The sequence below is a fragment of the Vibrio sp. T20 genome (genome assembly GCF_007858795.1).
Lineage (GTDB): Bacteria > Pseudomonadota > Gammaproteobacteria > Enterobacterales > Vibrionaceae > Vibrio > Vibrio satsumensis.
Genome location: NZ_VFEB01000030.1, coordinates 1 through 56,673, shown reverse-complemented (window position 1 = coordinate 56,673; position 56,673 = coordinate 1). Strand labels below are relative to the sequence as shown.

Below are 56,673 nucleotides of genomic sequence, written 5' to 3'. Positions count from 1 at the left end.
GTAAATCGACAGTCGCTGGAGCATTAGAAAATCGCTTGGCACAGCTTGGTTACCATACTTACTTATTGGATGGTGACAATGTGCGTCATGGCTTATGTAGCGACCTTGGCTTCTCTGAACAAGATCGTCGAGAGAATATTCGTCGTATTGGCGAGCTTGCTAAATTGATGGCAGATGCAGGCTTAATTGTGCTGTCTGCTTTTATTTCTCCACATCAAGCGGAACGACAACTTGTGCGAGATTTATTACCTGAAGGCGAGTTTCTTGAGGTGTTCGTTAATACGCCATTAGAGGTTTGCGAACAGCGTGACCCTAAAGGTTTGTATAAGAAAGCACGTGCGGGAGAAATTCTTAACTTCACAGGGATTAGTTCGACTTACGAAGCGCCAGAGAACCCTGAGATTGATCTACCAGCAGGAGAGAAGACGATCGATGAATTGGTAGAGTTGTGTATTGATGCGTTGGAGAAGCGAAATATTTTAGCCAATTGAGATCGTTGGTATGACTAAGGCTGCCAACTTGCTTATCGTTTTATTCATGACTGATAAGTAGTGCAGCCTTGGTTTACCGAGACAAGAAACCTACCTTTTAGATTCTCTTTATTCTTCTCAATACACTTCACTTTTTACACCGTCTATTTTTTACACCGTCGATTGTCTAGACGGTGTAATTCACGCTGCTTTTTACTTCTGTCTGAACCGTGAATTTTTGGCTTAATAGCGCAATCAATTGGTCGTAATACTGCGTGTTTGGCTTGTTGCCAAGTAAGGTACAAAGCTCATTACCTGTTGGGCTGAATCGGTAGTAAACCAGCTTCACCCCTTTTGATAACGGTGCCAGTGACATACTCTTACCTTGATAGGTTAGGTGCAGAGCTGGATCGAAATCAATTTCTCCAGACTCTAACTCAGTGCCCAGAATGATACCGAGTTCAATCAAATGGAGCAGACTAGAGTAGGGAAGGTTATGCCCACCAAGGTTGATGGTGTTGGTGGTGTCCCTTTTGCCAAAACTAAATAGTCCTGCGTGAGATTTGAAGCCGAGTAAGAGCTTTCTGCTGTTATCGCTACCAAAGCTACAACCCAGTGATGCAGCTCTTTGTAGGGTCAGTGCTTCCTTTGGCGTCATGTCTTTTAAGATCTGAAGCGCCTTCATCGACGTCGAGCCTGGGTTAGTGACCTCTCGTTTCAGTACTTGAGCCCATAGCCTTTGCATCGATGTATTGTGGATCTCTTGTGCCATATCGAAAAAGCGGTACAGCCAGTCCTGATCCGGGTCTCCAGCCGCTTCATCCTTACATGAAGAGTGCGCCAACTTTAGAATCTGTTCTAGGTTCTTTTGGCGAAGCTCTCTACGTTTTTTCTCTCGCAATAGTGCCCGTTCGATAAGGGTACTCTCACCTCTATCGTTTGGCTTTGCATTGTGACTAATTAAAGAATCGAGGCCGAAGCTTTGTGCGATGTGCAGCATTCTGCTGGCACTGTCGGCAATATGAGGCTTTTTCTCATGCTTGTGCTGTGTATCGCTAGCATGCTCGATGATCACTGGCTGTTTGGTTTCTGACATAAGAGTACCCTAAGGAAACGACTTAACTGTCTAAAATGTAACTCTTTATCTTATTGGTGGCTAGATTTTGCGTGCAGAGTTGAAGGTTTCAACAAAATTTTACTGTTGCTAATGATAATAAAATGTTAAATTTGTTGTGGTTCTCAAGGAGGAGTTATGAATCAAGTCAATGATAACAAGCTGAAGAAACAGCTTTGTATAGGGTTATTACTCGCGACTTATGTCGCTGTGCTAGCTTACTTATCTAATTACATTGCGTAATTCAGAAGAAAATTATCGTTATTAAACTGTTATTGAATGATATCACTCGTTCAGTGACGGCAGCTCATCCTTGAGCCACCCTTCTAATGACTACATGTCGTCATATTCTTCAATCGCAGTACCTTCAATAAGATAACCGGTTTGCGCTAAGTCATGGCTGATCGACTCAGTTTTCAGCGTACCGACTAAATAAATCACATCCCATAACTGCTGTATTGGTGCACCTTTCGGGAACTTCACGTAGATGATTTGGTTCGGTGGTGGCGGTGGTACGTGGATACATGCGCCAAAGTAGGGTACTAGCAGAAACTCAGTGATCATATTCTCATCACCTTCCAATGGAATCACAAAACCAGGAATCTTTACTGTGCTGCCATTCAGTTCTGGGCGAACAGCACCAAGTGTCGATTGTTGAGGTTTGTCCATACTATTGTGGTCAACCATCGGCATGCCAAATGAATCTAGTTGAGCACGCTCTGATTCTGGAATCAAATCAATCCAATCAAGTGTTAACACCGATTCGTCGTTCTGAGTGGTTTCAGCGTGAGCTGTGCTGATAAATGGGAACAGAAGTAGCCCAAATATCAGGAGGAATTTGCGTTGCATCGTAGGTTCCTATTTTAGATTCGAATGGTCATGCCATCAGATAATGACTGACGGTAAGCCCTGAAAGCGGGAATAAAGCCGATAATGATTCCGGCAACTTGCACCAACATAAGCAGTTTCCACTCATGAGGTGTGATTGCGGATATCGATATGTTGATACCATAACTTTGTTGCACAATAGGAGCAACCACTGCGATCAGAGCAAACAACACCGCAACACCTAATGTAATGCCAAGGAAGGTTAGCGCACTGGCTTCACTGATCAGTAAACCAAACACATGACGAGGTCTGGCACCCATCGCACGCAGAATGGCCATCTCTCGACGTCTTTCTTGCAAGCTAGTGAGTAGACTACTCAGCATCCCTAGCAGTCCCGCGACTACAACAAACCCTGAAACAATCAGCAGTGCTTGCTCTGCCACTGCCATCATTCCCCACAATTCGTGAAGTGCAATGCCCGGCATAATGGCGCTCAAAGGTTCTTGGCGGTAGTTATTGATTTCTCGTTGCAGTGCGAAGGTTTGGATCTTCGAGTTAAGGCCAATCATCATCGCGGTAATCTGCTTTGGTTGGAAGTCACGTTGCTTTAGCGCTTCAGCATCCGGTGTGTGCCCGAGGTTAGCCCCCGATTCCCAACCAACGTGAATCGCTTCAATGGCCTCTAACGAAACATGCACCGTTTTATCTACTGGTGTGCCGGTTGGCGCGAGTATTCCGACAATGGTGAAGGGCAGATTGTCGTGGCGACTGAAGGCGACATCACTGATACCGTGCGCCAGAATGATGTGATCACCAATCTTGTAATCTAACTTCTTCGCGACATCGGCACCAATCACGACATCAAATAGCTGATTAAACTCTTTACCTTGCTGAAAAGTAAGTGGTTGCTTACTTCCATAGCGATAATTCTCGAAGTAGCTATGGTTAGTGCCCATTACGCGGAAGCCTTTATGTGAATCACCCAATGAGATTGGGATCGCCCACTTTACAGCGTTGTGCTGGCTAAATTCTTCATAGCTTTTCCAGTCGATGTTGTTGGTCGCATTACCGATTCGAAATACGGAATAAAGCAGCAGGTTTACCTGACCTGAGCGGCCACCGACGATAAGGTCAGTACCTGAAATCGTATTCGCAAAGCTGCTCTTAGCTTCGGTTCTTACACGTTCCACACCGAGCAAGAGAATCACTGACACCGCCACGGTGAGAATAGTCAGAATGGCTGTGGCTTTACGGTTGAGTACGCTTTTTAAGGCTAAGTGAGTAATTACTTTCATACGACAACCTTAGCTTGGTTAACGGTTTTTAAATCTATGGTTCGAGTGAACAGTTTTTCTAGTGTTGGATCGTGACTAACAAAGATCAGGGTAGAACCCGCCTGATTCGCTTGTTCTAGCAACAGTTCGATAAAGGCTTCTCGGTTGTCATGATCCAGAGCCGATGTCGGTTCGTCGGCAATAATGATTTTGGGTTGGCCGATCAAAGCACGAGCGGCAGCAACACGTTGTTGTTGACCAATACTCAACTCGGTAACGGGCTTGTCCATGAGAGCTTGAGGTAGCTTTAATCTGAGCAACAACTCTTGAGCGGTGGCTTGCAGGCTGTTCTGACTTTTAGTGACTTGCTGCTTACGAATCTTAGAAAACTGACAAGGAAGCGTCACGTTGTCGATGACTGACAAGTAAGGAAGCAGGTTAAATTGTTGGAATATATAACCAATATGATCGGCTCTGAATTTGTCTCTCTGGCGAGGTGTTAGCTGTGTGAGATCTTGGCCAAGGATAGATACTTCGCCTTGTTCAGCTTGGTTGATTCCGGTCAGTAACCCTAACAATGTTGATTTCCCGCAACCACTAGGCCCTTTGATGAAAAGGTGCTCTTGGGCTTGGATGTGCAGTGAGGTGATCTCTAGCGTTGGGGGCAATTCAGGCTTCCAACGAAAGCTGATATTTTCGAGTTTGACCACAAGTGATGAACTGTCAAAAGACATATTAGCTCCAATAATTAAAGCGGTGTCTCTACTGGACAGTTATTAGAATAATAAATTCCCAGAGCACACCGATTTGTACAGCCAAGTAAGTGAACACTTACTTGGCTGCTTATCTACGTTTAATTCAATCTAATGCTAATTAGAATCGAAAACTAATACGATCTGCGTTAAGCACTTCTTGAATTTGAGCACTGTCAGTTAGCAGGTTTACAGTCATTGATTTTGTGTTGCTGAACTTAGAGAACCACTGAGTATTCACGGTATCCAGTTTTTCAATGTCAGAACATTGGTAGTGGTACTCGACAGTGAACTCACCGTGGCCGCCTTCTGAGTGGTCATGGCCTTCGTGGTCATCATGATCGTGTTCTGCGTGGTCGTGGCCTTTGTGGTCGTCATGAGCGTGCTCTGCGTGGTCGTGGCCTTTGTGGTCATCATGATCGTGCTCTGCGTGGTCATGGCCTTTGTGGTCGTCATGATCGTGCTCTGCGTGGTCATGGCCTTTGTGGTCGTTATGATCGTGTTCTGCATGGTCATGGCCTTCATGGTTATCATGATCGCCTTCCAAGGTGTTAGTCACTGACTTGAACTTCAGAGTACAACTTGCATTATTGAAACCAAATAGATCTTCTGGCTTGTTTAATTGCGCGATAGCTTGTTCAAACACTTTCTTTTGCTCAGCCGTTTCTGGAGCATGCTCAAAGCCAACCACATCAGCACCGGGTGCTGTCACTTCAACAAGTAGCTCTTGTCCATCTTGAGCGATGTTCACTTCAACTTTACCGTGCACGTGTGCTTCGTGAGAGCGGAATTCTTCGTTAGCTAGAACACTAGCAGAGACAGTCATGCCGATAACAACGGCTAAGATAGTAGGTTTCATGTTTTTTTCCTGAATAAAGGTTAATTAAAAAGTAGTGGTAATTAAGCGATATTTACAGGAGGTGAGCGTGCCAAATAAGCGAAATATAGGCGTTGTAACGAAATAACTGACTCTGTGATAGCGACAGTAAATTCCGAATGGAACTCTGGGACCTGTGGAAGTGAGTGTGCCGTAATAAACTGATTTATCGAAAACAGCTCACAATGGTGTGAGGTGTGGTGTTCTGGTGCGATATCTACTATGTGCGTTGCGGCTAACACGCTTAACATGAGCATAAGCCCAAGCAAGAAGCCTGTTTTGCGTTTCACATTGTTAGGTGTTTTTTGCCACATCAGGATGATTAACCACAGAATTAAAAAAGGATACTGTTATAATATAACAATATCCTTTGGTTAGGTCTCGAAAAAGACGCGAATATCTTATTAAAGACTCGCTTTAATCAATTCAATGACTTGAGTGACTTCTGCTTCGTTTAATGCACCTTCTTTAACAAACAAGATTTTACCTTGCTTGTCTTGAACGATAATCGCTGAGCTTTCTTCTTTCAGAGCCCAAGATGACGCAACGGCGCCGTCTTCATCTAGAACCATAGAAGACCATGGAAACTCTTCTTTGCTACTTTCTGCTGACGATTTAACAAAAGAACCCGTACCCCAGATAGCATCATCTTGGTTGATGATAGTGGTGGTTTGGTAGCTGTCTTCTGAGAACTTCGAGGCGGTAATGGCGGCCATCAATGGTGCGTTTAGCTCTTTAGAGCTGCTGCGGCCAGCGATAGCTTGAACGACACGAACTTTACCTAGGAGATTGTTGGTTGCCCAAGCTTGATATCCGGTATTTCCGTCGTTTAGTACGATTTCACCATAGTTGCTAACATCGACAGCAGGCAGAGTTGCACCTACAGATAGGTTGTGAGCATTGGCGAAGAGTGGAGAGGCTGCGGCTAAAAAAGCCAGTAGAGTTTTGTTTTTCATTATATTTTTGTTCCGCTTATTGGTTTGCACTGGAAGTATAATATGAAATTTGAAAAATGCCTCTTTAACTTTTTTATCGTACGATGTAGAAAAAAGTTGCAGGCTTGTTACCGAAAGGTATAATGCATCAATATCGAGATGAACAATAGATTATCTTGCTGTTTGCTAAAGGATTTAGCGATTATATGTGCTTTGAACAAGGCTATGTTCAGGCAGGTAACTGTAGTACTCAAATGGAATTGAGGTTGTATTATGTTAAGAAAGTTTTCTACTTACCGTCCACATCAAGTGGCGCGTTTCGTTAAAGTCCTGTTCAAAGGCCAATTTGCTATTGAAGGTGTTGGGGAGTTTCGCTTCGACCAAGGCAAGGTGCTTCTTCCTGAAGTCTCAGACAAACAAAAGCTCACTATTTTTAAAGAAGTTAACGGTACTATTGCAGCGTTGCCGGTGTAACTGCGCTTTATCGATTTGTTTACACCGAATAGATTAACAATGAAAAGGGCTTCTTAATGGAAGCCCTTTTTTAATGCGTATCGTTCTCGCTGGTATGTCGAGCTGTACTTTATTGTGGAGGGAAGCAGACACCGGTGCCACCCAACCCGCAATACCCATTCGGATTTTTAGCTAGGTATTGCTGGTGGTAGGTTTCTGCGAAAAAATATTTTCCAGCAGGCAGAACTTCCGTCGTGATCTCGTTGCCTAAAGATTCAGTCATTGCTCGTTGATATTCACGTTTAGAGTGCTCAGCGATAGATTGTTGTTCTTCACTGAAGGTGTAAATCGCGGAACGGTATTGAGTCCCTAAATCGTTGCCTTGGCGCATTCCTTGAGTTGGGTCATGACGCTCCCAAAAGGTTTCAAGTATTCGAGCTAGAGAGGTTTGTTCACTATCAAATATGACACGAACGACTTCGGTATGGCCGGTTTGCCCAGTACATACTTGTTCATAAGTGGGGTTAGCTGTGTATCCGCCAGCGTAACCAACGGATGTTGAAATAACGCCATCCAATTGCCAAAACAAACGCTCAGCTCCCCAGAAGCATCCCATACCAAACAGGACTTCTTGTTGAGAGCCCGTAGGCGTATCGAGCAGGTCGGTTTGGTTAACGAAATGGCGCTCAGTGATTCGAATTGGGTCAGCATTTCCCGGTAGTGCGGTTGCTGCAGAAACCAGTTGTTGTTTGTTTAGCATGTTATATTCCTTTTCGCATACGTTTACCGCGCTGGCTTTTATTTACTGTGGGTTCATATTAACGGTTGGTCAAGATTGAATAAGTCTTTAAATTAGACCGTGTTATTCCAGGATTTATTACAGACTCAATGCTTTTTTAGCGGTATTATTTCTTTTCACTTATTAACGTATTGATAACTTCTTCACCCATTAAACATGATAAGAAAAACTTTACCAGTTCTGATTGGCACTCTACTGTCATCGACGCTCGCTTTCGCTGATGTTTCCCTTGAAATTAAAGGGCTGGATGGAGCGCTTGAGGATAATGTTGATGCTTATCTTAGTGCGATCCCTGAAGAAGAGTATTCGGTTTCATTAAGGTTCCAGTCTCGCTTGGAATCTATGATAAAAGAAGCCCTGAATGCGTTAGGTTACTACCAACCTATTATCACGTTTACTCACTCCGAAGATGATACCGAGTTGACCGTTACGGTTGAGGCGGGAGAGCCTGTTGTTATCTATACTTCCGATATCGTTCTGACTGGTGAAGCCAAAGATGATCCAGACTTTTTAGCCTTGATTGCCAAGAGTAAGTTGTCCAAAGGTTCGATTTTGAATCATGGTAATTATGACTCTTTGAAATCGTCGATACGCAACCTTGGCTTAGCGAAAGGCTATTTCGATGGGGCATATGCTCTCAGTAAGCTAGAAGTCGCCCCTGAATTAAACCGAGCTTATGTTCGTCTTCATTATAACAGTGGTATACGCTACCACTTTGGTACCACTCAGGTTACTGGTAGCCAGATTGAAGAAGATAAGGTGCAGTCACTCAAACCATTTGAGGATGGCGAACCTTACTCGATAACCAAAGTCGGTGAGTACAACCAAAACCTGTCCAATACGGATTGGTTTTCTTCTGTTTTTGTTGAACCTGATTTAAGCCAATTGGGCGAAGGCCGTGAAATTCCGATGAAGGTCAGCCTTGCTCCGCAAGCGCGTAACCAAATCGAAACAGGTATCGGTGTATCAACAGACCTTGGTGTAAAAGGCACCCTAAAATGGAAGAAACCTTGGGTTAACGAGAAAGGTCATAGCTTTAATAGTAGCCTGTCGATCTCCAAGCCCGAGCAGACGATTACCGCGACTTATAAAATCCCATTGGATGACGTGCTTAATGACTACTATCAAATTAAGTACGGTATGAAGAATTTGGATAATCGAGATACCAAAAGTTTGGAGTCAAACTTAGCCTTAGAAAGATATTGGCGTCTGGATAATGGCTGGCAACGTACTGTATTTATTCGATACTTGGTCGAAAACTATGAACAAGGTTTGCAAGATGACTTAGCGCAATTCGTGTTGCCGGGTATCTCTTTCTCGCGAACTCGAACGCGTGGTGGGTCGATGCCGATGTGGGGCGATAAACAAACCATTATGGTTGAGGCTGCTGATGACACCTTATTATCGGAAACTAAGGTGGTGCGTTTTCAAGGGCAAACAGCATGGATTCGCAGCATTGGTAATAATCACCGCGGTTTAACTCGCCTTCAATTCGGCGGTAACTTTGCCGACGAGTTTGAAAAGCTGTCTCCCTCTCTAAGATTCTTTGCTGGTGGTGATAATAGCATTCGTGGTTATGGCTATGAGTCTATCTCTCCTCGAGATGAAAGTGGCGCACTAACCGGCGCAAAATACATGGCAACCAGCTCGTTTGAATACCAATACCGCTTAGTTGGAAACTGGTGGGGTGCTGCATTCTACGATATTGGTGATGCATTTAATGATAAGCCAGAGTGGAAGCACGGCACCGGTGTCGGGGTGCGTTGGGCCTCTCCTGTAGGTCCTGTGAGTTTAGACTTTGCTTGGGGCCTAGATGCGAAGAAAGGCGATGAGTTCCAACTGCACTTTAGTTTAGGGCCTGAATTATGATTAACGTTGTGGGTAAGTGCATAAAATGGACTTCGATTTCATTGACGTCTATTTTGCTATTGTTGATAGCCTTGCTCGGTTTCGTTTTGTTCACCAATCCGGGGTTGAACACCGTGCTGTGGGGCGCTGAAAAAGCATTGCCACAACTTAAAGTGGAAAGTACTAAAGGCGCTCTTTTTCCAAGCTTTACGCTTAATAATATCCAGTTCAAAGATGATAGCCTTCATATCGATACTAAGGTTCAAAAGCTGAACTTGGCTATTAATCCACGCTGTCTGCTCGATCCTAAGCTGTGTGTCGATCGTTTAGCTATTCAAGGGTTGGACTTCGCATTTACTGAATTACCGCCAGCTTCTACAGAAGAAGCAGAGCCTACACCGCCCGTAACATCGGTGAAAACACCACTACCAATAGTGATCAACCGTATTGCTTTGTCTGATATCAAACTGAATATCTTGGGGCATGAAATTGAATGGAGCTTGTTCTCCACAGCTCTGAGTATGCAGGGTGAAAAGCTGACGGTATCGCCAACCTTGTTCAATGACCTCAAAGTTAAGCTTGCTGAGTCGACAAAAGAACCGCAAACCGAAAAGGTAGAGCCAGAATCAACCGTTAAAACAGCGATCGAGCTGCCTGAAGTCTGGATTCCTTTACAGGTTGTACTGGAGCGTTTTGACCTCAACCGTTTCACCTTAGAACAAGAAACCCCAATTGTAGTGAACCACCTTGGGCTAGAAGCTCGAGCAGGTAAACATACGGTAGATGTTTCCACTCTAGACCTCGATATGCCACAAGCAAGCGCTAATCTTGCGGCTAAGGTTGAGCTTAAAGGTGGTTACCCGTTAGATCTTTCTTTAGATGCTTTGGTGAAAGAAACCGACCTTGCTGGCCAGAAACTGTCGCTGAAGGCGCAAGGCAGCGTGGCTAAACTGCATCTAGATTCTCAGTTTTCTGAATCGATTGAGGCAAAACTGTCTGGGGATATTCAACCCCTAGAGCCAGCTCTACCATTTGACCTTCTTTTAGAGGGAGGTAAAGCGCAATGGCCTCTTACAGGAAAAAGCGATTACCAAGCTGCAATTGAGAAATTCAAAGCTAATGGCTCATTAGATGGTTTTAATGTGCAGCTCAAAGGCGAAGCTGATGGTAAGGATATTCCTGCGTTAGCTATCGACCTACAGGGTAAAGGTACCACTGAGCAGATTGAGCTCGAGCGTCTAAAGCTGAACACGCTAGGCGGTGAACTTAACGGTGTCGTTAAAGCGAACTGGAAGAGTCTCGTTAACTGGCAAGCTGACGTGACACTCAAAGATATTCAACCGGGCCTACAGTGGCCAGAAGCCGAGGGTAACATTAGCGGAAGCATAGTCACCTCGGGTGAGTTGACGGAAGCGGGCGGTTGGGCGATTGAGCTACCTAAGCTTGATATCGAGGGTATCTTGCGTGATTACCCGTTGGACATCGAAGGTCAGTTGTCAGCGTCGGATCGTAGTGCAAGTGGTGAGCCTAAACTGCAAACCAGCGGCTTGAGCTTGGCTCATGGTGTTAACTCGATTAAGGCACAGGGACAGCTTGATAAGCAATGGGATATGGGCGTTGATATTTACTTCCCTGAGCTGGTGAAAAGTGTTCCAGACTTGAAAGGACAAGTGATTGGTAACATCCAACTTAGCGGCCCCACGAAAGAGCCTGAAGTCGATCTTGCACTTAATGTTGATAAGGTCGATTGGAATAACGAAGCAACACTAGAATCCCTATCGCTTAATGGTTCGGTGGTTCCCCTACCATTGCCTGAAGCTCAAGCCGATCTTGTATTAAAAGCTAAGAACCTAACCTATCAAGATCAAAGCGTGGAAAGCATTGATCTTACGGTGAGTGGTGGCGAAAAGAAACACACAGTGACACTTGATGTGATATCCGACATCGTGTCGACTAGCTTGGCTATCTCTGGAGAATTGATTCAGAAGCCTTCTCTTATTTGGGATGGCTCGTTAGACAGAGTCAAAATCACCACTCAGCAGGGGCCTTGGGTATTAGACCAGCCTGTCGCGATAAAGGCGGATGTCGATAAGCAGTTTGCCGACGTTCAAGCGCACTGTTGGAAACAATCTAGTTCGAGTGTGTGTCTGGATGAGGATATCCGCGCCGGAAAATCAGGTGAGGCCAAGATTGCAATCAACCAGTTCGACTTCGAGCAGATCAAAGCCTTTGTTCCTAAAGAGACGCAACTGCAAGGTTTAGTGAATGTTAAAGCTCATGCCAAGTGGTCTGAACAAGGTGAGCCTGAGGTTACGGTAAGCGTTGATATGCCGAAAGGTCAGGTTGTTCAACAAGTTGGCGAGCCAATCACACTGGGTTGGGAAAGTGTTGCATTGAATGCCCAGCTAAAAGACAACAAACTGGATGCCGATTTTAATTTGGATGTTTCCGACAATGGTGATCTGTCTGGAACGGTGTCGCTACCGGATATTCTTGTCGAAGACAAAATGGTCGATGCTGCAATTAAGCTGACCACGTTCCACCTCGATTTCTTGCAACCAATCCTAGGTGAGTACAGCCTATTGAAAGCCGACCTTGAGAGTGATCTTCAAGTTAAAGGCTCTTTGATGCACCCTCAAGTTTTTGGTCAGTTCTCGGTTGATGGTATTCAAGTCAAAGGCGATGTGACTCCTGTTGATGTGAAAGATGGCCGTATCGCTCTCGACTTTGATGGTTATAGTGCAAAACTGGATGCGAATGTAGAAACGCCTGACGGTCATCTTGATATTGAGGGAACCGGAGATTGGCAAGATCTTAAAGCATGGAACTCTAACGTTAGAGTTTTTGCCGATGAGTTGATGGTTGATATCCCGCCGATGGTCAAGGTTAAGGTCGTACCTGATATGACTATTGATGTCACGCCCGAGCTGGCAAAAATTACGGGTGACATAGCACTACCATGGGGACGAATTGTGGTAGAAGACTTACCACCGTCAGCGGTTGGTGTGTCTTCCGATCAGGTGATATTGAACAAAGATCTTGAGCCTGAAAGTGAAGATACGATCCCATTCAATGTGATGACCAATATTAATATCTCCATTGGTGATGACTTTAAATTGTCTGCCTTCGGTCTTGAAGGCGACTTGGTTGGTAAGCTCAATGTAGCTCAAAAAGACCAAGGCCCATTCATCACTGGTGAAGTGAATATCGTCGATGGTACTTACCAATCATTCGGGCAAGACCTCTTGATCGAAGAGGGTAAAATTCTAATGAATGGTCCACCGGATCAGCCATATGTAGCCATTAATGCGATTCGTAACCCTGATAATACTCAGGATGATGTGACCGCAGGTATTCGAGTGACAGGCCCTGCGACAGAGCCGACCATCGAGATTTACTCTGATCCAGCGATGCCACAAGCGAACGCGCTGTCTTATATTTTGCGTGGCCAAGATATCGATGGTGAGTCGAGCGGTTCGATGACAACAACCTTGATCGGTTTGAGTTTGGCGAAGAGTGGTAAGGTTGTTGGCGAAATCGGCGAAGCCTTTGGTGTACAAGATTTACAACTGGATACAGCAGGCTCTGGGGATGACTCTCAGGTTACGGTAAGCGGCTATATTCTCCCAGGTTTACAGGTGAAATATGGTGTGGGTATCTTTAACTCGTTAGGCGAGTTTACCGTTCGTTATCGATTGATGCAGGATCTCTACGTTGAGGCAGTATCGGGTTTAGACAGTGCTGTGGATCTTCTCTATCAATTTGAATTTGAGTAACACTTTGAACGGTGATTGATTAGCGGATGACGAATGCTAGGGAGTGAGTATGCAGCACCTCGTTTTTGTTTATGGGACATTGAGAAAAGATCAATCAAACCACCACTATTTAAAACAGTGTGAGTGTTTAGGAAGGTTTGACACACCTGAGGAATACGCACTTTTTGATTTAGTTGCGTATCCGGCGATGATTTTCGGAAAGAAAAGTGTCGCTGGCGAGGTCTATATCATTAACGACGAAATTTTGGAGTCGCTCGATCGGCTAGAAGATGTTCCTGTTGAGTATCGTCGCGAGCAAATAGAGACTATATTTGGATTAGCATGGGTATATTTATATCAGCTTGATCTAACAGCTAATAAAGAAATACTTTCGGGTGACTGGTGTAAGCAGAACAACCCGCTATAGTGAATGAACTACTGGAAGCATTCTGACGCAATAGCTAAAAGTCTCAATGTACAGGCTAGTCTTTTCCACTAGGAGGAAATTATGAAATATCTATTATTGGTGCTATCAGTAATGTTATTTGGTTGTGCGCAAACTCCGCCACCAACGTCAATGAACACAGCCGATTGGCAGAGCTTTGGCGAAGAAATGGCGCTAAAAGGAAAAACCAAGCAGACTGAAGCAAGTTTGGCTGAAGCCGCGTCTTCACCATCCATTGATGCAGACTTATATGGCGCTTATGGTCAGGGTTATGAAATGGGTAAAACTCAGTATTGTTCTCAAAACCCGAGAGCGCTAGGGCGCCGTGGTGAGACTTACCTTGGGATTTGTGACGACGTCGATAAATGGTTCCGTTTCAACTACGAACGTGGTGCTGAATCAAAGTATAGCGTTCAATAATTCGGTGATTGTTTAACGCAGCGAACAACAAAAAGCCAGCATATGAATGCTGGCTTTTTTGATGACGTTAATTTTATAAATAAACGAATGGTTTAGTCTGGGTTAAGCTCAAGAAACTCTTCTACTTTTTTTACCATGCTCTTCGAACCGACAAAGAAAGGTACACGTTGGTGTAGCTCTGTTGGTTTGATATCCATGATGCGTTGGGCACCATCGGAGGCGATACCACCAGCTTGCTCCATTATGAAGGCTATTGGGTTGCACTCATACAATAGACGCAGCTTACCTTGAGGATGGCTTTCTGTACTTGGGTACAGGTAGATGCCGCCTTTAAGTAGGTTACGGTGAAAATCAGAGACAAGAGAACCAATGTAGCGAGAAGTGTAAGGACGATTATCACTTGGTTCGCTTTCCTGGCAGTACTTGATGTACTTCTTAACACCTGTAGGGAAACGAATGTAGTTACCTTCGTTGATTGAGTAAATCTTACCTTCGTCAGGGATCATCATATTTTCATGAGACAGGCAGAAGGTACCCAGTGATGGGTCGTAGGTGAAGCCATTTACGCCAGCACCAGTTGTGTATACCAGCATGGTTGAAGAGCCGTAAATCACGTAACCAGCAGCTACTTGCTTATGCCCTGGTTGTAGGAAATCTTCTTGTGTTGGTGGAGTACCAATCGGTGATACTCGGCGGTAGATTGAGAAAATTGTACCAACCGATACATTCACATCGATGTTTGAAGAACCATCAAGTGGATCCATCAGTACAACGTATTTTGCGTTTTTGTTGAGCTCTTTATTGAAGGCGACGGCTTCGTCTTCTTCTTCACTCGCGACACCACAAACTTGATCTCGAGCTTCAAGTGCGGCTTTAAATTTGTCGTTAGCGTACAGGTCTAGCTTTTGTTGCTCTTCACCTTGAACGTTGTCTGTACCAACAGCGCCAGTAATATCGACAAGACCTGCCTTGTTAATTTCGCGGTTAACAATTTTTGCAGCAAGACGAATTGATGACAAAAGGGATGATAGATCACCGCTTGCATGGGGGAAGTCATTTTGTTTTGCAACAATGAACTCACCAAGGGTGCGCATCTCAGACATGTTATTTCCTTAAACTTCTCTGAATATTAGGGGGATTTGAGCACTATAGAATTGGCCTCTTGTACGGGCTTTATTCATCTAGACGCTTACCTAAATTCTAAAGGCTAGATCTTTTTAATGGTAATGAACTAAGCGACGCAGATCTCACTTACTATGTCGACTAAATTTGTTTTGCATTGCCGCTCGCTTTTAACCGCTATTTAATGATAATGAGTGCAAGCCGTTTTAATTAGGGCATCGTTTATTTAGCCAAGCGTTTGGAAGCAATTTATGCATATTCATATCTTAGGAATTTGTGGCACCTTTATGGGTGGTGCTGCGGTATTGGCTCGTCAACTAGGTCACAAGGTTACTGGTAGTGACGCGAATGTTTACCCACCAATGAGCACTTTGTTGGAATCTCAAGGGATTGAAATTATTGAAGGGTTCGACCCGAGCCAACTCGAGCCAAGGCCGGATCTCGTGGTTATCGGTAACGCGATGAGCCGTGGTAACCCGTGTGTTGAGTATGTATTGGATAACAATCTTAGATACACCTCTGGCCCTCAGTGGTTGCAAGAATTCTTGCTGCATGACCGTTGGGTGTTGGCGGTATCGGGAACGCATGGTAAGACCACGACATCAAGCATGCTGGCTTGGGTCTTGGAAGACTGTGGCTATGCACCGGGCTTTTTAGTTGGCGGTGTGTTGGGTAACTTTGGTATCTCTGCTCGCCTTGGTGAAAGCATGTTCTTCGTGGTCGAAGCTGACGAATATGACAGTGCTTTTTTCGATAAACGATCTAAGTTCGTCCATTACCACCCAAGAACCTTGGTCATGAATAACCTAGAGTTCGATCATGCGGACATCTTCGATGATCTTGAGGCGATTAAACGTCAGTTCCATCACTTAGTGCGCACTGTGCCAAGCAATGGCCGTATTTTCTCACCTAAACAAGATGTGGCTATTCAAGATGTTCTATCTCGTGGCTGTTGGAGTGAGACTGAATCAAGCGGCGAGCAAGGCGATTGGGATGCTAAGAAGTTAGTCAAAGACGGCTCTCAATTTGAGGTCTACTTCCAAAATGAATGTGTTGGAACGGTAAACTGGGATTTAGTGGGCGACCACAACGTAAACAATGCCTTGATGGCGATAGCAGCTGCACGACACGTAGGTGTGACTCCTGACTTAGCGTGTGAATCACTAGCTACTTTCATTAACACTAAGCGCCGCTTGGAGTTTAAAGGCGAGGTGGCAGGTGTTTCTGTTTATGACGATTTTGCTCATCACCCAACGGCGATTGAACTTACGCTAGGCGGGTTGCGTAATAAGGTCGACACTAAGAAGATCATTGCCGTTTTAGAGCCTCGTTCTGCCACCATGAAACGTGGTGTGCACAAAGAAACCTTGGCTGATTCGCTCAAGCTGGCGGATTCTACCTACTTATTCCAACCGGGTAACATTGATTGGTCGGTTCAAGATGTTGCAGACGCTTGTCACCAACCTGCACACGTGAGTGATGACATGGATGCATTCGTTGCTAAAATTGTCTCAGAGGCACAAGCGGGTGACCAAATCTTGGTAATGAGTAATGGTGGCTTTGGTGGTATTCACCAAAAACTGTTGGATGGATTGGCACTCAAAGGCTAACGGCATCCACGACCTTATAATTTGAAGTAATTGAGAACATGACAAAACACGATAAAGCGATAACTCTTGCTTTCACTGGCGCATCCGGTGCGCCTTATGGCCTACGTTTACTTGAATGCCTTTTGGCGGCCGATTATCAGGTCTATTTGCTGATTTCATCGGCTGCGCGAGTGGTATTGGCGACCGAGCATGAGCTTAAGTTACCTGCTGGGCCGGATGCGGCGAAACAAGCTTTGGTTAAACACCTTGGCTGCGCCCCAGAAAAGCTTGTGGTGTGTGGCAAAGACGACTGGTTCTCACCGGTTGCCTCTGGTTCAGCAGCGCCTAAGCAGATGGTAGTGTGTCCATGTTCTGCGGGAAGTTTGGCTTCGATTGCACACGGCTTGTCGGATAACTTGATTGAGCGAGCAGCAGACGTGGTCATGAAAGAGCGAGGTCAACTGTTATTAGTAGTTCGTGAAACGCCATTTTCTACGCTTCATCTAGAGAACATGCACAAACTGTCGACCATGGGCGTGACGATCATGCCTGCGGCTCCGGGGTTTTATCACCAACCTAAGTCTATTGAAGATCTGGTCGACTTTATGGTGGCGCGTATTCTTGATCATCTTGGTATCGAACAAGGTTTAGTGCCACGTTGGGGCTACGATCAACGTAATTGATCCAAACTTGATAGCTTATTGTTAAAAATCAAATTACAATTCTGAACACTCATCGGGGAGCGAACCATTCAAATAATGAATGCGAGCTGAGATCAAGCAGATGCTTGGGACCCGTAAACCTGAACCAGATAATGCTGGCGTAGGAATTGAGTTAGGAACAACCTCTACCGTTCTCCTCCCTCAAACCTGTGCCGCTCAGACTATGGAGAGCGTCCAGTGAAATTCACATTAACTACTCTTGCTGTTACTACAGCGATCTCTTTTTCTGCCTTTGCTGCAGACAATACTTTGACCGTATACACCTATGACTCTTTTGCTGCGGATTGGGGCCCTCGTCCTGCCGTTGAAAAAGCATTCGAAGAAAAATGTGGTTGTGATGTGAATTTTGTCGCGCTAGAAGATGGCGTCTCTATCCTGAACCGTTTACGTCTTGAAGGGGGCAACAGCAAAGCCGATATCTTGCTAGGTCTCGACAACAACCTGATGGCTGAAGCGAAAGCGACGGGCTTATTGGCTGAGCATAATGTTGATACTTCATCAGTAACGCTTCCTAATGGTTGGAACGATAGCACTTTTGTTCCCTATGACTTTGGCTACTTTGCTTTTGTTTACAACAAAGAGAAGTTGGCAAACCCGCCGAAGAGCTTGAAAGAACTGGTTGAGCTGCGAGATGATCTTAAGGTTATCTACCAAGACCCACGTACATCAACACCAGGCCAAGGCATGATGCTTTGGATGAAGTCGGTATACGGTGATGAAGCGACAGCAGCATGGAAGAAGCTTGCTCAGAAAACAGTGACTGTAACCAAAGGTTGGTCTGAAGCTTATTCTATGTTCCTAGAAGGTGAGTCGGATTTAGTGTTGTCTTACACAACGTCTCCGGCTTACCACATTATTGCTGAGAGCGATTCTAAGTACGCAGCAGCAAGCTTCGAAGAAGGGCATTACACTCAAGTTGAAGTGGCCGCTAAAGTTAAAGGCAGTAAGAACGAGAAACTTGCTGATGATTTTATGGCGTTTATCTTAAGTGATGAATTCCAATCTGCGATGCCAACGGGCAACTGGATGTACCCAGTGACGGATATCGAGCTACCAAAAGGATTTGAGCAACTTACGGTTCCTCAGAAAGCTCTAAGCTTTACGCCTGAAGAAATTGCAGCTAAGCGCAAGCCTTGGATCCGCGAATGGCAGAGTGCACTTACTTTTTAACTTACTATTTAAAAAATGAGCTTTCTAACGTACTTTAAAAAAACTAGCTTTCTGTATTTAAAGGTTCATTCGTTATGTTTGGAGTGAACCATTTACGGTAAAAAATCAATTTATGATAAAGAAAACACCTAAGGTCGGGATCTGGGTTGCGATACTCATTACCGCCTTCGTGGTTTCAGCAGTTGGGGCATTGCTTAGCAATGCCCCTTCTCTTGATATCAGCCAAGTATGGTCCGATCCCTACTATTGGCATGTAACGAAATTCAGCTTTTATCAAGCGACACTCTCAACAGTGCTGAGTGTTGGCTTTGCTATACCTATTGCTCATGCGCTGTGTCGTAGGCAATTTTTTGGACGCGCTTTGTTGTTAAGGCTGTTCGCGTCGACCTTAGTCCTGCCGGTGTTAGTCGGTGTATTTGGCTTACTTGCGATCTATGGTAATAGTGGTTGGTTAGCTAAGTTTTTGGCGAACTTCGATATTGAACTGCCATTTTCGATTTATGGCTTGAATGGTATTTTGTTGGCGCATGTTTTCTTTAACTTGCCTTATGCCAGTCGCTTACTTTTACAAGCCTTAGATACCGTGCCTGCCGAGCAACACAAGCTTTGTGCTCACTTGGGTATGAGTCATTGGAACAAATTCAGATGGGTTGAATGGCCACGTTTAAGACAGCAATTGCCTCATGTGTGTGGCTTAGTCTTTATGCTGTGCTTTACCAGCTTTGCTACCGTGATGGCACTAGGCGGTGGACCTAAATCAACCACTATCGAGCTCGCTATTTATCAGGCGATTAAATTCGACTTTGACCTGCAGGCGGGTGCTTTACTCGCGATATGGCAAATGCTGCTGTGTGGTGTGCTAGCGGTCAGCATTCAACGCCTATCGAAACCTATTTCTGTGACGGCCAGCCAGTTGGCGGAAGAGAAATATTTGGTTAAGGACAGCTGGTGGTCAAAAGCTTGGGACAGCTTCTGGATCATCATAGTCTCAATGCTGGTATTGCCGCCATTAGCGATGGTTATTCTAAGTGGTATTAACTCTCAGGCGCTCACCGTACTGAGCAGTGAGCCGTTTTGGGCGGCATTAATGACCTCGGTTAAAGTCGCGTCATTAGCAAGTGTTATCGCGGTTGGTATTGGTATCGCGATACTACTGACCAGCAGAGCATGGCGCTTACAGAATAAGAACTTTCGAGCCGATAAAATCGAGCTGATTGGCACTATTATCTTAGTCACTCCGGGGCTAGTGATCAGTACGGGTATCTTCCTACTATTACGCTCATTTACCGATGTGTTCAGCTTGGCTTTCTTTATCGTGATTGCCGTCAACAGTTTAATGGCACTGCCTTACGTAATTAAAACCTTAGCTCAACCTATGCTGCATTTGTCTCAGCAGTACCAGTATGTGTGTGCAAGCTTAGGAATGACAGGATTCACTCGCTTTAGGTTGGTGGAGTGGCGCGCATTACGTAAGCCGATGGCGCAAGCCTTCTCGATCAGCTTTATGCTGGCGATGGGCGACTTAAGTGCGATTGCCTTATTTGGTAGCCAAGACTTTAGAACACTGCCTTTGTACCTATTCCAATTGCTAGGCAGCTATCAGATGGAAGCCGCAGCCGTTGTTTCGGTTAGTCTGCTGCTGTTGAGTGTGGGCAGTTTTAGCTTCATTGAATTTTTATTTACTCGAACCTCAAATCTCAATGCTAAAAGTTAAGGAACCGATGATGTTAGTGATGAAAGATGTGGATTACCACTATCACCAAGAGTTGTTTAGTTTTGATTTCCAAGCAGAGCAGGGCGATATTGTTGCTCTGATGGGACCAAGTGGTGCGGGCAAATCAACACTGTTGGCGCTAGTTGCTGGATTTATCGAGCCTACATCGGGTGAGATCTCAGTGGCTGGGCAGTCGCTGATTGGTAAAGAGGCACATCAACGCCCGTTGGCGATGTTGTTTCAAGAGCACAACCTATTTGCCCATCTCACGGTGCGTGAAAATATTGGATTAGGCTTACATCCGGGGTTAAAGCTTACCGCAACCCAAAAGCAATCTGTGGAACAAGCTGCAGCGCAAGTTGGCGTCGCTGAGTATTTGGATAGATTGCCTGAGCACTTATCCGGCGGTCAACGCCAGCGTGTCGCACTAGCACGTTGTTTTGTTCAGCCTCATGATATTTGGTTGTTGGATGAGCCTTTCTCGGCGCTGGATCCGCTATTGCGAGAAGAGATGCTTAGCTTAGTGAAGCGATTAGCGGCAGAGCGAAATATTACGGTTTTGATGGTGACTCACCATTTAGGTGACGCACGCAGTATCGCAAATAAGTTTGTGTTTGTGGCGCTAGGTAATGTGCTGGTTGAAGACTCGATAGAGGCACTGACGGCGGATCATCCACAGCCAGAATTAAGCTCATTTGTTAAAGCGGGTGAGTGACGATTCATTACTCCTGTGAGTACTTATTGATATTGAGTGCGTCAAAAACAAAAAGACCTAGCATGCGCTAGGTCTTTTATTCACTCTATGAGTAAAGCGAGATAACGATTAGTCTTCTAGCTTTAGCTCTTTTAAGATTTGGAAGATCTCACGAGAAGACTTTGCAGGCTTGTTCGCAGATTTCTCTTTGTTAGCTTGGCGAGCTAGCTGACGAAGACGTTGACGGTCTGCTTCAGGGTACATTTCCATGACTTCTGAAATAGCCGTATCACCTTCTGCAACAACACGATCACGCAGTTGCTCAAGCTTATGTAGCTCAGCTGTTGCTTGTGAGTGTTTATTACGTACTTTATCCAAAGCCGCCTGAATTGGCTCTGGATCGACATTGCGCATTACTTTACCAATGTATTGAAGTTGACGACGCTTCGCTTCATTTTTAAAGCGTTGTGCATCTTTAATCGCTTGTGCCAAATCTTCAGACAGCGGAAATTTGTCTAATACAGAAGGCTTTAGACCAACAAGCTCTTCTCCCAGCTTTTGCAGGGCATCCATGTCCGTTTTCATTTCTGTCTTACTTACCCAGATGATTTCTTCTTCTGGTTCCCATGGGGCTTTTTGGTTTTTGCGAGCCATCTTTTCTGCCTATGTCACTATCTCAAACGAATATATTGCCTATTTTAGCAAGAATCTTGGGGAGAAAGCGAAATTCTTGTTATCCTACGTAATATTGACCTGAAAAATTAGAATAGATATGGATGTAAAACAGCAAGTCGCCCAGCAAAGAGTTGAACTAGAAGCCGCAGTAGCTAAAGCGTTGGATATGGCATCAGTGAGTGCAGACGCAGCTGAGGTCGCTATTACTAAGTCAACGGGTTTAAGTGTTTCAACACGTATGTGTGAAGTGGAAAACGTTGAATTTAATAGTGATGGTGCGCTAGGTATTACTGTTTATCGCGGCCAGAAAAAAGGCAGCGCATCTACATCTGATCTGAGTGAAAAGGCCATTGCTCAAACAGTAGCGGCTGCGCTTGATATCGCTCAGTACACTTCTGAAGACTCATTTGCAGGTCCTGCAGCAAAAGAATACATGGTAAAAGAAATTCCAGACTTGGATCTTTTCCACCCTGATGAACCAAACCCTGATTATGCTGCTGAGATTGCGATTGCTGCTGAGAAGCAAGCGTTAGCTTATAGCGATAGGATCAAACAGAGTGATGGCGCAAGCTACGACAGCCATTATGGTGTTAAGGTTTATGGTAACAGCCATGGCTTACTAGCAAGCTATGCTTCGAGTCGCCATAGCACGAGCTGCTGCGTGATTGGACAAGGCGCTAACGGTGAAATGGAACGTGACTACAGCTACACCGTTGCACGTCACCGTGATGAGCTGTGGACGCCTGAGCGCGTAGGTCAAGAAGCAGCAGAAAAGACCATTAGCCGTTTGGATGCGAAAAAGCTACCAACAGGGCAATACCCAATTATGTTCGCTAACGATGTTGCTACTGGCCTGATTGGTCACCTTGTGATGGCAATCAGTGGTGGTAACCTTTACCGTAAATCCTCTTTCTTATTGGATCATCTAGGGCAGAAAATTCTACCGGATTGGTTCAATATCTCAGAGCGTCCTCATATCCTGCGTGGCTTGGCTTCGAGCCCATTTGATAGCGAAGGTGTTTACACTCAAGATCGCGAAATCATCACTGATGGCGTGTTAGCAACTTACCTGCTAACGAGCTATGCCGCACGTAAAATGGATATGACACCAACAGGTCATGCTGGTGGTATTCATAACTGGTTCGTTAAATCGACCGGTCAAAACTTTGAGCAGATGCTAAAAGAGCTAGGTACAGGCTTCTTAGTGACGGAAGTGATGGGCCAAGGCGTTAATACCGTAACGGCTGATTACTCTCGTGGTGCGGCGGGTTTCTGGGTTGAGAATGGAGAAATCCAATACCCAGTATCGGAAGTGACGATAGCGGGCAACCTAAAAGACATGTTCAATCAGATCGTTGCAGTTGGTAACGATGTTGAAACACGCTCTCAAATTCAAACGGGTTCTATCCTGCTTGAGTCGATGAAAGTCGCGGGTGAGTAATTTACCTCAGTCTAAACATGAGACTTAAACCTGATGCATTAAAAAGGGAGCCGATGGCTCCCTTTTTGTATTCAGCGTATCGTCTTAGATAGGCTATCTGTTTATTCACGCTAGATAAGTATGATTTAAATAAGAATGGTTGCTAAGCCTAGGAACACCGATAGGCCAATAACATCAGTGACAGTAGTGAGTGCCATACCACCTGCCAATGCCGGATCGATATTCATCTTCTTCAGCATCACAGGGATAGTTACACCAGCAATACCCGCGACAATCAAGTTGGTCATCATCGCTGCTGAGATGATACCTCCCAGTATCCAGTTGCCTTTCCAAGCTACAACGATACCACCAATGATAACAGCCCATAAAACGCCGTTGAGGAAGCCGATAGCCGCCTCTTTGAGTAGCAGTTCGCGTTTGTTACTATCACCGATATGACCAAGTGCTAAACCACGAATCACAAGTGCAACGGTTTGGTTACCTGCAACCCCGCCCATCGAAGGTACGATAGTCATCAGAACCGCAATCGCAGCCATTTGATCGAGAGTTGCTTCAAACATATTGGAAACAGATGCCGCCGCCAGTGCCGCGAGTACGTTAGCACCAAGCCAGACACTACGACGACGAGCAGATTTTACGACCGGTGCGAAGGTATCTTCGTCATCGTCCATACCCGCCATACTCATCATTGAGTGCTCGGCATCTTCACGGATAACATCAACCACGTCATCGATGGTGATACGACCAACAAGGTGTTGATTGCTATCAACTACTGGCGCTGAAACCCAATTACGACGTTCGAACAGGCTCGCAATATCGGAAGCGCTGGTTTCAACCGCGATCGCTTCGTCGGCATCCTCCATCACTTCGGAAACTGCCACATCAGGCTGAGTCGTTACCAGTGTGGTAAGCGATAGGTTACCGATAAGACGTTCTTCTTCATCAATAACATATAGTGCATCAGTTGCATCGGGCAGTTCGCCACGCATACGCATGTAGCGTAATACAACATCAACATCGACATCCCCACGAATCGTGATTACGTCGGTATTCATGATCGCACCCGCTGAATCTTCAGGGTACGACAGGGCGGTTTCAACTAATGCACGATCAACAGAGTCCATTTGAGAAAGGACTTCGCGAGAAACATCATCAGGTAGGCTTCGAAGTACGTACGCGACGTCATCGGTTTCCATGCCTTCGGTTGCTTCTGCTAAGGTCTCAGGTGCCATTTTCGACACAAGAGCATCTTTGACATCTTCGTTTAGTTCATCAAGAATTTCACCGTAGTCTTCAGGATCGGTGAGTTGCCAGAGTACGTCACGACTTTTGCGAGGGGAGGCTTCTAAAAGGTGTGCAATATCTTCAGGTTCCATGTCCTGAAGTTGTCGGCGTACGTGAACAAATCGGCCGTTTTCTAGGGCTTCGCTGACTTCTTGGAGGGTTTGGTGAGCTTGGTCGAATTCTAATTGCTCTGCCATATTTTCCTCCTATCTCATTATTCTAACAATGGTTGGAATAGTAACTTAATTCTGGGGCTTATTTAAATCATAAACTTAGATAGAACTAAGATTTAATATTGGTTGGTTCGTTGTTTGAGTCTTAGGCGTTGTGAGTGAAGCGTTTTCGCTACTCACCCTCATCAAACTTGTCTTCAATGAGATGACAGACGGCATCCAGTGCTTGCTGTGAGTCGGTGCCTGCAGCTTGAATAGTAATATGTTGCCCTTGTGCTGATTCCAGCATAAGTAGCCCCATTACGCTGTCTGCTGTCGCTGTTTTGTCTTCTTCGCTATGGATAGTGATGGTTGCATCAAAGCTTTGTGCAAGCTCAACCAACTTTACGGCTGCTCTAGCGTGAAGACCCAAGCGATTTTGGATCAGTACAGTTCGAGTTAATTCCATGGTTAGCCCTGTTGGTGCTTCTCTAGGGAGGCGTGTCTGATTTGGACTTGATGGCCAAGTTGCTCGAAGTACTCACCAATTTTCTGAGTTAGATAAACCGAGCGGTGTTTGCCGCCAGTGCAGCCAATCGCGACCGTCAGGTAACTTCGATTGTTCTTCTCTAACATTGGTAACCACTGTTCAACAAAGCCTTGGATCTGTTGCTTGAGTTCAAGAACTTCTGAGTGTTCTTCAAGAAAAGAGTGAATTGGTGCATCTAGCCCAGTTAGTGGTCGTAGTGCGGGTTCCCAGTGTGGGTTAGGCAAAAAGCGAACGTCGAACACATAGTCGGCATCACTTGGCAGGCCATACTTAAAACCGAAAGATTGAAAGACAATAATCAGCTCTTGCTTCTCTTGACCTTCAACTTTAAATCGAACCTTTTCACTCAATTCGTAGAGGTTGCAGTCGCTACTGTCAATCACAATGCATGCTTGCTCTGCGAGAGGTGTCAGGAGTGTCTTCTCTAAATCAATCGCTTGCTCAAGAGAGAGCTTTTCTTGGCCGATCGATAAAGGGTGAATTCTACGTGTTTCGCTGTAGCGCTTGAGTAACGTCTGCTTGCTCGCATCTAGGAACAAGACGTTCACATCAATATTAGTGGCAGACTCTAGCTGTTCTAGCATCTCTGTAACTAATTGAGGCTCTTTCGGTAGGTTACGAATATCAATGCTAACCGCGACGTTTTGATTTATCTCACGTACCGATTCGACAAAGTCGTTGAGCAGGTTTACTGGCAGGTTATCGACACAGTAATACCCCAAGTCTTCAAGGACTCGTAGCGCAACACTTTTACCGGCCCCTGATTGGCCACTAACAACGATTAACCGCATGTTATTGCTCGCAAGTTGGCACTTGAATCATGATGTCGTAAAGCTCTTGATCGCTTTGAGCATTACGCAACTGTTTCAGAGTCTGCTTATCGTTTAGTCGCTCTGCCATACAAGAAAGGGTTTTTAGATGCTCCTTACATTGTTCACTTGGAACAAGCAGGGCAAATAGTAGGTCGACAGGACGGTTATCAATCGCATCAAATTCGATGGGATCTTGGCATTGCAGTAATACAGCAATCGCTTTATCACTGACATTCATACGAGCGTGGGGAATAGCAATGCCATTACCAATACCTGTACTGCCCATTTTTTCACGGCTCAACATGCACTCAAACAGTTCTGTTGAATCTTGACCACAGCTTTCTGCTGCGATCTGACTGATGAGCTCAAGGGCTCTTTTTTTGCTTGTGCATTGGACTGCACTTTTGGTGCAGTCCAATGAAAGTACTTCGCTTAATTGCATGTTAGTGACTACTTAGCTTTTCTTTGTGCTTGTTGAGTTGGCGGACGAGTTTATCAACCAATGAATCAATCGCGGCATACATGCTTTCATCTGTTGCTGTCGCATGGATTTCCCCCTGATTTATATGCAGGGTAGCTTCTGCGATTTGATTGATTTTCTCAACTTTTAAAACAACCTGGACGCTATTTATATGATCAAAGAAGCGCTCAAGTTTGTCGAATTTAGTGTGAACATAGTCTTGCATTGAATCGGTAAGATCAACGTGATGGCCTTGAATATTGATTTGCATAGACTTTCCTTTTCAGTTGGTTGCCTGGCTATAGTTACTAAGTAAATAGCGACTAAATTAGCTTATAGCAGGCGTTTACGCTGACTCGATGGGGCAATGCCCAGAGACTCACGGTATTTCGCTATGGTACGTCTAGCTACCTGAATTCCTTGGTCAGCCAGTAAAGCAGCAATCTTACTATCACTTAGAGGCTTCGCGGTATTTTCCGCTGCGACAAGCTTCTTAATGAGTGCACGAATTGCTGTAGATGAACATTCACCGCCATTGTCAGTGCTGACATGGCTTGAGAAAAAGTATTTGAGTTCGAAGATACCACGTGGCGTGTGCATGAATTTTTGAGTCGTTACACGAGAGATCGTGGATTCGTGCATATCAACGGCTAACGCAACATCATTCAGAACCATTGGTTTCATCGCTTCTTCGCCATGTTCGAAGAAATCACGTTGATGTTCAACAATGCATCGCGCAACTTTGAGTAGCGTCTCATTTCGGCTCTCTAGGCTTTTAATTAGCCACTTTGCTTCTTGCAAATTTGAGCGGATGTATTGATTGTCGGCGCTGTTGCCTTTACTACCCAGATCTGCGTACTGCTGATTCACTTTCAGCTTAGGTACACTATCAGGGTTAATAGTCACTAACCATTTCCCAAGATCTTTGAAGACAGACACATCCGGAACTACATACTCAGTTTCATCCGGAGTAATCTTACTGCCAGGGCGAGGATCCAGCTGTTGAATCAGTTGCAAAACTTCACGTAGTTCTGCTTCTTTCAATTTGGTTTCTTTGATAACCAGTTTGTAATCGCGGTTGCCGAGTTGGTCGATATGGCTAGTAAGTACTAACTTAGCTTCGTTGAGCCAAGGAGTATCTTGGGGGAAAGTTGCCAGTTGCAGTAACAAGCAATCTTGCAGATTTACTGAGCCGACACCTAGTGGGTCAAACTGCTGAATTCGTTTACGTACGGCTTCAATTTCATCAAGCTCGATCTCTTCATTGTCGAAGTTTTCAAGGATGTCTTCACAAGTTACAGTGAGGTAGCCATAGTCATCGATGGCATCTATTAATGCAAAAGCGATGCTTCGGTCGGTGTCAGTGAATGGTGTTAAGTCGAGTTGCCAAAGTAGGTAATCGTGTAGGCTTTGAGTGGTTTCGCCTTGATAAACCGGCATGTCGTCATCAATCGCAATACCCGTATTACCGGTGTTTGCGCTGTAGACGTCTTCCCAAGTTGTGTCGATTTCCAGTTCGTTGCCAATCTCTGATTTTTCGATTAAGTCTGAGCTATCAGGTAAGTCTTGCTCTGTGGCTTCAACTGTTTCTTTTTCGTCACTGCTAGGTTTTTCTTCCGATGTTGGCGTATCTTCATTGCCTTCTTCGACATCGAGTAGTGGGTTAGATTCAAGTGCTTCTTGAATCTCTTGTTGCAAATCTAAAGTAGACAATTGCAACAAACGAATCGCTTGCTGCAATTGAGGAGTCATTGCTAACTGTTGGCCTAGCTTAAGTTGTAATGAGGGTTTCATTCAGTGTGACTTACCTAGTTATTATTCTTAGAACTCTCGATACTCTCTATATAATCATAGACGGAATTGTTCGCCTAGATAAACTTGTTTAACTTGTTCGTTATTGAGAACATCTTCAGGAGTACCTTCAGCGATCAGGTGCCCTTGGCTTACGATGTAAGCTTTTTCACATACGTCTAGTGTTTCACGAACGTTGTGGTCGGTAATCAAAACGCCTAAGCCACGATCGCGTAGGTGAACAATGATTTTTTTGATATCGATAACTGAGATCGGGTCAACACCTGCGAACGGTTCATCTAATAGAATGAACTGCGGATTCGCTGCTAGTGCTCGAGCAATCTCAACACGACGACGCTCACCACCCGACAGAGCCATACCATTACTGGTGCGGATATGTTGGATGTGGAACTCTTCTAGCAGGTCTTCTAGTTTATCTTGGCGCTGTTCATTAGTCATTTCATCACGGGTTTGTAAAACCGCCATGATGTTGTTTTCTACTGACAACTTACGGAAAATAGAAGCTTCTTGAGGCAGGTAACCAATACCAAGACGAGAACGGCTGTGCATTGGCAAGATACTGATATCTAGATCGTCAATACTGATGGTGCCTTCATCACGCGCAACTAAACCGACAATCATGTAGAAAGACGTGGTTTTACCTGCACCGTTTGGTCCAAGCAGACCGACGATCTGACCGGATTCTACTTGCAGGCTCACATCGGTAACAACTTTACGCTTGCTGTAGGTTTTTGCTAGGTTTTTTGCTTTAAGAACAGCCATAGTTTACTTATTCACTTCCGCTGGTTGTAATACCGTTGATACACGCTCGCTACTATCACTATCAGCAACCAGTTTTTGAGAAGCAATCTGGTAAGTAATCTTAGAGCCACGGATGATGCTGCCATCTTGAGATAGCATCGCATTCTTGGTCATGATCAGTCTGTCAGCAACAAGCTGGTAATGTAAGTCGTCAGCTTCACCGTAGAGTGTCTTACCGTCGTCAGTAAGCTGAGAGAAGGTTGCTGGCTTACCGAAGCCTTGAATCTCTTCAATCTCACCATTTACGGCGTTACGAGTAACAATAACCTTATCGGCATTGATGTTGATGCTGCCTTGTTTAAGGTTCACATCACCAAGGAAAGTTACTTGGTTACTTTTCATATCCAATTGCTGGCTGTCTGAGTCAATGTAGACAGGTTGCTCGCTATCCGAAGACAGAGCATAGACATTAGGTGCCGCAAGGGTCAAAGCGAATAAACTAAGGTGTAAGAGTTTCATATCTACCTTGAACAGAATTAAAGAGGGTCGCATTGTTGGTACCGAAGTTACCTTTCATTGCTTGCCCCTCAGTTTCAAAAAATGTACCGATCATATGGACCGGAGTCTCTGAATAAAAATCTCGGCTAGGCAGCTCAACAACCATTTTATCTGTGGTCATTGTATCGAAGCTGGCTTCTGGCAACAGATTCTTTGCCACGACGTTGTCATAAAAAGTGACAACTTGATTCTCATCCATAATCGCGCGATCAGCGGTGACTTGCCATTCAATCGTGTGCCCTTCACGGAATACCGAAAGAACTGGGTTTTGAAAGTGCGTATCGCCAACCACTGAGTAGTGTTCTAAATACGTCGATTCAACCTGATAGCTACGAATACCGCTTTCGTCGTAGCTAATGTTGTTTAGACTTTTGCCACTAAACGCGGGTAGCTCCAAATTTGGAGCTACTTGTATCGTTGATGTTTGCTCTTTGTCGTACAGGTAATAGGTCGACCAAGAGGCAATAAATATTAGTATTAAATAGATAATACGAGTAAAACTCATATGCTTAAACCTTTATGCATGTCGAGTTCATTTCTTGCTTGTAAAATAAGGTCGCAGACTTCACGTACCGCGCCATGCCCACCTTTAATGATTGTCACGTAGTTTGCACGCTTTGCAAGTAGTGGGTGACCATCTGCTACACAGACCTTCAAGCCAACTTTTTCCATCACAGGCCAGTCGATCAGATCATCGCCGATATAACCCGTATTTTCAGGATTCACTGAAAGCTTATCGCAAATATCTTGGTATGCCTTAACTTTATCGTCTTGACCTTGATAAATCAGCTTAATGCCGAGAGCAGTCATTCGATTTTCAACAATTTGAGACTTACGGCCAGTGATGATCGCGATTTCAATGCCAGCATTCATCAGTGACTTAATGCCGTAACCGTCACGAGTATGGAAGGTCTTCAGCTCTTCACCGTTGTTGCCCATGTAGATACGACCATCAGAGAATACGCCATCGACATCGCAAATTAGGAGTTTGATGTCTTTTGCTATTGCAAATACACCTGAGTCAACAGTGCCGTATAGAGTTTCGACTGTCTGTGTCATTACATTACTCCAGCTTTCAATAAATCATGCATGTTTAGGGCGCCAACTAGTTTGCCATCTTGGCATAGCATCAAGCCATTGATGCTCTTCGCTTGCATTAAGTTTAACCCCTCAACTGCAAGCATGTTTGGATCGGCAACGGTAGGATTTAGCGTCATCACATCGCCAATTTGAGTATTATGGATATCAACGCGTTTATCTAAGATACGGCGTAAGTCACCATCGGTAAAAATACCGGCCATTTGACCATCTTGACCAACGATAGCCGTCATGCCTAAGCCTTTTTGAGAGATCTCTAACAGAGCGTCTCTTACTAATGCATCCGGAGCAACAATAGGAAGTGCATCGCCTGTGTGCATGATGTCGTCTAATTTCAACAGCAGTTGACGACCTAAAGCGCCGCCTGGATGAGACAGAGCAAAATCTTGAGCGGTAAAGCCTCGAGCCTGTAAAAGTGCAACGGCTAGTGCATCACCCATCACCAAAGTAGCAGTAGTGCTAGTTGTTGGCGCTAAGCCCAGTGGACATGCTTCTTCTGGTACTGAAATTTGTAAATGGATATCAGACAAGGTCGCCATGTTCGATGCTGGCTTACCTGTCATGCTGATGATCTTAATGTTCAAACGCTTTAATACTGGGAATAGGCTGAGGATTTCTCCCGATTCGCCTGAGTTGGATATTGCGATCACAATATCGCCAGGTTCGATCATGCCTAAGTCGCCATGTGCAGCTTCTCCTGGGTGTACAAAGAAAGCCGATGTCCCAGTACTTGCCAATGTGGCTGCGATTTTGTTGCCAATGTGGCCTGATTTACCCATGCCCATCACAACGACTTTGCCTTTGTTGTTTAGGATAAGGTCGCAAGCTTTACAAAAATCATCATTAAAATATTGGTCTAATTGAGTGAGACCTGCAACTTCGGTTTCCAAAACTTGTTTTGCGACACTGCGGTAATCAAATGGCTGAGACATCAAATACTCCAAGTACGGGAAGTTAAATCAACAATTAAGCCGACATGTTCATTAGTAGGTAACTTTGGTAGACAACGAATGTTACGATTAACACGCCGCCTTCAATACGATTCACGCTACGAGATTTCCCTAGTGCCATGACCACAAGCAGTAGCGATACGCCCAGCATTACCCAGAAGTCGCGACCCATCGCAAACTCGCTCAAGATCGAAGGGTTTAGGATGCCGGGGATACCCATAACAGCAAGGATGTTGAATACGTTTGAACCAATGATATTGCCCACGGCCATATCATCTTCACCTTTCATAACACCGGCTAGTGATGCTGCAAGCTCAGGCAGACTAGTACCTACGGCAATGATGGTTAGACCAATCACAAGGTCGCTCATGCCAAAGTATTTCGCGATGATTACCGCATTATCAACCAGCATATCAGCAGCTAAAGGCAGGATGATCAGACCAATCACCACCCACATTGCGGCTTTAGGGTTGCTTACGCCCTCTGGGATTTCTGATTCTTGCTCGTCAAGGAAGGCATCACCGTTCTTTTTCTCACTGCGGCTGATTTGTAGCATGGCAAACAAGAAAGCGCCGAAAAGAACAAATAACAACACGCCTTCGTAGAAACCCAAATGGTTATCCCAAAGCAGTGCGCCAGCTAATAAAGTGACACCTATCATCAAAGGTAGTTCACGACGAATTACGCCTGAGCTGATTGATAGCGGCTTGATAAGGGCTGTAATACCTAAAATTAGTGCGATATTGGCGATGTTTGAGCCTAATACGTTACCTACAGCGGTATCGGTTTTGCCATCAAGCGCTGCTGTAGCTGAAACCATCATTTCAGGAGCCGAAGACCCCATTGCTAAGATCGTCATACCGATAACTAGTGGTGAGATACCGAAGTTGCGAGCAAGAGCAGCGGCACCGTAAACCAGCTTATCTGCACTCCACACCAAAAAACCTAGACCGATAATAAGAAACGCAATCGCTTCAAGCATGATGATTCCTAAAAAATTAATAAAAACGGAGAATTAACCGCTAATTTTGACCTGTTGCTAGATAAAAGGGAAGTCACTCGGCAAATTAATTACCAGTTAGCTGGCAAGAAAGAGAGCTCAATAGATAATTTTCTAATGCTTTCAAATCCCTGCATAGATTCCTGTTTAATATGAATTAATTGAACAGTGCTTTTAATTCTAAAGTAGACTCATTATTATTGCAGCCATAATTGGCGTTTTTTAAAGCAAGGAAACAACAAAAATATGTTGAACACTGAGCTTGTGAAAGTTAAGAACCTCAGCTTCTCACGCGGTGAGCGGGTTATTTTTGATGACATTAGTTTAGAGGTACCTCAAGGCAAAATAACCGCAATCATGGGGCCGTCTGGGATTGGTAAAACAACCTTGCTGCGTTTGATTGGTGGACAATTACTGCCAGATGAAGGCGAAGTTTGGTTTGATGGCGACAATATCCCTGCACTATCACGTCGAAAGCTATATCAAGCACGTAAGAAAATGAGCATGTTATTCCAATCTGGTGCGCTTTTTACGGATCTCAATGTGTTTGATAATGTGGCGTTTCCGCTGCGAGAGCACACTGAACTTAATGAAAAATTCATTCGTACCATCGTATTACTTAAGCTTGAAGCGGTAGGCTTACGAGGTGCGGCGCAATTAATGCCAAGTGAGTTGTCCGGTGGTATGGCGAGACGAGCGGCGTTGGCTCGTGCGATCGCATTGGATCCAGAGCTTATCATGTATGATGAACCGTTTGTTGGCCAAGACCCAATTACTATGGGTGTATTGGTCGAGCTGATTCGTAATCTTAATCAAGCTTTGGATTTAACCTCTATTATCGTTTCTCACGATGTGCCTGAGGTAATGAGTATTGCTGATTGGGTTTACTTAATGGCTGATGGAAAAGTTATTGCATCTGGTTCACCTGACGATCTGTACAGCAACAGTGATCCTCGAGTGCAACAATTTTTGCAAGGTGAAGCAGATGGCCCTGTGCCATTTAGATTCCCAGCAAAGAGCCTAGAAAAGGATTTGTTTTAATATGATTGTTAAAACTATTGTGGGTGTCGGTAAGCGCACACTTGCGGTCTGTGAGTCATTTGGTCGAGCAAGCCTAATGTTATTTGGGGCTTTATTTGGCATTCCGAGACTAAAAAATTTCCCTTTATTAGTTAAACAACTTTATAGCGTTGGCGTTCAGTCATTGGCTATCATCTTAGTTTCGGGTCTGTTTATTGGCATGGTGCTTAGCCTGCAAGGTTATGTGGTGTTAATCGACTACGGAGCTGAGGGTAACCTTGGTCAAATGGTCGCGCTTTCATTGTTACGTGAGTTGGGCCCAGTGGTGACAGCGCTACTATTTGCAGGCCGCGCAGGTTCAGCGTTAACGGCTGAAATCGGCTTGATGAAAGCAACGGAACAGATCTCTAGCCTAGAAATGATGGCTGTAGATCCTATTAAACGCATTATTGCGCCACGTCTTTGGGCTGGTCTTATCTCAATGCCACTGCTCGCTATGATCTTCATGGCGGTCGGGATTTGGGGGGCTCAGTTAGTTGGTGTTGATTGGAAAGGGATTGACCACGGTAGCTTCTGGTCTGCCATGCAGTCTTCAGTTGAGCTTGGCCGAGATATTGGTAACAGCATGATCAAATGCATGGTCTTCGCTATCACAGTCACTTGGATCGCACTTTTTAATGGTTATGATGCAGTACCGACTTCAGAAGGTATTAGTCAGGCAACTACACGCACTGTAGTGCACTCTTCTCTGGCGGTACTAGGGCTAGATTTTGTTCTTACCGCATTGATGTTTGGGAATTAATCATGCAACAAACTCGAAAATTAGAATTATGGGTCGGCACCTTTGTTATTGCCGGAATTTGCGCAATCTTAATCATGATCTTTCAAGTCGCTGACGTAAAAGGCATTGGTTCGAACCATACTTACAATCTAAAAGCGACCTTTGACAACATTGGTAGCCTAAAAGTTCGTTCTCCAGTGAAGGTGGGTGGCGTCGTTGTTGGTCGAGTTAAAAGCATTGAGCTTGATACCGAGAGCTACCTTCCTGTCGTTGAATTATCTATTGATGGGAAGTACTCACAATTTCCAGATACCTCTAGTGCGCAAATCTTAACGTCTGGATTAATCGGTGAGCAGTACATCAGCTTGGTTCCGGGTTTCATTTTTGACGATGAAGAAATGTTGGTTGATGGTGATTCTATCGAAGACACCAAATCGGCATTAGTATTAGAAGATTTGATTGGACAAGTGCTGTATAGCGTTGGTGGCTCTGATGATAGCGAAGCTAAGGAGTAGGCACATGTTAAAGACAAATAAATTATTGAAGAATAATAACTTTTTGAAGATATGGTTTCTGACAGCCGTCGCTTTTCTGATGTCGGCTCAAGCTATTGCTGCAGAAGCGATTGATCGTACTCAGCCGTACCAGATGATGACTCAAGTAGCAGAAGTTGCATTTGATCGTTTGAAGAGTGAACAAGACAACATCCACCAAGACCCAGAATTATTGAAGGTCATTGTGGAAGAAGAGTTGATGCCTTATGTGAACGCACAATATGCAGCACTTAAGTTACTTGGACCGAACTTGAAAGGCGCGGATAGAAAAGACGTGGGCGTGTTTATCGATTCCTTCCGTAAATACCTGGTTTCTTCTTATGCCCAAGTGCTGACTCAATACACAGATCAGACGATTGAATTTGGTCCAGAACCAAAAATCAAAGCGGATAGCCGTATTACCAGTATCAAGGTCGATATCATCGATACGCCGCGACCAAACATCAAGCTTGAATTTAAGCTTCGCAAAGACAAAAAGTCTGGCGAGTGGAAAGCATTTGATATGGTTGCCGAAGGGATTAGCCTGTTGTCGAGCAAGCAATCGGAGTGGAATACTAAGATTCGTCAAGAAGGCATCTTACAAGTTGCTGACGAACTAGAGAAATTAGCCGCACAACCGATTCGTTTTGAGAGTAACAAATAATGAGCCATTCTCAATGGCAAGCACTAAGCTCTAAAGAATATCAGCTGCTCGGTGATATTGACCGAGACAGTGTCCCTGCAATCTGGCGTATATTGGAAAAGTGGCAAACAACGGAATCGAGCGTTGAAATTGACCTTAGCCATATAAATCGAGTCGATTCAGCAGGAATGGTGATGCTAATTCACTTATTAGAGCATGCAAAAAATCAAAACTGTCATATAATGCTCAGTTTCGTGCCAGAACAATTGAGAACGTTGTTCCAATTGAGCAATATCCAGCCAATGATGGCAGAACACATAAAAAATTAGGCAGGAGCTATTTGTGGACAGCACAAAAGTACAAGAATTATTAGCAGAAGCACTGAACCTTCAGGAAATTTTCGTGAAAGGTGAAGGCAGTCATTACGAAGTTGTTGCGGTTGATCCATGTTTTGACGGCATGAATCGAGTTAAGAAGCAGCAACTAATCTACGGTCCACTAATGGAATACATTCAACGCAATGATATCCATGCTCTTTCTATTAAGGCTTTCACGCCGGAAGAGTGGGAACGTGATAAGAAACTGATGTCACTTTAAGGTTTATGATGGAAAAGTTTCGAGTTATTGGATCGGATAAGCCGCTAAGCGGTGAAGTGACGATCTCAGGCGCAAAAAATGCAGCGCTACCAATCTTATTTGCTTCAATTCTTGCTGAAGAGCCAGTGGAAGTGAGTAATGTTCCTCACCTACGTGACATCGATACTACGATGGAATTGCTTAAGCGTTTAGGCGCAAAAGTATCACGTAACGGTAGTGTTCATGTTGATGGCAGCGAAATTAATGAATTTTGTGCGCCTTACGATTTAGTGAAAACAATGCGTGCTTCTATCTGGGCTTTAGGTCCTCTAGTGGCTCGTTTTGGTGAAGGTCAAGTGTCACTTCCAGGCGGTTGTGCAATTGGCGCTCGACCTGTTGATTTGCATATCCATGGCCTAGAGCAACTAGGTGCGACCATTAAGTTGGAAGATGGTTATGTGAAAGCAAGTGTTGATGGCCGTCTGAAAGGCGCGCACATCGTGATGGATAAAGTAAGTGTGGGTGCCACCATTACTATCATGTGTGCAGCAACGCTAGCGGAAGGAACAACAGTACTCGATAACTCAGCGCGTGAGCCTGAGATTGTTGATACGGCTGACTTCCTAAACAAACTAGGTGCTAAGATCTCTGGCGCAGGTACAGATACGATTACTATCGAAGGCGTTGAACGTCTTGGTGGTGGTCAACACTCTGTAGTTGCTGACCGTATTGAAACAGGTACTTTCTTGGTTGCTGCTGCTGTTTCTGGCGGTAAAGTGGTTTGTCGCAACACCAACGCTCATCTTCTTGAAGCTGCCTTAGCGAAGCTTGAAGAAGCGGGTGCGAAGGTTGAAACGGGAGAAGACTGGATCAGCCTTGATATGACGGGTCGTGAACTGAAAGCGGTGAAAATCGTAACAGCACCTCACCCTGGTTTCCCGACCGACATGCAAGCACAGTTTACTCTGCTTAACATGATGGCGAAGGGCAGTGGTGTTATCACTGAGACTATCTTTGAAAACCGCTTTATGCACATTCCTGAGTTACAGCGAATGGGTGCAAAAGCGGAAATCGAAGGCAACACGGCTATCTGTGGTGAAACGGAAAAACTGAGCGGCGCTCAAGTAATGGCAACGGACCTTCGCGCATCTGCGAGCCTTGTTATCGCTGGCTGTATAGCTCAAGGCGAAACTATCGTTGACCGTATTTATCACATCGATCGTGGCTACGATAAGATTGAAGATAAACTGTCAGCCTTAGGCGCAAACATTACACGATTTAGTGAGTCGAACTAACCTAGGTTAGTGGGTTCATGAATTAGTAAGATGAAAACATAAAAGTCGGAACCTTGGTTTCGGCTTTTTTATAGTTGTATTTGCCGCAAGTAAATCTATTGCTCATTTTTGCATGAATAGATGAATTAACTTGGCGGTCGGTGAGGAACAAAATGATAGCAATATTACGTATTTTCGCAGTGGCGATATTTGCGATTCTTATGTTTGTATTTGGTTGTGGCTACTGTTTATTAAGTCCACGTAACCCGAAACACGTATTTACCTTTGGCCGTTATTTCGGTCGCATGTCGAAGATCTTCGGCATGAAGCTAGAGCTTCGTATTCCAGAGGATGCCTACTCTCGCGGCCAACATGTTTATGTGGCGAACCACCAAAATAGCTGGGATCTATTCACGATTTCATCAGCGGTAACGCCTAAAGTGGTGACGGTTGGTAAGAAAAGTCTAGTATGGATGCCTCTATTTGGTCAGCTTTACTGGTTGACGGGTAACATCCTCATTGACCGTGCTAACCGCAGTAAAGCGGTAGGTACGATTGATCAGGTCGTGACTAGTCTAAAAGAGAGTGATGTTTCAGTTTGGATGTTCCCTGAGGGCACTCGTTCTCGTGGTCGTGGTCTGCTGCCATTCAAAACAGGTGCATTCCATGCTGCGATTGGTGCTGGCTTACCAATCATCCCTATTGTGTGCAGCTCAACAGGTGGCGTGAAGCTAAACCGTTGGAACAATGGTCACGTGATTGTTGAAATGTTGCCACCAATCAGCACTGAAGGCTACGACAAGTCTAATGTTCGTGAACTGGCTAACCTAGCTCGTGAGCAGATGGCCGCTAAGTTGGAAGAGCTTGATAAAGAAGTGGTTGAGCTCAACAAGAAGTAATTGAGCAAAACGCTGAATAATAAAAAAGGTTGCCAAATGGGCAACCTTTTTTGTATCTGATAAACACTCAGCTTTATGCTCAGACGCTTACTATAGATTTAGGTACTAAAGACTATTTGCGAACTGCAATAGCTTCGATCTCGATACCTACATCTTTTGGTAGACGAGCTACTTCAACACATGAGCGTGCAGGGTAGTTTGCAACGCCGTGCTCATCGAAGAACTTACCGTAAACTTCGTTTACTGTGCCGAAGTCGTTTAGGTCTTTGACGAATACTGTTAGCTTTACGATGTCTTTTACAGTTAGGCCTGAAGCTTCTACAACCGCTTTAACGTTGTCTAGAGATTGGCGAGCTTGCTCTGCGATATCAGCAGATACTTCACCAGTTGCTGGGTTTACTGGGATTTGACCAGAAGTCAGTACCATGTTGCCAAGGTCAACGCCTTGTACGTATGGGCCGATTGCAGCTGGAGCAGATTCTGTGTGAAGTACTTTAGTCATTGGTTTATTCCATCAGTTATTAGATAAAAATCAATTTTCAGTGTGCCTTCAAATTTTGGATAGGTAAAGAGCAAAATACCCCGCATAGGCGAGGTATTTGATAGTTTTTACATTCGGTCAGTGTTGCCGTATGGCGTTATCTTTCTGTCACGATCTCGCGAGAGAATACTTTTTCGCAATACTTACACTTTAATCGAATATCTTCTTTCTTTTCAAAGATCTTAAAGCTGCTTTCAACCGGTTCATTGTGAGTAATACAGTTGGTATTTGGACACTCGAAAACGTCGTTGATTTGCTCAGGAAGTTCTAGGGGGAGCTTCTTAACTACTTCGTAATCTTCGATTTGGTTCACTGTTGCATGAGGTGCGTAAAGAGCCAGCTTGCTCGCCTGTTCTTCGGTGATAAACACATTCTCAATCTTGAGTAGGTCTTTCCCGCCTAGTGCAGAAGACGGCAGATTTAGGCCAATGGTCACGCGCTGGTGAGAGTTGTGCATGTCGAACAGTTTTAGCACCTTGATCCCGATGTTAGCTGGGATGTGGTCGATAACAGTACCGTTTCTGATTGCTTCAACTTTTAATTGAGTCTCTTTAGACATGATATCTTTCCTCTACAGCGTTTCGTTAAGAACAAGGGCTAGCAATGCTTCACGAGCGTAAACACCATTCTCTGCTTGCTGGAAGTAGTAAGCGTAAGGTGTTTTATCGACATCGACAGTAATTTCATCAACACGCGGAAGAGGGTGTAGCACCTTCAGATTATCACGTGCATTTTCTAACAGAGCAGCCGTTAGGATGTATGCTGACTTGATATGTGCGTATTCTGACTCATCGAAGCGCTCCTTTTGAACTCGAGTCATGTACAAAACATCAAGCTCAGGAATGACATCTTCCATGTCCGTCAATAGTTGGTACTTGATTCCCGCTTCATCAAGCTCTTCGCAAATGTAGTCTGGCATCGCTAGAGCTTCTGGAGCCACGAAGTAGAAACAGATGTTGTCGAACTTCGCTAGTGCTTGCGTCAACGAGTGAACCGTACGGCCGTACTTAAGGTCACCAACGAATGCAACGTTTAGGTTGTCGAGGCGACCTTGTGTCTCAGCGATAGAGAATAGGTCTAATAACGTTTGTGTTGGGTGTTGGTTTGCGCCGTCACCTGCGTTAATAACAGGTACACCGTTTGAGAACTCAGAAGCCAGACGCGCTGCGCCTTCTTGAGGGTGACGCATCACGTAAGCATCAACGTATGAAGAGATAACCTGTACCGAGTCCACTAACGTTTCGCCTTTCTTTGCCAAAGAAGTGTTACCACCACTGTCGAAACCAATCACATCACCACCGATGCGTTGAATCGCAGTTTCAAAAGAGAGACGAGTTCGCGTAGAAGGTTCGAAGAAGCAACTGGCAACCACTTTGTTCTTGATGAGTTCTGGGTTTGGTTCAGCCTTTAGCTGACCTGCCGTTTGAACAATTAATTCTAGCTCTTCACGAGAAAGCTCTGGAATTGAGATGATGTGCTTTTGATAGAGCGAATTCGCCATGATCTTCTTCCCCACAATAATGTATTGGCCATAAAAAAGCCCCCCATAATGGGAGGCTTTAAAAAAGTGCTGAAAAGCAGAATAGACGGCCTGGTAAGCATCTTAGCTTACGAGCAATATTTGGTGTTTCCACAATATTATTATGTGTTATCACAATATTGGTTGGCGTCATTTTCACTACTCTCAGACAAATTGCTGAGAATTATACGCTTTCAATTTGTGATCGCAAGCGATTACATCAAGCTTTGTTTACTTTCAATATTCGCTATTGGCCCAGTGTCGCAACCATTACCGCTTTGATGGTGTGCATGCGATTCTCTGCTTCATCAAACACAATTGAGTAATCCGATTCAAAGACTTCGTCAGTGACTTCTAAACCGTTCATTCCATACTTGTCTGCGACTTGCTGGCCGATTACGGTTTCATTGTTGTGGAAAGCAGGTAAGCAGTGCATGAATTTCACTTGAGGGTTCCCCGTCAGCTTAATAACATCCATATTCACTTGGTAAGGCGTCATAACAGCAACACGTTCGTCCCAAGCTTCTGGCGCCTCGCCCATCGAAACCCAAACATCGGTGTAAAGGAAATCACAGCCTTTTACGCCTTCAGCAACGTCTTCTGTCAGCGTGATTTTGGCTCCTGTACTTTGCGCGATAGCTTGGCACCCTTCAACGAGCTGCTCTTCCGGCCAAAAAGCTTTTGGAGCGACAAGGCGAATATCCATGCCCATCTTCGCCGCACCGACTAACAGAGAGTTACCCATGTTATTGCGTGCATCGCCAAGATAAGCAAAGCTTATTTGGTGCAGATGTTTTCCGCGGCCATGCTCAAGCATAGTGAGGAAATCAGCCAAAATCTGAGTAGGGTGGAACTCATCGGTTAAGCCATTCCAAACAGGCACGCCCGCATAAGCGCCTAGGTCTTCAACAATACTCTGGCCAAAACCACGATATTCGATGCCATCGTACATACGTCCCAATACACGAGCCGTATCTTTCATTGATTCTTTTTGACCAATCTGAGAACCAGAAGGGCCAAGGTAAGAGACTTGAGCACCTTGATCAAAGGCGGCTACTTCAAAAGCACATCGAGTTCGAGTTGATGCTTTTTCAAAGATCAAAGCGATGTTTTTACCGTTAAGCTTTTTCTGCTCTGTTCCTGCATACTTAGCTTTTTTTAGATCAGCAGACAGATCGAGTAAAAACTGAATCTCTTTAGGAGTAAAGTCGAGAAGTTTTAGAAAGTTACGATTGCGAAGATTAAAGGCCATCTCTCGCTCCTTGCGAATATAGAATCAATGAAGAACTCAGTTAAACATAAAAATGCTATATTTGTGAATATTTATTTTATTTATTTAATAAAAAAGGCCAGTAAATGAATACTGGCCTAGATAAGTTATTGAGTCCGTTTAACTGAGCTCTTTGACTTAGATACCATCTCTTTCGATAGGGCAGCTCATACAGCGTGCGCCGCCACGACCACGGCCTAGCTCGTTGCCAGGAATCGTTAGAACTTCGATACCCGCCTTGTCGTATTTCTCATTGGTGTAAACATTACGCTCATAACCGATCACTGTACCTGGCTTCACCGTCAGCACGTTGTTAGCGTCATTCCACTGTTCACGCTCAGCTTCGTAGTTGTCACCGCCGGTAGTGATGATCTTCAGTTGATCAAGGCCTAGTGCGCCTTCAATCGCTGAGAGGTAGTTTTCAGCTTTTTCGACACGCATTTCGCCATTTTCTTTAGGTGTTAGGCGCCAAGTGTCTAGATCTTTGCGAACAATCTCTGGGTAGACAGAGAAAGTGTCGATATCCATGTGTGTCATCACCGTATCAAGGTGCATACAAGAGCGGTGTTTTGGTAAATCGATAGCAATCACTTCGGTTGCTTGGCCTGATCTGAATAGACTAGCCGCTAGGTTTTCGACACCTTGTGGTTTCGTACGCTCAGAGATGCCAACCAGTACCGCACCTTTACCAATAACCAATACGTCACCGCCTTCAATATTAGCGTTGTCGTAGTGCAGATCTTCATCACCAAAGTACTTAATGAAGTCTTGACCGGCAAACACTGGGTGCCAGCGATAGATAGCACGTAAGTGGTTTGTTTCGCGTTGACGAGCCGGTTTCATCATTGGGTTTAGCGACACACCGCCGTAAACCCAGCATGAGGTATCTCGCGTAAATAGGTGGTTCGGCAGTGGCTCGATAACGAAATCGAGTGGTCGATGCATTTTAGGCAGCATCGATGATGATTTGATAGGAAGCTCAGAGTAGGCCAAGCCACCGAGTAAGATCGTTGCTAGGTGTTCATTATCCATTTGAGCAAGGTAGTTTCTTAAGTCACGGGCAAAAGTCGGCCCATAACGGAAATCTGAGATTTGAGTATTCAGCAACCATTCACGAGCCTGAGATACGGCAAGCGTCTCTACGAGCAGGTCATGAAGCAATAGCACTTCTACGTCTTGACTGCGCAGCGTTTCTGCAAAGGCGTCATGTTCTTCACCTGCGGCTTCAACGGCAAGTACATCATCAAATAGAAGATCATGGCAGTTTGAAGGGGTGAGGTGGGTGAGTGCTCTTTCAGGTCTATTTAGGAGAACTCGTCTCAATTGACCGACTTCGGAGCCAACGTACAGCTTACTCATTTTGCATCCTTACTATTAATCCAGCGTCTATTTATGACAAGCTTGTCCGTAATATGCAAGTTTTGCAGATTGAGTTAATACAAGGTATTTTTCTGATTATTGGTCATAAAATCTAAAATTCTTAACTTTATACAGATTAAACTCCAATTAACTGGCTATCGAACGGAACAACGTTTTTGAGGATCTATGCTCAACTCATGGCTTGTTAGAATTGAATTTTGCTTATTAATCGTGATTTTTTATTCACTATTATGCACTTTTTGATAACAAGCTGAGGATTTATGCACCCCAAAAGCGGTTTAGCGTATGCACCTAACGTGACTAATCACGCAAGTTTTATTCAATAAGTCCTAAAGTGTCCATAAAAACGAAATGCTAAAATACACGTCAGTTAATAAAATGTTGAAAATTTGTTTCTGTGATTTTGATTTCACTTTTGAATTGATATTGGCTCAGCGATCTCGTGATAAACTTACCTTTCTAGGACTGATCTGGGTGGCTTTTCTGGACGATCCGTGCCATATTTCGTGGCAATCAAATTTGATCTTTTCATAGTCAACACTCTGGAGCAGACACATGTCTCACGAAGATGAATATCTATCAGTAGCGGAATTAATTGAATTTCAAAAGGAAGAGACTCGCGACATCATTACAGCATTAATTGAAGATGGTAGCGATCCTGAAGCTCTATACGATATCGAGCATCACCTATTTGCTGAAGATTTCGATGTGCTTGAAAAAGCGGTTGTTGAAGCATTCAAAATGGGTTTTGAAGTGCTTGAAGCTGAAGAGACAGAAGACGAAGATGGCAATAAGCTGCTTTGTTGTGATGCAACGATGCAATGTACTCTGAATGCAGAAGCGATCGATGAGCAAGTTGAGAAGCTTGTGAACCTTGCTGAGAAGTTTGACATTATCTACGACGGTTGGGGCACTTACTACGAAGGTGAAGATGCTATCTACCCAGACGAAGATGATGAAGGCGAAGAGTAATTATTTCCCAATTTTAAAAAATGCCAGCCTCGAGCTGGCATTTTTTTACCCTCAGAAAAATAAATGTCTTTATATGCATTCATTCATTATAATGCGGTCAAAATTGATCTAGCTCAAGGAATGATATGCGGTTGCTTCTCGATGGTCTTTGGCAAATTTCGCCACTGACGGATCTCTCTATCCCACAAGATGACATCACTTTTCCGGCTCCGTTAAGCTCAAAGCTCCCTGATAGCTTGAGTGAAAACGAAATTGCAGAGCAAGAGTGGCATCTGATGCACGACATCGAAGTGGATGACGCCATGTTGGCGTGCCCACTTGTTGAGTTAGTGATGGCTGGGGTTGATTACTTTGCTGAAGTTCGACTTAATGGTGTGGCTGTGTTTGATTGTGATGGTAGCCAAGCTGAATACCGTAAAGATATCCGTCCTTATATGCAGTCCGGCCGAAACCGTTTTGAGATCCTTTTCCTTGAAGAAGAAGAGAGCCTGTTGCTTGAAGAGGATATGGATGATTCTCTATCTTCACAGGTTGTCGCTAAATCGGATTCTCGTATCGGAATCTGGCAAGCGCCATACCTGCAGTTCGTTCGAAACGTCAAACTAGAGCAAGTTGTCACAGAGCAGATCTGGCACCATGGCGGTGGCTGTGAGTTCAAAGTAGATGTTATCTATCAAACGCTAAAGCCAGGGTTAATATCGGCATCCATCAAGTTTAATGGCATGACACTCGTAATGCCGATAGATGTGCGCGCAGAACATACCGGCGTTGTGTTTCAGGTGGAAGCTCCTATGGTATTTAACCTTGAGAAGCCCAACCCTAAGCATCTATACCAATTAGAAGTGGTACTTGATGGGCAAGAAGAGAGCTCTTTTGTTGCCTTGAACCCAACTTCTTGCGTCAGTAACTTTCTACGCTAACTTCGTATATTTTAGCACTATCTTCTCTCGCTATAGCGGCACATTCTGCTTATAACGACTTGGCCATGACAACCTCACAAGCGTCGTGGCCTGTTTCTCCCCAAGCTGAGTCAAGATGCTCAAACCCAAGCTTCTCATAGAGTTTGACCGCAGCACCTAAGCACTCCGTCGTTTCTAAATACATGTGTTGATACCCAAGTTGTTTTGCTTGCTTTAAGCTCAAAGCAACAATTCGCTTGGCTAGGCCATGCCCTCGAGTTTGCGGTAAGAAGTACATTTTTTGTAGCTCACACACATTGGGTTTACCTGCTAGAGGGGCAAAGCCACCGCCTCCGACGATTTTTCCGTTGTGTTCGATAATCCAATACATTGCATTTGCTTGGCTGTAGACAGAGTACATATCATCGAGTGTTGGATCGGCCACGCCATAGCCTTTATCTTCTGTGAGCCCATGCTCAGCCGAAACTTGGCGAATGACTTGTGCGATGCTTGGGTTGTCTTGCGGTGTAATGGATCTAAGGGTGAACTCAGCAATTTTTTCCATGATCTGCCTATGAAAGGGTCACTAATATGTGACCCAATATATGGTGACTAAGCATGTTGGTGCAAACAGAATTGTTGCTGTGCCATTTGGTCACCTGATTTACGTAACCAGACTTTCTCATGGAAGTAGTAAGCAACTGTATTCAAAGTTGGCTCTAGCAAAGCCATCACACCGCCAATGAAGGCATCGCCAGTCAACAAGTAGACAACGGTAAAGGCAACACTAAAGTGGATGGTAGCAAAGCTTGCTGTTTTTAATTTGGTCATCCACTGACGAGCTTTAAGAGCAGGAACCTGAGCCCACGCCTTTTCATGAAAATAGAAGGCAACAGTATTCACTGAGGGCTCAATCATAGCGATTAAGCTACCAATTAAGATGTCGCCTGTTAGTACATAAGCGACACTAAATGCGATAGTAAAATGTAATGCAGCAAAGGTTAGTGTCTTTTTCATGATAATTACTCAATCGTTGTGTTGTTTCGATAGACCTATTATTGAGAATTATTATCATTAAGTATAATGGGAAGTAGAGATTAATTTGATAGATGAAACCTATCAATAATTGAGGCTAGAGTGAGAAGCATAGTAGTCAGAGGTATAAAAAAAGGCTGGTCACGAAGACCAACCTTTCTATTTAGAGCGAGAAGTTCGAAGCCTCTCGTTCACTCGGTTTTAAAGCGCAGCGATTGTCGCTTTTTGCTCTTCAAGCTTAACAAGAGTCTCTTGATAGCCTTCAAGCTTTTCACGCTCTTTCGCGATAACCGCTTCTGGCGCTTTAGCAACGAAACCTTCGTTACCTAGCTTACCTTCGATACGCTTAATCTCGCCGTGAGTCTTCGCTACTTCTTTATCTAGACGAGCAAGCTCAGCATCTTTGTCGATAAGACCCGCCATTGGAATCATCAGCTCAGATTTGCCAACCAGTTTAGTTGCACAAGCCGGAGTCTCTTCTCCGTCTGCTAGAACTTTAATATCGTCTAGTTTAGCTAGAGAGTTAAGAACGATCTTGTTCGCTTCGATACGAGCTGCATCTTTCTCATCAGCCACTTTGATCATTACTTCTAAGCCTTGGCTTGGTGCAATGTCGTATTCCGCACGTAGGTTACGGATAGCTGTGATGAAAGTCTTAACCCATTCGATGTCTTCTACGATCTCAGCATTGAAGTTATCTTCGTTAAACTGAGGAAGCGCTTGAGTCATAATTGTCTCGCCTTCAACGCCGTCTACTAGCGGCTTAACGCTCTGCCAGATAGATTCAGTGATGTAAGGAAGAACTGGGTGAGCAAGACGCAGAGTCTTCTCTAGAACCGTGATAAGCGTGTAACGAGTTGCTTGTTGTTGAGCTTCAGTACCTTTCCAAAGAACAGGCTTAGTTAGCTCTAGGTACCAGTCACAGAATTGGTTCCAGATGAATTCGTAAAGCGTGTTTGCTGCCATGTCTAGACGGTAGTTGTCTAGGTGAGCATTAAACTCTTTCGCTGCAACTTCAAACTGAGATTCAATCCACTTGTCTGCTAGAGATAATTCCATGTTTGCACGGTCTTCAACAGACAGTGACATGCCACAATCGTGCTCTTCTGTATTCATCAGTACGTAACGGCTTGCGTTCCATAGCTTGTTACAGAAGTTACGGTAACCTTCAAGACGCTTCATGTCCCAGTTGATGTCACGGCCAGTTGAAGCCATAGCAGCAAGAGTGAAACGCAGTGCGTCAGTACCGTATGGTTCGATACCGTTTTCGAAAGTTTTACGTGTTGCTTTTTCGATCTTAGCAGCCAGTTTAGGTTGCATCATGTTGCCACAACGCTTCTCTACTAGCTCTTCAAGGCCGATGCCGTCAATCATGTCGATTGGGTCAAGTACGTTACCTTTCGACTTCGACATCTTGTCGCCGTTTTCATCACGGATAAGACCCGTCATGTAAACCGTTTTGAAAGGTACTTGAGCCTTGCCATCTTCGTCTTTCACGAAGTGCATGGTCATCATGATCATACGAGCAACCCAGAAGAAGATAATATCAAAACCAGATACTAGTACTTCTGATGGGTGGAATGTTTTCATTGCTTCAGTATCTTCAGGCCAGCCTTGTGTGCCGAACGTCCAAAGTGCAGAAGAGAACCAGGTATCAAGAACGTCGTTGTCTTGCTTAAGAACAATTACCGGTGAAAGGTTGTTCTTTTCACGAACTTCTTCTTCAGTACGACCTACGTAAACTTTACCGTCGTTGTCGTACCATGCTGGGATACGGTGGCCCCACCAAAGTTGACGAGAGATACACCAGTCTTGCACGTCACGCATCCACGCGAAGTACATGTTTTCGTACTGCTTAGGTACGAATTGGATCTCACCATCTTCAACCGCTTTAACTGCTGGTTCTGCAAGAGGTGCTGTACGCACGTACCATTGGTCAGTCAGCATTGGTTCGATAACCACGCCACCACGGTCGCCGTAAGGGACTGTTAGGTCGTGATCTTTGATCTCTTCAAGTAGACCAAGTTCATCGAATTCAGCAACGATAGCTTTACGTGCAGCAAAACGCTCCATGCCTTGGTACTTAGCAGGGATATCTGTTGAGTAAACATCGCTTTCTTCGCCGTTGGTTGTGAATACTTCAGCAGCATCACGGATATCAGCGTTGAACGTTAGGATGTTGATCATTGGTAGGTTATTGCGCTTACCCACTTCGTAATCGTTAAAGTCGTGAGCCGGTGTGATCTTCACACAACCCGTGCCTTTTTCCATGTCTGCGTGCTCATCGCCTACGATAGGGATAAGACGGTTAACAACAGGAAGTAGGATTTCTTTACCGATAAGATCTTTGTAACGAGGATCTTCTGGGTTAACCGCTACGCCAGTATCACCAAGCATGGTTTCTGGACGAGTAGTCGCAACAACGATGTAGTCTTTACCATCAGCCGTTTTAACACCGTTCGCGAGCGGGTAGCGGAAGTGCCACATGAAACCTTTTTTGTCTTTGTTTTCAACTTCAAGATCTGAAATTGCAGTGTGCAGTTTAGGATCCCAGTTTACTAGACGCTTACCACGGTAGATTAGGTCTTCTTCGTATAGACGAACAAACACTTCTTGAGTCGCAGCCGATAGGCCGTCATCCATAGTGAATCGCTCACGATCCCAATCTACAGATGCACCAAGGCGACGAAGCTGTTGAGTGATAGTACCACCTGACTCGCCTTTCCATTCCCAGATCTTGTCGATGAAAGCTTCACGGCCGTAGTCGTGTTTTGTTTTGCCTTCTTCAGCAGCAATCTTACGCTCTACAACCATCTGAGTTGCGATACCAGCGTGGTCAGTACCCACTTGCCAAAGGGTATTTTTGCCTTTCATACGTTGAGCTCGGATAAGCGTATCCATGATCGTATCTTGGAACGCGTGACCCATGTGTAGGCTGCCAGTGACGTTCGGTGGCGGGATCATGATGCTGTAAGCTTCTTTTGATGTGTCACCGTGTGGCTTAAAGTAGCCTTTCTCTTCCCAAGTCTTATACAGAGCTTGTTCGATTGATGTTGGGTTGTATGTCTTTTCCATAGTGCTCTTAAACGGATACTGTGAATGGTTAATCGTGGTCAAACTTCATAAGTGAAGCTTCTTGAATCTAAATCCAAAGATAGCTTTAACTATGAGGTTTGACTATGGATGTTGAATCTCGATAGTTTGTAGCTGATATCCAGCCTGACGGTAAATTTTATACCTTTCTCGAGCGAGTTGCTTAGCTTTTTCTTCGCAAGGGACGAAGTCTATCACCTGAGCAAAGGCGTTCGCAAAGGTTGTATGATTATCGGCCAGATTAATTACTAGCTGACGATTCCAATTATGTTTTACGCCTTGATAGCCAATTTCGATGTTGGTTGAATACTTCGGGCCTTCGCCAACCAAGTTGTGCGCTATAAACTCACTGGGTTCGACTTGCCAGAAAACTTCAGCAATACACTCGGCATGTTCTTTGTCATTACAGTTGAGATAAAGTTTAGCGCCTTGTTTCGCAAAGTGCTGAGCAAGAAACAGCACATAGTGAGCAAAACCATCTTCGCTGGCTTGCGGGCTGTCTGAAGGCACAATGTAAAATGTAGCAGTCTGCATACTTAATACTCGAACTGAAAATCGTGGATATCAATGTTACTTGGTTAACAGGGTCTAACAAATAGCGCTTATTAAAAAAGGGCCCGTAGGCCCTTTTTATTATTTTGAAGATTGCTCTTCAGTCTCTTGGCCGCTGCGGTTCAATAAGAATTGGACTAGCATTGAGACAGGACGACCTGTCGAGCCTTTCGCTGCGCCTGACTTCCAAGCTGTACCAGCACTATCGATGTGTGCCCAGTGGTACTTCTTAGTAAATTTAGATAGGAAGCAACCAGCAGTAATTGTGCCGCCAGGACGACCACCGATGTTCGCCATATCAGCGAACGGGCTGTTTAGTTGCTCATGGTACTCGTCTGCCATAGGTAGACGCCATGCTCGGTCACTTGCTTGCTCAGAAGCATTAACAAGTTCGTGAGAAAGCGGGTTGTGGTTCGATAGAACGCCACTGATGTGGTGACCTAGAGCGATAACACATGCGCCAGTTAGCGTAGCAACATCGACAACACAATCTGGTTCAAAACGCTCAACGTAAGTTAGAGCGTCACATAGAACCAAGCGACCTTCAGCATCAGTGTTTAATACTTCAACCGTTTGACCTGACATTGTCGTTAGGATATCACCTGGACGGTAAGCATTGCTGCCAGGCATGTTTTCACAACCGGCTAGGATACCAACCACGTTAATTGGTAGGTTCAATTTAGCCAATGCTTTCATTGTACCGAATACAGACGCAGCACCACACATGTCGTACTTCATCTCATCCATACCTTCACCAGGCTTAAGTGAGATACCGCCTGAATCAAAAGTCAGACCTTTACCTACCAGTACAATCGGTTTCGCATCTGGATCCGGAGCGCCTTTGTATTCCATGATAGACATCATGGATTCATTTTTAGAACCTCGGCCAACCGCTAGGTATGATGTCATACCCAGTTTTTCCATCTCTTCTTCGCCAATGATCTTGGTCTTCACTGTCTCGTAATCGTCAGCTAAACGACGAGCTTGAGAAGCAAGGTACGCAGGGTTTGCGATGTTCGGTGGCATGTTGCCCAGATCTTTAGACGCTTTTACACCTGAAGCAATAGCAAGGCCGTGAGAAATTGCTTTCTCACCAAGGCTCAGTTCGCGACGTGTTGGTACGTTGAATACCAATTTACGTAGTGGGCGACGAGTTTCTGGTTTATTGCTCTTGAATTGGTCGAATGTGTAAAGACCATCTTTAGTCGCTTCTACCGCTTGGCGAACTTTCCAATAAGTATCGCGACCTTTAACGTGCAGTTCTGTAAGGAAACATACCGCTTCCATAGAACCAGTTTCGTTTAGTGTGCTGATGGTTTTTTGGATAATTTCTTTGTATTGACGCTCGCCTAGCTCACGTTCTTTACCACAGCCTACCAGTAGAACACGTTCCGAAAGTACACCAGGTACTTGATGCAGTAGTAGCATCTGGCCAGGTTTACCCTCTAGATCACCGCGACGAAGCAGTGAACTAATGTAGCCATCACTAATCTTATCTAATTGCTCGGCTACTGGAGAAAGGCGGCGCGGTTCGAATACACCGACAACGATACATGCGCTGCGTTGCTTCTCTGGGCTGCCACTTTTTACACTGAACTCCATGCGTACTCCTACATCCTGAAGACAAATCGAACTAAATGTTAGATAATGGGTTCTTACTTGTTGGATCCTATAATGGAACTAACCTTAAAGAAGAACGCTAACACTTAGCTAAAAATTTAAAAAAATAAAAGGTTCAACGGGAAATTATAGTGATTCAATCAAAAAAACAAGTTTTGTATAGGTAATTTGAGCGTGATTATTGTTAGATATTTGATCCGCGAGACAATCAAGAGCCAATTTGCGATCTTTTTTGTTCTCTTTCTCGTGTTTCTCAGCCAAAAATTCATCAGTGTTTTAGCGGACGCCTCTGATGGTGATATCCCTGCGAGTCTAATATTGTCGATTGTTGGCTTAAATATGCCAGCGATGGGCTTGTTGATGCTTCCACTCAGTATCTATATTGGTATTTTGCTCACTTTTGGACGCCTTTACGCTGAAAGTGAAATAGTAGTCATGAACGCCACCGGTATTGGTAATAAATTCCTGATCCAATCTGCACTTTACCTTGCTTTGATTACGGCGACAGTTGCTGCCTTTAACTCATTTTGGTTATCTCCTTGGTCACAAGACAAAGTTGAACAAATGTATGAAGAAGTGGCAGCGGAGAACAGCGTTGATTTATTACCGAAAGGCAAATTCGAAGGTACACCGGATGGTTCTTCTGTGGTGTTTATTGATGATATCGACGGTAATAAATTAGAAAATGTGTTCGTTGCTCAAATGCGCCCGCGCGATTCAGTACTTCCAAGTGTGATGTTCTCGAAGTCGGGAGATGTAAAAGAGCTCAGCGATGGTCGCCAGGTTATCGTGATGTACGATGGTACTCGCCATGAAGGTGTGCCTACACGTCTTGATTATATGGTGACACATTTTGAAGAGTACGAAGGTCTGATCGGTCAACGTGAAGTTGAGAAGAAAGGTCGAGATTGGGAAGCTATCCCTACAATTGATCTTATCGGCAACCCGAATAATAGCGCGAAAGCTGAATTACAATGGCGTATTTCTTTGGTACTTTGTATTCCATTGTTGACCATGCTTGTCGTGCCACTATCTGCGGTAAACCCTCGACAAGGTCGTTTTGCGAAAATCGGCCCAGCAATACTGATTTATCTCACCTATTTCTTAGCAATCAGTGCAACTAAGTCTTCAATCGAAGAGGGCAGTATTCCTGCGGTAATCGGCATGTGGCCAATTAATGCGTTATTGTTATTTGTCGCGATTGGTGCAAACTTTATGGATAGCGTGGCAGTAAGGCGTTTGAAAGAAAAATTCAAGAATAAGAGGTTGGCTTAAGCCGTGTTTAAGATTCTCGATTTATATATAGGCAGAACCATCATCGCAACGACGTCGCTGGTATTGGTGACGTTTGTTGGTCTCTCTGGGATTATCAAGTATGTAGAGCAGCTGAGAAAAGTTGGCCGTGGTACATACGATCTATTACAAGCATTGTATTTTGTTTTGTTAAGTATCCCTCGTGATATCGAAATGTTTTTCCCAATGGCTGCATTGCTTGGTGCTTTGATTGGATTAGGTATGCTTGCTGCGAGTTCTGAACTGGTAGTAATGCAGGCGGCAGGCTTCTCTAAGTTAGATATCGGCCTATCGGTACTTAAAACCGCTATTCCACTGATGATCGTGGTGACATTGCTTGGTCAATGGGGTGCGCCGCAAGCGCAGAAGATGGCTCGTGATTTAAGAACAATCTCTATTGCTGGTGGCAATATTATCTCGACGCAAAGTGGTGTCTGGGCTCGTGATGCTAATGACTTCATCTTCATTGTTAAAATCGATGATCAGAAGTTATATGGCATGAATATGTGGCGCTTTGATGAGAACAAGGCTCTAAAGACTGCTATTTACTCTGAGGAAGTGGATTACGTTGGAGATAACGTGTGGACTATGAAGAATGTAGAGATCACGTCTTTTGAAAACGAACTTCAAATTACCAAAGAAAGTTTACCAACTTATTCTTGGGAGACTTCTCTCGCTCCAGATAAGCTTGCGATAGTAACGGTTAAACCAGAAGAGTTGTCGTTAAGTGGATTGTATGATTATGTTTCTTACCTCAAAGCTTCAGAGCAAGATGCATCACGTTATGAACTGGCATTATGGAGAAAGATAACTCAGCCAATTTCGATCGCAGTTATGATGTTGATGGCACTGTCGTTTATCTTTGGTCCTCTGCGTAGTGTAACCATGGGCGCGAGAATACTGTCAGGTGTTATTGCTGGCTTTACCTTCTATATATCCAGTGAGTTCTTTGGCCCGGTGAGTTTGGTTTATCAAATACCGCCCGCCTTTGGCGCAATAGCCCCGAGCGTAGTGTTCCTTGGAATAGCCATCATGCTCTTGAGGCGAAAACTGTAACTAGAAAAAAGGAAGGCTAACGCCTTCCTTTTTTGATCTTAATTGGAGCTAACTTAAATCACGCTATCGTGCTTGTGGTAACACAACGACTTCGGTCTTTGCCCAGATATCGTGAAAGCCACGTTTTTGAGGATCGAATGGAACACACAAGTTTGCCAATCCAAAACCTGAAGTACCTAAGCGAATTAGCGCCTGAGTTACTGTGATAGCTGAGCCATCTTTGTTTTGAACGCGCAGCTTCCAAGCTCTCATACCGAGAGTTTGACCTGCTCTAGTCCAGAAAAATACAAAGAAATAGACCCAAACGGCCACCAAGTAAAAGGTGTATGCAGGGCTCCAAATCGGATGGTTGGTTAAGAAGTCACTAACATCGGCATAACCGCTGTGGTTAAAAATGCCGAGAGCCATGAGCGCGTGCAGTAGAGCGACAATGACGCCAGCCGCCAGCATTTCAATAGCGATTACGATCAGAGCGTCATAGAACAAGGCACCAAATCGGCGCATGACTCCTGCTGGTGGCAGAGTGTTTGTTGATGTCATGTGTTATTACTTCTTTAAAAATTGAGGCGTCAGAATATAGTTTAAGGCTTAGCCTGAAAAGAGACATGACGCACAGCTTATGACTTAGTGGCGAAATTATCGGCAAACACACATGAATTCAAGTTTTTATACTTGCCACATCAGCTTGCATACGTATAATGCCAAACATCGAAAGGGCAATGCCCCAAGATAATGCCGGTATGGTGAAATTGGTATACACGACGGATTCAAAATCCGTTGCCTTCGGGCGTGGCGGTTCAAGTCCGCCTACCGGTACCATATTTAAATGACAAAGCCTCGACTCAAGTCGGGGCTTTGTTGTATCTGGAGAGCTGATAACGTTGCCTTCGCGGTGGCGACAAGAAGGCTTCTTTAATTAGACAGATCTTGATGTTTCATTCCTAAATCCCATAATTTCCCTTCGCTATTCGATCTGATAATGAATTAATCATCTTAAATCATGATGTTACCTGTCATTCTCTATTCTATTGTCTATGTTTAAAGGATTAACAGAGGAGAGAAATATGCTGACAGTAACCCCTTACTTATTTTTTGATGGTCGTTGTAGTGAAGCGTTGGATTTTTATCATAAGTGTTTTGGTGGTGTGGTTTTATCGAAACAACTTTTCAGTGATGCACCACAGGTAATAGAGGGAGCTCAACCTGATTGGGTTATGCATGCTGAGTTCGAAGCGTTTGGTATGAAGCTGATGATGTCTGATGGCGTTAAAGCCAAGGAGCTTGAAGGTAACAATCTCGCTCTATCTCTTGTGACTGAAGATACCGCGACTCAAGAACAAATCTTTGAAAAGCTAAAGAAGGGAGGGCGGATAATGACTCCACTCGCAGATACGTTTTGGGGGGCTCGATTTGGCAAAGTAGAAGATAAGTTTGGTATACGCTGGATGGTGCACTGTGATTCTTTAAGTTGAACCTGTGAAATTGGATAGTGAAATTGCTGCTTGGTTTTATTAGAATTATAAATAGAGATTAATCATCAATATTATATATAAAAATGGGCAGCATAAAGATTACCGTAGATCGAATTCAGCCCGGTCTGCATATACGACTCCCCGTAAAATGGAATGAACACCCATTTTTATTCAACAGCTTTAAAATCAAAGATGACGCTCAAGTAAAAGTAATTCGACATCTTGGGATTAAGCACGTCTATATAAACCTGAGCCAAAGTGATACCTCGCCTCTACCTGTTAATCACGTCGGTGAACAAGAAGTTGATATTGATTCACAGGTAAGCCTTGAAACGGAAAGAATGTGGAAAGATAAGCATGAGCGTATCGAAACCCTTAGCTCTTACCGTCGCAGGGTGAGTCATTGCGAGAGAGAGTTTGAACGTTCGCTTGCTCGAATGCGCTCTGTGATGACTAAGATCCGTAACAGACCTTTAGATGCGGTGGGGGAGGTTAAGGCTCTTGTTGATGATATCGTTGAAACCCTAGTGAGCGATGATAACGTTACCTTGCATCTTATGAATACTAAAGCGGATTTCGAAGACATTTACTTTCATACTTTAAATGTTTCGGTTGTTGCACTGATGGTAGGTAAGGCCAAAGGCTATAATACACAACAATTGAAAGAGCTCTCCTTCGCAGCACTGTTTCACGATGTAGGTAAAATCAAAATACCAGTCGCGATACTAAGAAAGCAAAGCGCCCTGACAATACCTGAAGAGAACTACCTGAAGCTTCATACGAAATATGGTGCGGATATTGTTGCAGGAATTGATGACTTTCCTGAAGGTGCTAAAAAGGTGATCGCTCAACATCATGAGAAGAATGATGGTTCTGGTTACCCCGAGGGCTTAAAAGAACACGAGATTGATGAATTTGCCAAGATAGTCTCTGTGGCTAATGCATTCGATAACCTTTGCCATGGTAAAACGCAATCTCAACAAATGATCCCGTATTTGGCGCTGTCTCACTTATATAAGAGCTGTAAACATCTATATAGCCAAGATAACTTGGGTCTGTTGGTTAAGTTCATGGGAGTGTACCCACCAGGAACCGTAGTACAGCTTTCAAATGATTCGATTGGGATTGTGATATCCGTTAACGCTAAGCATATGCTTTATCCAAATGTACTTATCTATGATCCTAGCGTGCCAAGAACTCAAGCCCCGATCATTGACCTCTTTATTAAAGAGATCAAAATCGTTAATGCCGTTCATCCAAGCAAGTTACCTGAACAAGTTCGAGAGTATCTAAACCCTAGGGCTCGTTTATCTTACTTTTTTGATAGTGGAGAGTAGTTATCCACAGGTTGTTGTGGGTAGTTTGTTCGAAACTTGGGGTGAAAATGGTATAAATAAGCCCTTGGTTGAAATGTCGTCGCTTAACCTCTTTTTTTAATAAAAAACGTATTTATTGCTTGCCAATATGAGCGGCATCTCTATAATGCCGCCTCACTGACACGGCAGACGCCACAAGGCTTCAGCGAAGAATGTTAGTAAGGCAACTAGCTTTAAGCGATGATTCGCTTCTACTTTTAGAAAGTAGGAATTAATTCCAAATAAGTGTTTGACACTGAGAATTAAATCGCTAGAATGGCCGCCTCTTCCGAAGTGATGTAAGTCACAACGAAGAGAAGCTCTTTAACAATTTAAACCTATCAATCTGTGTGGGCACTCGTTGATGAATATCACA

At 44.4% G+C, this 56,673-nt stretch carries 59 protein-coding genes, 1 tRNA gene and 1 riboswitch (1 of these 61 only partly in view); of the genes, 27 read left to right on the top strand and 33 right to left on the bottom strand.

The genetic code is table 11. The features are described from left to right. Window positions 1-491: the 3' portion of an adenylyl-sulfate kinase gene (cysC, locus tag FTW16_RS01775; protein ID WP_146489834.1), read on the top strand. 130 nt of this gene lie to the left of the window's left edge; the window shows 491 of its 621 coding nt (coding positions 131-621); its start codon lies off the left edge, out of view; its stop codon occupies window positions 489-491. A gap of 166 nt (window positions 492-657) precedes the next feature. On the opposite strand, the gene FTW16_RS01770 is transcribed toward cysC, so the two are convergent. The 7 genes from FTW16_RS01770 to FTW16_RS01740 all read right to left on the bottom strand — a co-directional run bounded on the left by FTW16_RS01770 (window position 658) and on the right by FTW16_RS01740 (window position 6,271). Continuing rightward, complete coding sequence (locus FTW16_RS01770) at window positions 658-1,566, bottom strand: TIGR03899 family protein (RefSeq protein ID WP_146489833.1); 909 nt, start codon at window positions 1,564-1,566, stop codon at window positions 658-660. 351 nt (window positions 1,567-1,917) lie between these two features. After that, the gene (locus tag FTW16_RS01765; RefSeq protein WP_061019147.1) at window positions 1,918-2,433 is read right to left on the bottom strand and encodes a DUF3299 domain-containing protein; all 516 of its coding nucleotides are present in this window, start codon (window positions 2,431-2,433) and stop codon (window positions 1,918-1,920) included. A 14-nt stretch (window positions 2,434-2,447) separates the two neighbouring features. Beyond that, the gene (locus FTW16_RS01760; RefSeq protein WP_146489832.1) at window positions 2,448-3,707 is read right to left on the bottom strand and encodes an ABC transporter permease; all 1,260 of its coding nucleotides are present in this window, start codon (window positions 3,705-3,707) and stop codon (window positions 2,448-2,450) included. After that, window positions 3,704-4,420: an ABC transporter ATP-binding protein gene (locus tag FTW16_RS01755; RefSeq protein WP_146489831.1), complete on the bottom strand. Its 717-nt coding sequence runs from the start codon at window positions 4,418-4,420 to the stop codon at window positions 3,704-3,706. The genes FTW16_RS01760 and FTW16_RS01755 overlap by 4 nt, the downstream gene beginning before the upstream one ends. A gap of 139 nt (window positions 4,421-4,559) precedes the next feature. Then, complete coding sequence (locus tag FTW16_RS01750; protein WP_146489830.1) at window positions 4,560-5,297, bottom strand: DUF2796 domain-containing protein; 738 nt, start codon at window positions 5,295-5,297, stop codon at window positions 4,560-4,562. Between the two features lie 41 nt (window positions 5,298-5,338). Continuing rightward, window positions 5,339-5,629: a DUF2607 family protein gene (locus tag FTW16_RS01745; RefSeq protein WP_146489829.1), complete on the bottom strand. Its 291-nt coding sequence runs from the start codon at window positions 5,627-5,629 to the stop codon at window positions 5,339-5,341. A 90-nt stretch (window positions 5,630-5,719) separates the two neighbouring features. Beyond that, window positions 5,720-6,271 (bottom strand): YtfJ family protein, encoded by a 552-nt coding sequence (locus FTW16_RS01740; RefSeq protein ID WP_102480206.1) that lies wholly within the window; start codon window positions 6,269-6,271, stop codon window positions 5,720-5,722. A gap of 252 nt (window positions 6,272-6,523) precedes the next feature. On the opposite strand from FTW16_RS01740, the gene FTW16_RS01735 reads away from it, so the two are divergent. Beyond that, window positions 6,524-6,724, top strand: coding sequence for a DUF1107 family protein (locus tag FTW16_RS01735; RefSeq protein WP_019821424.1), 201 nt, complete (start codon window positions 6,524-6,526; stop codon window positions 6,722-6,724). A 109-nt stretch (window positions 6,725-6,833) separates the two neighbouring features. Here the strand turns inward: FTW16_RS01735 and msrA are convergent, their stop codons facing one another. Beyond that, window positions 6,834-7,463, bottom strand: coding sequence for a peptide-methionine (S)-S-oxide reductase MsrA (msrA, locus tag FTW16_RS01730; protein ID WP_146489828.1), 630 nt, complete (start codon window positions 7,461-7,463; stop codon window positions 6,834-6,836). Between the two features lie 195 nt (window positions 7,464-7,658). On the opposite strand from msrA, the gene FTW16_RS01725 reads away from it, so the two are divergent. From FTW16_RS01725 to FTW16_RS01710, 4 genes are all read left to right on the top strand, one after another. Continuing rightward, complete coding sequence (locus tag FTW16_RS01725) at window positions 7,659-9,371, top strand: autotransporter assembly complex protein TamA (RefSeq protein WP_146489827.1); 1,713 nt, start codon at window positions 7,659-7,661, stop codon at window positions 9,369-9,371. Continuing rightward, on the top strand, window positions 9,368-13,126 hold the full coding sequence (locus tag FTW16_RS01720; protein WP_146489826.1) for a translocation/assembly module TamB domain-containing protein: 3,759 nt from the start codon (window positions 9,368-9,370) through the stop codon (window positions 13,124-13,126). Before FTW16_RS01725 ends, FTW16_RS01720 begins: the two co-directional genes overlap by 4 nt. 49 nt (window positions 13,127-13,175) lie before the next feature. Continuing rightward, window positions 13,176-13,532 carry a gamma-glutamylcyclotransferase gene (locus FTW16_RS01715; protein WP_146489825.1) on the top strand — a complete coding sequence of 119 codons (357 nt, stop codon included), beginning with the start codon at window positions 13,176-13,178 and terminating at the stop codon, window positions 13,530-13,532. 81 nt (window positions 13,533-13,613) lie between these two features. After that, window positions 13,614-13,970 (top strand): DUF2799 domain-containing protein, encoded by a 357-nt coding sequence (locus tag FTW16_RS01710; protein ID WP_146489824.1) that lies wholly within the window; start codon window positions 13,614-13,616, stop codon window positions 13,968-13,970. A 92-nt stretch (window positions 13,971-14,062) separates the two neighbouring features. Here the strand turns inward: FTW16_RS01710 and fbp are convergent, their stop codons facing one another. Next, window positions 14,063-15,073, bottom strand: coding sequence for a class 1 fructose-bisphosphatase (fbp, locus tag FTW16_RS01705; protein ID WP_060983522.1), 1,011 nt, complete (start codon window positions 15,071-15,073; stop codon window positions 14,063-14,065). Window positions 15,074-15,343: 270 nt separating this feature from the next. Here fbp and mpl point away from each other — a divergent pair, with 270 nt between their 5' ends. The 5 genes from mpl to thiQ all read left to right on the top strand — a co-directional run bounded on the left by mpl (window position 15,344) and on the right by thiQ (window position 21,002). After that, on the top strand, window positions 15,344-16,702 hold the full coding sequence (gene mpl, locus FTW16_RS01700; RefSeq protein WP_146489823.1) for a UDP-N-acetylmuramate:L-alanyl-gamma-D-glutamyl-meso-diaminopimelate ligase: 1,359 nt from the start codon (window positions 15,344-15,346) through the stop codon (window positions 16,700-16,702). A 38-nt stretch (window positions 16,703-16,740) separates the two neighbouring features. Continuing rightward, window positions 16,741-17,364 carry a flavin prenyltransferase UbiX gene (locus FTW16_RS01695; RefSeq protein WP_099165086.1) on the top strand — a complete coding sequence of 208 codons (624 nt, stop codon included), beginning with the start codon at window positions 16,741-16,743 and terminating at the stop codon, window positions 17,362-17,364. Window positions 17,365-17,407: 43 nt separating this feature from the next. Beyond that, window positions 17,408-17,527: riboswitch (TPP riboswitch) on the top strand. A gap of 53 nt (window positions 17,528-17,580) precedes the next feature. After that, the gene (gene thiB / locus FTW16_RS01690; RefSeq protein ID WP_146489822.1) at window positions 17,581-18,573 is read left to right on the top strand and encodes a thiamine ABC transporter substrate binding subunit; all 993 of its coding nucleotides are present in this window, start codon (window positions 17,581-17,583) and stop codon (window positions 18,571-18,573) included. Window positions 18,574-18,685: 112 nt separating this feature from the next. Beyond that, complete coding sequence (gene thiP, locus FTW16_RS01685; RefSeq protein ID WP_186728004.1) at window positions 18,686-20,287, top strand: thiamine/thiamine pyrophosphate ABC transporter permease ThiP; 1,602 nt, start codon at window positions 18,686-18,688, stop codon at window positions 20,285-20,287. Window positions 20,288-20,297: 10 nt separating this feature from the next. Next, entirely contained in the window at window positions 20,298-21,002 is a 705-nt protein-coding gene (thiQ, locus tag FTW16_RS01680) for a thiamine ABC transporter ATP-binding protein (protein ID WP_141925949.1), read from the top strand. Between the two features lie 108 nt (window positions 21,003-21,110). Here thiQ and yjgA read toward each other — a convergent pair whose 3' ends face one another. After that, window positions 21,111-21,635, bottom strand: coding sequence for a ribosome biogenesis factor YjgA (gene yjgA / locus FTW16_RS01675; RefSeq protein ID WP_132764297.1), 525 nt, complete (start codon window positions 21,633-21,635; stop codon window positions 21,111-21,113). A gap of 118 nt (window positions 21,636-21,753) precedes the next feature. On the opposite strand from yjgA, the gene pmbA reads away from it, so the two are divergent. Next, the gene (pmbA, locus tag FTW16_RS01670) at window positions 21,754-23,097 is read left to right on the top strand and encodes a metalloprotease PmbA (RefSeq protein ID WP_146489821.1); all 1,344 of its coding nucleotides are present in this window, start codon (window positions 21,754-21,756) and stop codon (window positions 23,095-23,097) included. Between the two features lie 125 nt (window positions 23,098-23,222). Here the strand turns inward: pmbA and mgtE are convergent, their stop codons facing one another. The 12 genes from mgtE to FTW16_RS01610 form a co-directional block, all read right to left on the bottom strand. Continuing rightward, entirely contained in the window at window positions 23,223-24,578 is a 1,356-nt protein-coding gene (gene mgtE, locus FTW16_RS01665) for a magnesium transporter (RefSeq protein ID WP_048605905.1), read from the bottom strand. A 148-nt stretch (window positions 24,579-24,726) separates the two neighbouring features. Further along, complete coding sequence (locus FTW16_RS01660) at window positions 24,727-25,002, bottom strand: HPr family phosphocarrier protein (protein WP_017066670.1); 276 nt, start codon at window positions 25,000-25,002, stop codon at window positions 24,727-24,729. Between the two features lie 2 nt (window positions 25,003-25,004). Further along, window positions 25,005-25,874 carry an RNase adapter RapZ gene (gene rapZ, locus FTW16_RS01655; protein WP_146489820.1) on the bottom strand — a complete coding sequence of 290 codons (870 nt, stop codon included), beginning with the start codon at window positions 25,872-25,874 and terminating at the stop codon, window positions 25,005-25,007. A 1-nt stretch (window position 25,875) separates the two neighbouring features. Beyond that, complete coding sequence (gene ptsN / locus FTW16_RS01650; protein WP_004738707.1) at window positions 25,876-26,337, bottom strand: PTS IIA-like nitrogen regulatory protein PtsN; 462 nt, start codon at window positions 26,335-26,337, stop codon at window positions 25,876-25,878. Between the two features lies 1 nt (window position 26,338). Next, complete coding sequence (gene hpf, locus FTW16_RS01645; RefSeq protein WP_009847742.1) at window positions 26,339-26,626, bottom strand: ribosome hibernation promoting factor; 288 nt, start codon at window positions 26,624-26,626, stop codon at window positions 26,339-26,341. 62 nt (window positions 26,627-26,688) lie between these two features. Further along, window positions 26,689-28,149 (bottom strand): RNA polymerase factor sigma-54, encoded by a 1,461-nt coding sequence (locus FTW16_RS01640; RefSeq protein ID WP_017058913.1) that lies wholly within the window; start codon window positions 28,147-28,149, stop codon window positions 26,689-26,691. A gap of 54 nt (window positions 28,150-28,203) precedes the next feature. Beyond that, window positions 28,204-28,929, bottom strand: coding sequence for an LPS export ABC transporter ATP-binding protein (gene lptB, locus FTW16_RS01635; protein WP_061019134.1), 726 nt, complete (start codon window positions 28,927-28,929; stop codon window positions 28,204-28,206). Between the two features lie 3 nt (window positions 28,930-28,932). Further along, entirely contained in the window at window positions 28,933-29,427 is a 495-nt protein-coding gene (gene lptA, locus FTW16_RS01630; RefSeq protein WP_060983516.1) for a lipopolysaccharide transport periplasmic protein LptA, read from the bottom strand. After that, entirely contained in the window at window positions 29,408-29,971 is a 564-nt protein-coding gene (gene lptC, locus FTW16_RS01625) for an LPS export ABC transporter periplasmic protein LptC (protein WP_004735306.1), read from the bottom strand. Before lptC ends, lptA begins: the two co-directional genes overlap by 20 nt. Continuing rightward, complete coding sequence (gene kdsC, locus FTW16_RS01620; RefSeq protein WP_146489819.1) at window positions 29,968-30,525, bottom strand: 3-deoxy-manno-octulosonate-8-phosphatase KdsC; 558 nt, start codon at window positions 30,523-30,525, stop codon at window positions 29,968-29,970. The genes lptC and kdsC overlap by 4 nt, the downstream gene beginning before the upstream one ends. Next, window positions 30,525-31,496, bottom strand: coding sequence for an arabinose-5-phosphate isomerase KdsD (gene kdsD / locus FTW16_RS01615; protein WP_146489818.1), 972 nt, complete (start codon window positions 31,494-31,496; stop codon window positions 30,525-30,527). The genes kdsC and kdsD overlap by 1 nt, the downstream gene beginning before the upstream one ends. Window positions 31,497-31,530: 34 nt before the next feature. After that, window positions 31,531-32,496, bottom strand: coding sequence for a calcium/sodium antiporter (locus FTW16_RS01610; RefSeq protein ID WP_019821462.1), 966 nt, complete (start codon window positions 32,494-32,496; stop codon window positions 31,531-31,533). Between the two features lie 264 nt (window positions 32,497-32,760). Here FTW16_RS01610 and mlaF point away from each other — a divergent pair, with 264 nt between their 5' ends. From mlaF to FTW16_RS01570, 8 genes are all read left to right on the top strand, one after another. Further along, on the top strand, window positions 32,761-33,555 hold the full coding sequence (mlaF, locus tag FTW16_RS01605) for a phospholipid ABC transporter ATP-binding protein MlaF (RefSeq protein WP_146489817.1): 795 nt from the start codon (window positions 32,761-32,763) through the stop codon (window positions 33,553-33,555). Between the two features lies 1 nt (window position 33,556). After that, window positions 33,557-34,336, top strand: a complete 780-nt coding sequence (mlaE, locus tag FTW16_RS01600; protein WP_146489816.1) for a lipid asymmetry maintenance ABC transporter permease subunit MlaE — start codon at window positions 33,557-33,559, stop codon at window positions 34,334-34,336. Between the two features lie 2 nt (window positions 34,337-34,338). Then, a complete protein-coding gene (gene mlaD, locus FTW16_RS01595; protein ID WP_019821466.1) occupies window positions 34,339-34,830 on the top strand; it encodes an outer membrane lipid asymmetry maintenance protein MlaD in 492 nt (163 codons plus the stop codon). 79 nt (window positions 34,831-34,909) lie between these two features. Continuing rightward, window positions 34,910-35,512 carry a phospholipid-binding protein MlaC gene (locus tag FTW16_RS01590; RefSeq protein ID WP_261383388.1) on the top strand — a complete coding sequence of 201 codons (603 nt, stop codon included), beginning with the start codon at window positions 34,910-34,912 and terminating at the stop codon, window positions 35,510-35,512. Further along, entirely contained in the window at window positions 35,512-35,820 is a 309-nt protein-coding gene (locus FTW16_RS01585; RefSeq protein ID WP_004735315.1) for a lipid asymmetry maintenance protein MlaB, read from the top strand. Before FTW16_RS01590 ends, FTW16_RS01585 begins: the two co-directional genes overlap by 1 nt. Window positions 35,821-35,833: 13 nt before the next feature. Continuing rightward, window positions 35,834-36,088: a BolA family iron metabolism protein IbaG gene (gene ibaG, locus FTW16_RS01580; protein ID WP_017058924.1), complete on the top strand. Its 255-nt coding sequence runs from the start codon at window positions 35,834-35,836 to the stop codon at window positions 36,086-36,088. 8 nt (window positions 36,089-36,096) lie between these two features. Next, window positions 36,097-37,362 (top strand): UDP-N-acetylglucosamine 1-carboxyvinyltransferase, encoded by a 1,266-nt coding sequence (murA, locus tag FTW16_RS01575; RefSeq protein ID WP_017058925.1) that lies wholly within the window; start codon window positions 36,097-36,099, stop codon window positions 37,360-37,362. 152 nt (window positions 37,363-37,514) lie between these two features. Next, window positions 37,515-38,240, top strand: coding sequence for a 1-acylglycerol-3-phosphate O-acyltransferase (locus FTW16_RS01570; RefSeq protein WP_017058926.1), 726 nt, complete (start codon window positions 37,515-37,517; stop codon window positions 38,238-38,240). 112 nt (window positions 38,241-38,352) lie between these two features. On the opposite strand, the gene FTW16_RS01565 is transcribed toward FTW16_RS01570, so the two are convergent. The 5 genes from FTW16_RS01565 to arcA form a co-directional block, all read right to left on the bottom strand. Then, window positions 38,353-38,742, bottom strand: coding sequence for a RidA family protein (locus tag FTW16_RS01565; protein ID WP_004738682.1), 390 nt, complete (start codon window positions 38,740-38,742; stop codon window positions 38,353-38,355). Between the two features lie 136 nt (window positions 38,743-38,878). Then, a complete protein-coding gene (gene pyrI, locus FTW16_RS01560) occupies window positions 38,879-39,340 on the bottom strand; it encodes an aspartate carbamoyltransferase regulatory subunit (protein WP_017058927.1) in 462 nt (153 codons plus the stop codon). A gap of 12 nt (window positions 39,341-39,352) precedes the next feature. Then, entirely contained in the window at window positions 39,353-40,282 is a 930-nt protein-coding gene (gene pyrB, locus FTW16_RS01555; RefSeq protein ID WP_146489814.1) for an aspartate carbamoyltransferase, read from the bottom strand. 265 nt (window positions 40,283-40,547) lie between these two features. Next, a complete protein-coding gene (locus FTW16_RS01550) occupies window positions 40,548-41,552 on the bottom strand; it encodes an ornithine carbamoyltransferase (protein ID WP_146489813.1) in 1,005 nt (334 codons plus the stop codon). Window positions 41,553-41,708: 156 nt separating this feature from the next. Continuing rightward, window positions 41,709-42,929, bottom strand: coding sequence for an arginine deiminase (gene arcA / locus FTW16_RS01545; protein WP_019821481.1), 1,221 nt, complete (start codon window positions 42,927-42,929; stop codon window positions 41,709-41,711). A gap of 576 nt (window positions 42,930-43,505) precedes the next feature. On the opposite strand from arcA, the gene rraB reads away from it, so the two are divergent. Beyond that, a complete protein-coding gene (gene rraB, locus FTW16_RS01540) occupies window positions 43,506-43,922 on the top strand; it encodes a ribonuclease E inhibitor RraB (protein ID WP_017058930.1) in 417 nt (138 codons plus the stop codon). Window positions 43,923-44,047: 125 nt separating this feature from the next. Then, complete coding sequence (locus FTW16_RS01535) at window positions 44,048-44,842, top strand: glycosyl hydrolase 2 galactose-binding domain-containing protein (RefSeq protein ID WP_146489812.1); 795 nt, start codon at window positions 44,048-44,050, stop codon at window positions 44,840-44,842. A gap of 49 nt (window positions 44,843-44,891) precedes the next feature. On the opposite strand, the gene FTW16_RS01530 is transcribed toward FTW16_RS01535, so the two are convergent. The 5 genes from FTW16_RS01530 to pepA all read right to left on the bottom strand — a co-directional run bounded on the left by FTW16_RS01530 (window position 44,892) and on the right by pepA (window position 51,103). Continuing rightward, a complete protein-coding gene (locus FTW16_RS01530) occupies window positions 44,892-45,386 on the bottom strand; it encodes a GNAT family N-acetyltransferase (RefSeq protein WP_136979705.1) in 495 nt (164 codons plus the stop codon). A 47-nt stretch (window positions 45,387-45,433) separates the two neighbouring features. Beyond that, entirely contained in the window at window positions 45,434-45,838 is a 405-nt protein-coding gene (locus tag FTW16_RS01525) for a DUF2061 domain-containing protein (RefSeq protein WP_017058933.1), read from the bottom strand. A 219-nt stretch (window positions 45,839-46,057) separates the two neighbouring features. Next, a complete protein-coding gene (locus FTW16_RS01520) occupies window positions 46,058-48,931 on the bottom strand; it encodes a valine--tRNA ligase (RefSeq protein WP_146489811.1) in 2,874 nt (957 codons plus the stop codon). Window positions 48,932-49,033: 102 nt separating this feature from the next. Next, window positions 49,034-49,483, bottom strand: coding sequence for a DNA polymerase III subunit chi (locus FTW16_RS01515; RefSeq protein ID WP_136979701.1), 450 nt, complete (start codon window positions 49,481-49,483; stop codon window positions 49,034-49,036). Between the two features lie 99 nt (window positions 49,484-49,582). Next, window positions 49,583-51,103 (bottom strand): leucyl aminopeptidase, encoded by a 1,521-nt coding sequence (pepA, locus tag FTW16_RS01510; protein WP_017058936.1) that lies wholly within the window; start codon window positions 51,101-51,103, stop codon window positions 49,583-49,585. Between the two features lie 192 nt (window positions 51,104-51,295). Between pepA and lptF the strand changes: the two genes are divergently transcribed. Together lptF and lptG are read left to right on the top strand one after the other, a co-directional pair. Beyond that, window positions 51,296-52,396, top strand: coding sequence for an LPS export ABC transporter permease LptF (gene lptF, locus FTW16_RS01505; RefSeq protein WP_146489810.1), 1,101 nt, complete (start codon window positions 51,296-51,298; stop codon window positions 52,394-52,396). A 3-nt stretch (window positions 52,397-52,399) separates the two neighbouring features. After that, the gene (gene lptG, locus FTW16_RS01500) at window positions 52,400-53,470 is read left to right on the top strand and encodes an LPS export ABC transporter permease LptG (protein ID WP_060983499.1); all 1,071 of its coding nucleotides are present in this window, start codon (window positions 52,400-52,402) and stop codon (window positions 53,468-53,470) included. Window positions 53,471-53,533: 63 nt separating this feature from the next. Here lptG and FTW16_RS01495 read toward each other — a convergent pair whose 3' ends face one another. After that, complete coding sequence (locus FTW16_RS01495; protein WP_048659251.1) at window positions 53,534-54,010, bottom strand: RDD family protein; 477 nt, start codon at window positions 54,008-54,010, stop codon at window positions 53,534-53,536. A gap of 194 nt (window positions 54,011-54,204) precedes the next feature. Here FTW16_RS01495 and FTW16_RS01490 point away from each other — a divergent pair. The 3 genes from FTW16_RS01490 (at window position 54,205) to FTW16_RS01480 (ending at window position 56,279) form a co-directional block, all read left to right on the top strand. After that, window positions 54,205-54,289, top strand: a tRNA-Leu gene (locus FTW16_RS01490). Window positions 54,290-54,534: 245 nt separating this feature from the next. Then, window positions 54,535-54,942 carry a VOC family protein gene (locus FTW16_RS01485; protein ID WP_048605864.1) on the top strand — a complete coding sequence of 136 codons (408 nt, stop codon included), beginning with the start codon at window positions 54,535-54,537 and terminating at the stop codon, window positions 54,940-54,942. An 83-nt stretch (window positions 54,943-55,025) separates the two neighbouring features. Continuing rightward, complete coding sequence (locus tag FTW16_RS01480) at window positions 55,026-56,279, top strand: HD-GYP domain-containing protein (RefSeq protein ID WP_146489809.1); 1,254 nt, start codon at window positions 55,026-55,028, stop codon at window positions 56,277-56,279. Window positions 56,280-56,673 lie beyond the last annotated feature (394 nt).

Bases quoted from the DNA above. Each gene is read 5' to 3' on its own strand.
- FTW16_RS01770 (WP_146489833.1), bottom strand. From the start codon at position 1,566: ATGTCAGAAACCAAACAGCCAGTGATCATCGAGCATGCTAGCGATACA.
- FTW16_RS01765 (WP_061019147.1), bottom strand. From the start codon at position 2,433: ATGCAACGCAAATTCCTCCTGATATTTGGGCTACTTCTGTTCCCATTT.
- FTW16_RS01760 (WP_146489832.1), bottom strand. From the start codon at position 3,707: ATGAAAGTAATTACTCACTTAGCCTTAAAAAGCGTACTCAACCGTAAA.
- FTW16_RS01755 (WP_146489831.1), bottom strand. From the start codon at position 4,420: ATGTCTTTTGACAGTTCATCACTTGTGGTCAAACTCGAAAATATCAGC.
- FTW16_RS01750 (WP_146489830.1), bottom strand. From the start codon at position 5,297: ATGAAACCTACTATCTTAGCCGTTGTTATCGGCATGACTGTCTCTGCT.
- FTW16_RS01745 (WP_146489829.1), bottom strand. From the start codon at position 5,629: ATGTGGCAAAAAACACCTAACAATGTGAAACGCAAAACAGGCTTCTTG.
- FTW16_RS01740 (WP_102480206.1), bottom strand. From the start codon at position 6,271: ATGAAAAACAAAACTCTACTGGCTTTTTTAGCCGCAGCCTCTCCACTC.
- FTW16_RS01735 (WP_019821424.1), top strand. From the start codon at position 6,524: ATGTTAAGAAAGTTTTCTACTTACCGTCCACATCAAGTGGCGCGTTTC.
- msrA (WP_146489828.1), bottom strand. From the start codon at position 7,463: ATGCTAAACAAACAACAACTGGTTTCTGCAGCAACCGCACTACCGGGA.
- FTW16_RS01725 (WP_146489827.1), top strand. From the start codon at position 7,659: ATGATAAGAAAAACTTTACCAGTTCTGATTGGCACTCTACTGTCATCG.
- FTW16_RS01720 (WP_146489826.1), top strand. From the start codon at position 9,368: ATGATTAACGTTGTGGGTAAGTGCATAAAATGGACTTCGATTTCATTG.
- FTW16_RS01715 (WP_146489825.1), top strand. From the start codon at position 13,176: ATGCAGCACCTCGTTTTTGTTTATGGGACATTGAGAAAAGATCAATCA.
- FTW16_RS01710 (WP_146489824.1), top strand. From the start codon at position 13,614: ATGAAATATCTATTATTGGTGCTATCAGTAATGTTATTTGGTTGTGCG.
- fbp (WP_060983522.1), bottom strand. From the start codon at position 15,073: ATGTCTGAGATGCGCACCCTTGGTGAGTTCATTGTTGCAAAACAAAAT.
- mpl (WP_146489823.1), top strand. From the start codon at position 15,344: ATGCATATTCATATCTTAGGAATTTGTGGCACCTTTATGGGTGGTGCT.
- FTW16_RS01695 (WP_099165086.1), top strand. From the start codon at position 16,741: ATGACAAAACACGATAAAGCGATAACTCTTGCTTTCACTGGCGCATCC.
- thiP (WP_186728004.1), top strand. From the start codon at position 18,686: ATGATAAAGAAAACACCTAAGGTCGGGATCTGGGTTGCGATACTCATT.
- thiQ (WP_141925949.1), top strand. From the start codon at position 20,298: ATGTTAGTGATGAAAGATGTGGATTACCACTATCACCAAGAGTTGTTT.
- yjgA (WP_132764297.1), bottom strand. From the start codon at position 21,635: ATGGCTCGCAAAAACCAAAAAGCCCCATGGGAACCAGAAGAAGAAATC.
- pmbA (WP_146489821.1), top strand. From the start codon at position 21,754: ATGGATGTAAAACAGCAAGTCGCCCAGCAAAGAGTTGAACTAGAAGCC.
- mgtE (WP_048605905.1), bottom strand. From the start codon at position 24,578: ATGGCAGAGCAATTAGAATTCGACCAAGCTCACCAAACCCTCCAAGAA.
- FTW16_RS01660 (WP_017066670.1), bottom strand. From the start codon at position 25,002: ATGGAATTAACTCGAACTGTACTGATCCAAAATCGCTTGGGTCTTCAC.
- rapZ (WP_146489820.1), bottom strand. From the start codon at position 25,874: ATGCGGTTAATCGTTGTTAGTGGCCAATCAGGGGCCGGTAAAAGTGTT.
- ptsN (WP_004738707.1), bottom strand. From the start codon at position 26,337: ATGCAATTAAGCGAAGTACTTTCATTGGACTGCACCAAAAGTGCAGTC.
- hpf (WP_009847742.1), bottom strand. From the start codon at position 26,626: ATGCAAATCAATATTCAAGGCCATCACGTTGATCTTACCGATTCAATG.
- FTW16_RS01640 (WP_017058913.1), bottom strand. From the start codon at position 28,149: ATGAAACCCTCATTACAACTTAAGCTAGGCCAACAGTTAGCAATGACT.
- lptB (WP_061019134.1), bottom strand. From the start codon at position 28,929: ATGGCTGTTCTTAAAGCAAAAAACCTAGCAAAAACCTACAGCAAGCGT.
- lptA (WP_060983516.1), bottom strand. From the start codon at position 29,427: ATGAAACTCTTACACCTTAGTTTATTCGCTTTGACCCTTGCGGCACCT.
- lptC (WP_004735306.1), bottom strand. From the start codon at position 29,971: ATGAGTTTTACTCGTATTATCTATTTAATACTAATATTTATTGCCTCT.
- kdsC (WP_146489819.1), bottom strand. From the start codon at position 30,525: ATGACACAGACAGTCGAAACTCTATACGGCACTGTTGACTCAGGTGTA.
- kdsD (WP_146489818.1), bottom strand. From the start codon at position 31,496: ATGTCTCAGCCATTTGATTACCGCAGTGTCGCAAAACAAGTTTTGGAA.
- FTW16_RS01610 (WP_019821462.1), bottom strand. From the start codon at position 32,496: ATGCTTGAAGCGATTGCGTTTCTTATTATCGGTCTAGGTTTTTTGGTG.
- mlaF (WP_146489817.1), top strand. From the start codon at position 32,761: ATGTTGAACACTGAGCTTGTGAAAGTTAAGAACCTCAGCTTCTCACGC.
- mlaE (WP_146489816.1), top strand. From the start codon at position 33,557: ATGATTGTTAAAACTATTGTGGGTGTCGGTAAGCGCACACTTGCGGTC.
- mlaD (WP_019821466.1), top strand. From the start codon at position 34,339: ATGCAACAAACTCGAAAATTAGAATTATGGGTCGGCACCTTTGTTATT.
- FTW16_RS01590 (WP_261383388.1), top strand. From the start codon at position 34,910: ATGTCGGCTCAAGCTATTGCTGCAGAAGCGATTGATCGTACTCAGCCG.
- FTW16_RS01585 (WP_004735315.1), top strand. From the start codon at position 35,512: ATGAGCCATTCTCAATGGCAAGCACTAAGCTCTAAAGAATATCAGCTG.
- murA (WP_017058925.1), top strand. From the start codon at position 36,097: ATGGAAAAGTTTCGAGTTATTGGATCGGATAAGCCGCTAAGCGGTGAA.
- FTW16_RS01570 (WP_017058926.1), top strand. From the start codon at position 37,515: ATGATAGCAATATTACGTATTTTCGCAGTGGCGATATTTGCGATTCTT.
- FTW16_RS01565 (WP_004738682.1), bottom strand. From the start codon at position 38,742: ATGACTAAAGTACTTCACACAGAATCTGCTCCAGCTGCAATCGGCCCA.
- pyrI (WP_017058927.1), bottom strand. From the start codon at position 39,340: ATGTCTAAAGAGACTCAATTAAAAGTTGAAGCAATCAGAAACGGTACT.
- pyrB (WP_146489814.1), bottom strand. From the start codon at position 40,282: ATGGCGAATTCGCTCTATCAAAAGCACATCATCTCAATTCCAGAGCTT.
- FTW16_RS01550 (WP_146489813.1), bottom strand. From the start codon at position 41,552: ATGGCCTTTAATCTTCGCAATCGTAACTTTCTAAAACTTCTCGACTTT.
- arcA (WP_019821481.1), bottom strand. From the start codon at position 42,929: ATGAGTAAGCTGTACGTTGGCTCCGAAGTCGGTCAATTGAGACGAGTT.
- rraB (WP_017058930.1), top strand. From the start codon at position 43,506: ATGTCTCACGAAGATGAATATCTATCAGTAGCGGAATTAATTGAATTT.
- FTW16_RS01535 (WP_146489812.1), top strand. From the start codon at position 44,048: ATGCGGTTGCTTCTCGATGGTCTTTGGCAAATTTCGCCACTGACGGAT.
- FTW16_RS01530 (WP_136979705.1), bottom strand. From the start codon at position 45,386: ATGGAAAAAATTGCTGAGTTCACCCTTAGATCCATTACACCGCAAGAC.
- FTW16_RS01525 (WP_017058933.1), bottom strand. From the start codon at position 45,838: ATGAAAAAGACACTAACCTTTGCTGCATTACATTTTACTATCGCATTT.
- FTW16_RS01520 (WP_146489811.1), bottom strand. From the start codon at position 48,931: ATGGAAAAGACATACAACCCAACATCAATCGAACAAGCTCTGTATAAG.
- FTW16_RS01515 (WP_136979701.1), bottom strand. From the start codon at position 49,483: ATGCAGACTGCTACATTTTACATTGTGCCTTCAGACAGCCCGCAAGCC.
- pepA (WP_017058936.1), bottom strand. From the start codon at position 51,103: ATGGAGTTCAGTGTAAAAAGTGGCAGCCCAGAGAAGCAACGCAGCGCA.
- FTW16_RS01495 (WP_048659251.1), bottom strand. From the start codon at position 54,010: ATGACATCAACAAACACTCTGCCACCAGCAGGAGTCATGCGCCGATTT.
- FTW16_RS01485 (WP_048605864.1), top strand. From the start codon at position 54,535: ATGCTGACAGTAACCCCTTACTTATTTTTTGATGGTCGTTGTAGTGAA.
- FTW16_RS01480 (WP_146489809.1), top strand. From the start codon at position 55,026: ATGGGCAGCATAAAGATTACCGTAGATCGAATTCAGCCCGGTCTGCAT.